This window comes from Streptomyces natalensis ATCC 27448, assembly GCF_000935125.1.
Taxonomy (GTDB): Bacteria; Actinomycetota; Actinomycetes; order Streptomycetales; family Streptomycetaceae; genus Streptomyces; species Streptomyces natalensis.
Window position 1 is genome coordinate 57,672 of sequence record NZ_JRKI01000027.1, and the last position, 55,667, is coordinate 113,338.

Annotated in this window: 54 protein-coding genes and 3 pseudogenes (2 of these 57 cut by a window edge); 28 read left to right on the forward strand and 29 right to left on the reverse strand. The window is 69.5% G+C overall.

The features are described 5' to 3' along the window. Window positions 1-1,296, forward strand: partial view of a sensor histidine kinase gene (locus tag SNA_RS18670; RefSeq protein WP_030063195.1) — the 3' portion only. 1,251 nt of this gene lie to the left of the window's left edge; the window shows 1,296 of its 2,547 coding nt (coding positions 1,252-2,547); its start codon lies beyond the left edge, outside the window; it ends in the stop codon at window positions 1,294-1,296. Window positions 1,297-1,331: 35 nt separating this feature from the next. On the opposite strand, the gene SNA_RS18675 is transcribed toward SNA_RS18670, so the two are convergent. Both SNA_RS18675 and SNA_RS18680 read right to left on the reverse strand, forming a co-directional pair. After that, the gene (locus SNA_RS18675; protein WP_241779723.1) at window positions 1,332-3,230 is read right to left on the reverse strand and encodes an NAD-binding protein; all 1,899 of its coding nucleotides are present in this window, start codon (window positions 3,228-3,230) and stop codon (window positions 1,332-1,334) included. Window positions 3,231-3,370: 140 nt separating this feature from the next. Beyond that, on the reverse strand, window positions 3,371-4,156 hold the full coding sequence (locus tag SNA_RS18680; protein WP_157879979.1) for a hypothetical protein: 786 nt from the start codon (window positions 4,154-4,156) through the stop codon (window positions 3,371-3,373). 214 nt (window positions 4,157-4,370) lie between these two features. Here SNA_RS18680 and SNA_RS18685 point away from each other — a divergent pair, with 214 nt between their 5' ends. The 4 genes from SNA_RS18685 (at window position 4,371) to SNA_RS18700 (ending at window position 8,305) form a co-directional block, all read left to right on the forward strand. After that, the gene (locus SNA_RS18685) at window positions 4,371-6,344 is read left to right on the forward strand and encodes an APC family permease (protein WP_044365920.1); all 1,974 of its coding nucleotides are present in this window, start codon (window positions 4,371-4,373) and stop codon (window positions 6,342-6,344) included. Between the two features lie 110 nt (window positions 6,345-6,454). Continuing rightward, window positions 6,455-6,997 (forward strand): hypothetical protein, encoded by a 543-nt coding sequence (locus tag SNA_RS18690; RefSeq protein ID WP_044365921.1) that lies wholly within the window; start codon window positions 6,455-6,457, stop codon window positions 6,995-6,997. Between the two features lie 166 nt (window positions 6,998-7,163). Beyond that, entirely contained in the window at window positions 7,164-7,697 is a 534-nt protein-coding gene (locus SNA_RS18695; protein WP_157879980.1) for a hypothetical protein, read from the forward strand. A gap of 137 nt (window positions 7,698-7,834) precedes the next feature. Then, the gene (locus SNA_RS18700) at window positions 7,835-8,305 is read left to right on the forward strand and encodes a hypothetical protein (protein ID WP_030063188.1); all 471 of its coding nucleotides are present in this window, start codon (window positions 7,835-7,837) and stop codon (window positions 8,303-8,305) included. Between the two features lie 69 nt (window positions 8,306-8,374). Here SNA_RS18700 and SNA_RS18705 read toward each other — a convergent pair whose 3' ends face one another. Then, window positions 8,375-8,866: a TetR/AcrR family transcriptional regulator gene (locus SNA_RS18705; RefSeq protein WP_037788469.1), complete on the reverse strand. Its 492-nt coding sequence runs from the start codon at window positions 8,864-8,866 to the stop codon at window positions 8,375-8,377. A gap of 84 nt (window positions 8,867-8,950) precedes the next feature. Here SNA_RS18705 and SNA_RS18710 point away from each other — a divergent pair, with 84 nt between their 5' ends. Further along, window positions 8,951-10,021: an FAD-dependent monooxygenase gene (locus SNA_RS18710; protein ID WP_044365922.1), complete on the forward strand. Its 1,071-nt coding sequence runs from the start codon at window positions 8,951-8,953 to the stop codon at window positions 10,019-10,021. A gap of 282 nt (window positions 10,022-10,303) precedes the next feature. Here SNA_RS18710 and SNA_RS18715 read toward each other — a convergent pair whose 3' ends face one another. Both SNA_RS18715 and SNA_RS18720 read right to left on the reverse strand, forming a co-directional pair. After that, the gene (locus tag SNA_RS18715; RefSeq protein ID WP_030063185.1) at window positions 10,304-10,915 is read right to left on the reverse strand and encodes a DUF1266 domain-containing protein; all 612 of its coding nucleotides are present in this window, start codon (window positions 10,913-10,915) and stop codon (window positions 10,304-10,306) included. 201 nt (window positions 10,916-11,116) lie between these two features. Then, window positions 11,117-12,298 (reverse strand): macrolide family glycosyltransferase, encoded by a 1,182-nt coding sequence (locus SNA_RS18720; protein ID WP_030063184.1) that lies wholly within the window; start codon window positions 12,296-12,298, stop codon window positions 11,117-11,119. A 534-nt stretch (window positions 12,299-12,832) separates the two neighbouring features. Between SNA_RS18720 and SNA_RS18725 the strand changes: the two genes are divergently transcribed. Further along, on the forward strand, window positions 12,833-13,456 hold the full coding sequence (locus SNA_RS18725; protein ID WP_044365923.1) for a cysteine hydrolase family protein: 624 nt from the start codon (window positions 12,833-12,835) through the stop codon (window positions 13,454-13,456). Next, on the forward strand, window positions 13,453-14,409 hold the full coding sequence (locus SNA_RS18730; RefSeq protein WP_044365924.1) for a GlxA family transcriptional regulator: 957 nt from the start codon (window positions 13,453-13,455) through the stop codon (window positions 14,407-14,409). The genes SNA_RS18725 and SNA_RS18730 overlap by 4 nt, the downstream gene beginning before the upstream one ends. Before the next feature lie 284 nt (window positions 14,410-14,693). On the opposite strand, the gene SNA_RS18735 is transcribed toward SNA_RS18730, so the two are convergent. Beyond that, entirely contained in the window at window positions 14,694-14,918 is a 225-nt protein-coding gene (locus SNA_RS18735) for a hypothetical protein (protein WP_157879981.1), read from the reverse strand. A gap of 45 nt (window positions 14,919-14,963) precedes the next feature. Beyond that, window positions 14,964-15,728, reverse strand: coding sequence for an SDR family oxidoreductase (locus SNA_RS18740; protein ID WP_078970011.1), 765 nt, complete (start codon window positions 15,726-15,728; stop codon window positions 14,964-14,966). Between the two features lie 71 nt (window positions 15,729-15,799). Here SNA_RS18740 and SNA_RS18745 point away from each other — a divergent pair, with 71 nt between their 5' ends. Then, window positions 15,800-16,726, forward strand: coding sequence for a LysR family transcriptional regulator (locus SNA_RS18745; protein ID WP_030063180.1), 927 nt, complete (start codon window positions 15,800-15,802; stop codon window positions 16,724-16,726). 750 nt (window positions 16,727-17,476) lie between these two features. After that, complete coding sequence (locus tag SNA_RS18750) at window positions 17,477-18,967, forward strand: NAD-binding protein (protein WP_241779724.1); 1,491 nt, start codon at window positions 17,477-17,479, stop codon at window positions 18,965-18,967. Window positions 18,968-19,092: 125 nt separating this feature from the next. Here SNA_RS18750 and SNA_RS18755 read toward each other — a convergent pair whose 3' ends face one another. The 3 genes from SNA_RS18755 to SNA_RS18765 all read right to left on the reverse strand — a co-directional run bounded on the left by SNA_RS18755 (window position 19,093) and on the right by SNA_RS18765 (window position 22,414). Then, window positions 19,093-20,415 carry an NAD(P)/FAD-dependent oxidoreductase gene (locus SNA_RS18755; protein ID WP_044365926.1) on the reverse strand — a complete coding sequence of 441 codons (1,323 nt, stop codon included), beginning with the start codon at window positions 20,413-20,415 and terminating at the stop codon, window positions 19,093-19,095. 458 nt (window positions 20,416-20,873) lie between these two features. Then, window positions 20,874-21,089, reverse strand: coding sequence for a DUF4177 domain-containing protein (locus tag SNA_RS18760; protein WP_030063177.1), 216 nt, complete (start codon window positions 21,087-21,089; stop codon window positions 20,874-20,876). A 170-nt stretch (window positions 21,090-21,259) separates the two neighbouring features. Beyond that, entirely contained in the window at window positions 21,260-22,414 is a 1,155-nt protein-coding gene (locus SNA_RS18765; protein WP_030063176.1) for an ABC transporter substrate-binding protein, read from the reverse strand. 513 nt (window positions 22,415-22,927) lie between these two features. On the opposite strand from SNA_RS18765, the gene SNA_RS18770 reads away from it, so the two are divergent. The 9 genes and pseudogenes from SNA_RS18770 to SNA_RS43265 form a co-directional block, all read left to right on the forward strand. Then, window positions 22,928-23,635 carry a helix-turn-helix transcriptional regulator gene (locus SNA_RS18770; RefSeq protein WP_044365927.1) on the forward strand — a complete coding sequence of 236 codons (708 nt, stop codon included), beginning with the start codon at window positions 22,928-22,930 and terminating at the stop codon, window positions 23,633-23,635. A 31-nt stretch (window positions 23,636-23,666) separates the two neighbouring features. Beyond that, on the forward strand, window positions 23,667-24,167 hold the full coding sequence (locus tag SNA_RS18775; protein ID WP_030063173.1) for a DUF3291 domain-containing protein: 501 nt from the start codon (window positions 23,667-23,669) through the stop codon (window positions 24,165-24,167). A gap of 514 nt (window positions 24,168-24,681) precedes the next feature. Continuing rightward, the gene (locus SNA_RS18780) at window positions 24,682-25,038 is read left to right on the forward strand and encodes a hypothetical protein (protein WP_063752404.1); all 357 of its coding nucleotides are present in this window, start codon (window positions 24,682-24,684) and stop codon (window positions 25,036-25,038) included. Between the two features lie 649 nt (window positions 25,039-25,687). Next, window positions 25,688-26,485 carry a GNAT family N-acetyltransferase gene (locus tag SNA_RS18790; RefSeq protein WP_030063170.1) on the forward strand — a complete coding sequence of 266 codons (798 nt, stop codon included), beginning with the start codon at window positions 25,688-25,690 and terminating at the stop codon, window positions 26,483-26,485. A gap of 133 nt (window positions 26,486-26,618) precedes the next feature. After that, entirely contained in the window at window positions 26,619-26,843 is a 225-nt protein-coding gene (gene infA, locus SNA_RS18795) for a translation initiation factor IF-1 (RefSeq protein ID WP_030063169.1), read from the forward strand. A gap of 358 nt (window positions 26,844-27,201) precedes the next feature. Further along, window positions 27,202-27,678 (forward strand): SRPBCC domain-containing protein, encoded by a 477-nt coding sequence (locus SNA_RS18800; RefSeq protein ID WP_198535077.1) that lies wholly within the window; start codon window positions 27,202-27,204, stop codon window positions 27,676-27,678. A gap of 206 nt (window positions 27,679-27,884) precedes the next feature. Further along, window positions 27,885-28,421, forward strand: a complete 537-nt coding sequence (locus SNA_RS39810) for a GNAT family N-acetyltransferase (protein WP_030063166.1) — start codon at window positions 27,885-27,887, stop codon at window positions 28,419-28,421. A gap of 1,143 nt (window positions 28,422-29,564) precedes the next feature. Continuing rightward, window positions 29,565-29,879, forward strand: coding sequence for a hypothetical protein (locus tag SNA_RS18815; RefSeq protein WP_030063164.1), 315 nt, complete (start codon window positions 29,565-29,567; stop codon window positions 29,877-29,879). 156 nt (window positions 29,880-30,035) lie between these two features. Next, window positions 30,036-30,164: pseudogene (locus tag SNA_RS43265) on the forward strand (IS5/IS1182 family transposase); the annotation flags it as partial. On the opposite strand, the pseudogene SNA_RS43930 reads toward SNA_RS43265, so the two are convergent. Further along, a pseudogene (locus SNA_RS43930) lies at window positions 30,160-30,566 on the reverse strand (leucine zipper domain-containing protein); the annotation flags it as partial. The pseudogenes SNA_RS43265 and SNA_RS43930 sit on opposite strands and share 5 nt — an antisense overlap. Before the next feature lie 75 nt (window positions 30,567-30,641). Next, window positions 30,642-31,208, reverse strand: coding sequence for an RBBP9/YdeN family alpha/beta hydrolase (locus SNA_RS18820; protein ID WP_030063163.1), 567 nt, complete (start codon window positions 31,206-31,208; stop codon window positions 30,642-30,644). Window positions 31,209-31,312: 104 nt separating this feature from the next. Between SNA_RS18820 and SNA_RS18825 the strand changes: the two genes are divergently transcribed. Together SNA_RS18825 and SNA_RS18830 are read left to right on the forward strand one after the other, a co-directional pair. Further along, a complete protein-coding gene (locus tag SNA_RS18825; protein WP_044365967.1) occupies window positions 31,313-31,774 on the forward strand; it encodes an Lrp/AsnC family transcriptional regulator in 462 nt (153 codons plus the stop codon). A 384-nt stretch (window positions 31,775-32,158) separates the two neighbouring features. After that, window positions 32,159-32,848, forward strand: coding sequence for an LPXTG cell wall anchor domain-containing protein (locus SNA_RS18830; RefSeq protein WP_044365932.1), 690 nt, complete (start codon window positions 32,159-32,161; stop codon window positions 32,846-32,848). A gap of 53 nt (window positions 32,849-32,901) precedes the next feature. Here SNA_RS18830 and SNA_RS18835 read toward each other — a convergent pair whose 3' ends face one another. The 7 genes from SNA_RS18835 to SNA_RS18865 all read right to left on the reverse strand — a co-directional run bounded on the left by SNA_RS18835 (window position 32,902) and on the right by SNA_RS18865 (window position 40,849). Further along, window positions 32,902-33,741, reverse strand: coding sequence for a fumarylacetoacetate hydrolase family protein (locus SNA_RS18835; RefSeq protein WP_044365934.1), 840 nt, complete (start codon window positions 33,739-33,741; stop codon window positions 32,902-32,904). After that, window positions 33,720-34,958, reverse strand: a complete 1,239-nt coding sequence (locus tag SNA_RS18840) for an enolase C-terminal domain-like protein (RefSeq protein WP_078969995.1) — start codon at window positions 34,956-34,958, stop codon at window positions 33,720-33,722. Before SNA_RS18840 ends, SNA_RS18835 begins: the two co-directional genes overlap by 22 nt. Continuing rightward, window positions 34,955-35,944, reverse strand: coding sequence for an alpha/beta hydrolase (locus tag SNA_RS18845; protein ID WP_241779725.1), 990 nt, complete (start codon window positions 35,942-35,944; stop codon window positions 34,955-34,957). The genes SNA_RS18840 and SNA_RS18845 overlap by 4 nt, the downstream gene beginning before the upstream one ends. A 112-nt stretch (window positions 35,945-36,056) precedes the next feature. After that, the gene (locus SNA_RS18850; protein ID WP_030063157.1) at window positions 36,057-37,757 is read right to left on the reverse strand and encodes a GH3 auxin-responsive promoter family protein; all 1,701 of its coding nucleotides are present in this window, start codon (window positions 37,755-37,757) and stop codon (window positions 36,057-36,059) included. Between the two features lie 144 nt (window positions 37,758-37,901). Continuing rightward, window positions 37,902-38,846, reverse strand: coding sequence for an NAD(P)-dependent oxidoreductase (locus SNA_RS18855; RefSeq protein ID WP_030063156.1), 945 nt, complete (start codon window positions 38,844-38,846; stop codon window positions 37,902-37,904). A gap of 39 nt (window positions 38,847-38,885) precedes the next feature. Then, a complete protein-coding gene (locus SNA_RS18860) occupies window positions 38,886-39,590 on the reverse strand; it encodes a class I SAM-dependent methyltransferase (protein ID WP_241779726.1) in 705 nt (234 codons plus the stop codon). 410 nt (window positions 39,591-40,000) lie between these two features. Further along, on the reverse strand, window positions 40,001-40,849 hold the full coding sequence (locus SNA_RS18865) for a helix-turn-helix transcriptional regulator (protein WP_030063154.1): 849 nt from the start codon (window positions 40,847-40,849) through the stop codon (window positions 40,001-40,003). A gap of 176 nt (window positions 40,850-41,025) precedes the next feature. Between SNA_RS18865 and SNA_RS18870 the strand changes: the two genes are divergently transcribed. Then, window positions 41,026-42,486, forward strand: coding sequence for an MFS transporter (locus SNA_RS18870; protein ID WP_044365935.1), 1,461 nt, complete (start codon window positions 41,026-41,028; stop codon window positions 42,484-42,486). A gap of 386 nt (window positions 42,487-42,872) precedes the next feature. Continuing rightward, on the forward strand, window positions 42,873-43,385 hold the full coding sequence (locus SNA_RS18875) for a hypothetical protein (protein WP_157879982.1): 513 nt from the start codon (window positions 42,873-42,875) through the stop codon (window positions 43,383-43,385). 111 nt (window positions 43,386-43,496) lie between these two features. On the opposite strand, the gene SNA_RS42475 is transcribed toward SNA_RS18875, so the two are convergent. Together SNA_RS42475 and SNA_RS18880 are read right to left on the reverse strand one after the other, a co-directional pair. After that, complete coding sequence (locus SNA_RS42475; protein WP_157879983.1) at window positions 43,497-43,673, reverse strand: hypothetical protein; 177 nt, start codon at window positions 43,671-43,673, stop codon at window positions 43,497-43,499. Beyond that, window positions 43,670-43,966, reverse strand: coding sequence for a YciI family protein (locus tag SNA_RS18880; protein WP_037788423.1), 297 nt, complete (start codon window positions 43,964-43,966; stop codon window positions 43,670-43,672). The genes SNA_RS42475 and SNA_RS18880 overlap by 4 nt, the downstream gene beginning before the upstream one ends. Window positions 43,967-44,079: 113 nt before the next feature. Between SNA_RS18880 and SNA_RS18885 the strand changes: the two genes are divergently transcribed. After that, window positions 44,080-44,994: a LysR family transcriptional regulator gene (locus SNA_RS18885; protein WP_063752401.1), complete on the forward strand. Its 915-nt coding sequence runs from the start codon at window positions 44,080-44,082 to the stop codon at window positions 44,992-44,994. 127 nt (window positions 44,995-45,121) lie between these two features. Here the strand turns inward: SNA_RS18885 and SNA_RS18890 are convergent, their stop codons facing one another. Further along, the gene (locus SNA_RS18890) at window positions 45,122-45,679 is read right to left on the reverse strand and encodes a TetR/AcrR family transcriptional regulator (protein WP_030063148.1); all 558 of its coding nucleotides are present in this window, start codon (window positions 45,677-45,679) and stop codon (window positions 45,122-45,124) included. Between the two features lie 133 nt (window positions 45,680-45,812). Between SNA_RS18890 and SNA_RS18895 the strand changes: the two genes are divergently transcribed. After that, window positions 45,813-46,415 (forward strand): DUF2867 domain-containing protein, encoded by a 603-nt coding sequence (locus SNA_RS18895; RefSeq protein ID WP_030063147.1) that lies wholly within the window; start codon window positions 45,813-45,815, stop codon window positions 46,413-46,415. Between the two features lie 469 nt (window positions 46,416-46,884). Here SNA_RS18895 and SNA_RS18900 read toward each other — a convergent pair whose 3' ends face one another. Both SNA_RS18900 and SNA_RS18905 read right to left on the reverse strand, forming a co-directional pair. Continuing rightward, a complete protein-coding gene (locus SNA_RS18900) occupies window positions 46,885-47,823 on the reverse strand; it encodes a L,D-transpeptidase (RefSeq protein WP_044365969.1) in 939 nt (312 codons plus the stop codon). Window positions 47,824-48,339: 516 nt separating this feature from the next. Further along, a complete protein-coding gene (locus tag SNA_RS18905) occupies window positions 48,340-49,755 on the reverse strand; it encodes a DEAD/DEAH box helicase (RefSeq protein ID WP_030063145.1) in 1,416 nt (471 codons plus the stop codon). A gap of 329 nt (window positions 49,756-50,084) precedes the next feature. Here SNA_RS18905 and SNA_RS18910 point away from each other — a divergent pair, with 329 nt between their 5' ends. After that, the gene (locus SNA_RS18910) at window positions 50,085-50,270 is read left to right on the forward strand and encodes a hypothetical protein (protein ID WP_030063144.1); all 186 of its coding nucleotides are present in this window, start codon (window positions 50,085-50,087) and stop codon (window positions 50,268-50,270) included. Window positions 50,271-50,437: 167 nt separating this feature from the next. Here SNA_RS18910 and SNA_RS18915 read toward each other — a convergent pair whose 3' ends face one another. After that, entirely contained in the window at window positions 50,438-51,127 is a 690-nt protein-coding gene (locus SNA_RS18915; RefSeq protein ID WP_030063143.1) for a cysteine hydrolase family protein, read from the reverse strand. A gap of 56 nt (window positions 51,128-51,183) precedes the next feature. On the opposite strand from SNA_RS18915, the gene SNA_RS18920 reads away from it, so the two are divergent. Beyond that, on the forward strand, window positions 51,184-51,696 hold the full coding sequence (locus tag SNA_RS18920; protein ID WP_030063142.1) for a PadR family transcriptional regulator: 513 nt from the start codon (window positions 51,184-51,186) through the stop codon (window positions 51,694-51,696). A gap of 42 nt (window positions 51,697-51,738) precedes the next feature. On the opposite strand, the pseudogene SNA_RS39825 reads toward SNA_RS18920, so the two are convergent. The 3 genes and pseudogenes from SNA_RS39825 to SNA_RS18930 all read right to left on the reverse strand — a co-directional run. Further along, a pseudogene (locus tag SNA_RS39825) lies at window positions 51,739-51,933 on the reverse strand (virginiamycin B lyase family protein); the annotation flags it as partial. Window positions 51,934-52,016: 83 nt separating this feature from the next. Next, a complete protein-coding gene (locus SNA_RS18925; protein ID WP_044365936.1) occupies window positions 52,017-53,315 on the reverse strand; it encodes an erythromycin esterase family protein in 1,299 nt (432 codons plus the stop codon). A 107-nt stretch (window positions 53,316-53,422) separates the two neighbouring features. After that, window positions 53,423-54,088, reverse strand: a complete 666-nt coding sequence (locus tag SNA_RS18930; protein WP_044365937.1) for a CatB-related O-acetyltransferase — start codon at window positions 54,086-54,088, stop codon at window positions 53,423-53,425. 294 nt (window positions 54,089-54,382) lie between these two features. Here SNA_RS18930 and SNA_RS18935 point away from each other — a divergent pair, with 294 nt between their 5' ends. Then, complete coding sequence (locus tag SNA_RS18935) at window positions 54,383-55,060, forward strand: TetR/AcrR family transcriptional regulator (protein ID WP_030065697.1); 678 nt, start codon at window positions 54,383-54,385, stop codon at window positions 55,058-55,060. 67 nt (window positions 55,061-55,127) lie between these two features. Here SNA_RS18935 and SNA_RS18940 read toward each other — a convergent pair whose 3' ends face one another. After that, a protein-coding gene (locus tag SNA_RS18940) for an RNA polymerase sigma factor (RefSeq protein WP_030065698.1) crosses the window boundary here: on the reverse strand, window positions 55,128-55,667 show its end. Its footprint extends 606 nt past the window's final position; 540 of the gene's 1,146 nt are visible here — the last part of the coding sequence; the start codon falls outside the window, past its right edge; its stop codon occupies window positions 55,128-55,130.

Sequence of the window (55,667 nt, forward strand, 5' to 3'; positions counted from 1 at the left end):
GTGGCGGCGGCGCTGCTCGGCGGTCTGCTCCCGGCGCTGGCATCGGCCGTGGTGGGATCGCTCCTGCTCAACTGGTTCTTCACACCGCCCGTGGGCCGGCTCACCATCGCGGACCCCAAGAACATCCTGGCACTGGTCATCTTCGTGCTGGTGGCGATCTCGGTGGCCTCCGTCGTCGATGTCGCCGCCCGGCGCACGCACCAGGCCGCCCGCCTGCGCGCCGAGTCGGAGATCCTCTCCTTCCTGGCGGGCAGCGTGCTGCGCGGCGAGACCACCCTCGACGCCCTGCTGGAGCGGGTGCGCGAGACCTTCGCGATGGACGCCGTGGCACTGCTGGAGCGGGAGTCCGAGACGTCCCCCTGGACCTGCTCGGGCAGCGTGGGCGACGCCGGTCCGCTCGCCCGCCCGGAGGACGCGGACGTCGACATGCCCGTCGGCGACCATATGGCGCTCGCGTTGTCGGGCCGTGTCCTGCCCGCCGAGGACCGCCGCGTGCTGGCGGCCTTCGCTGCCCAGGCCGCCGTCGTCCTCGACCGCCAGCGCCTCCAGTCCCAGGCCGAAACCGCCCGCAAGCTCGCCGAGGGCAACCGCATCCGCACCGCTCTGCTCGCGGCCGTCAGCCACGACCTGCGTACTCCCCTGGCCGGTATCAAGGCGTCGGTCACCTCCCTGCGCTCCGACGACGTCGAATGGTCCGACGAGGACCAGGCCGAACTCCTCGCGGGCATCGAGGAAGGCGCCGACCGCCTCGATCACCTCGTCGGCAATCTCCTGGACATGTCCCGGCTCCAGACCGGCACCGTCACACCCCTGATCCGCGAGGTCGACCTCGACGAGGTCGTGCCGATGGCCCTGGGCGGCGTACCGGAGGACAGCGTCATCCTCGACATTCCCGAGGAGCTGCCGATGGTCGCGGTCGATCCGGGCCTGCTGGAGCGCTCGGTCGCCAACATCGTCGAGAACGCGGTGAAGTACAGCCCCGAGGGCGAGCCCGTACTCGTCTCCGCCAGCACGCTGGGAGGCCGCGTCGAAGTGCGCGTCGCCGACCGCGGCCCCGGCGTCCCCGACGGCGCCAAGGACCGCATCTTCGAACCCTTCCAGCGCTACGGCGACGCGCCGCGCGGCGCGGGCGTCGGCCTGGGCCTCGCCGTCGCCCGGGGCTTCGCCGAGGCCATCGGAGCCACCCTCACCGCCGAGGACACCCCCGGCGGCGGGATGACCATGGTGCTCACGGTGCCCACCACCGCCGGTCAGCTGACGGCTGCGCCCGGCCTGCCGGCCGCGGTCACGTCGTAGGCGGCTGCCCGGCGGACGGTGCGGCCGGGCGATGCTCATGCACGAGGGTCGGCCGGGTGCGGCTGCACCCCCGTCATCAGGAAGTCCAGACCGCGCCGGGTCGAGACCACCACGACCCGGTCACCGGCCCGCAGGATCCGGCCGTGGGAGGGGCGCCAGTCGAAGCCCGGCCGGTCGAGACGCAGGCTGCCCAAGGTGTCCGTCGGACCGGGAGAACCGGTCTCGGCGGCGGAGCCCACCGCCAGGACGCGCCATTCGTTCTCGCGGAAGGCCTGGTGGACGGAGTGTCCCTCCAGCTCCGGGTGGCCTGCGACGTCGACCGTGGTGAAGAGGAGGGAGCCGCGTTCGACCGGCATGATGCCCAGGACGTGGCGGCCCATCATGGCGGCGGCGAAGGGCAGCGCGGCGAGCGCCGAGACGCTGCGGCTCCGGGTGGTGGCATCGGGATAGGAGGCGCGCATGGTACGGGAGACGGTGGCCGCGAAGTCGTCATCGTGGAGCCGCATCACCACCCGCACCTGAGGGTTGCCCTCGCGCGCCGCCATCACGATGTCGAGGTTCTCGCCGTCGTCGCGGGTGAGCACCAGCAGCGACTTGCTCTGGCGGATGCGCGCCCGGTCGAGGACCCCGGGGGCGCCGGCGTCCTCCAGCAGCAGCGGCACACCGAGTTCGCGGGCCAGGGCCACGCCGCGCGCATGCGGGTCCCGCTCTATGACCACCACCTGATGAGCGGTGGTGCGCAGTTGGGCCAGCACCCGGGTGCCGACCTTCCCCAGGCCGACCAGCACGATGTGGTCGCGCAGGTCCTCGGCCGGAGGATGTCCCACGGAGGCTTTGCGGAACGCCTCGGTGGCGTTCATGGTCGCGGCGACCACGAGCGGGAGGACCGCCAACCCCACGAAGCCGGCGATGAGTTGGAGTACCCGGCGGGCCGGTGATTCGTCGGTTGCCGGGTCACCCATGGTGAAGATGTCCAGCAGCGGCAGGTACACCGACTTCCACAGCGGACCGGGCTCGGCCAGTGCGGTGGCCGCGGCCAGTACCAGCACGATCGCGGCCAGCGCGCCGAAGACCGCGAGGATCTCGTGGGAGAGGAAGACCTTCCACGGCAGATGTGCCAGCCGGTCGCGCAGCCAGGCACCGTAACCGCGCCGGTCGCGCGTCGGGGCCTCGGGCGGATGGTGATGGGTGACCTCCTCCAGCATCAGCCGGCCGTGGGTGAACTGCCGGTGGTAGGAGGTGGCGGTGTCGGGCAGCAGCTGGGTGCCCTCCTCCCCCGGCGTCTCCGGGCTGTCCTCGCTCGCCGGGTCGTCCTGGTGGGCGCCGGACAGCACCGCGAGGGTGGCGAGATCGGCCGACTGCGGCGGGGTACGCGCGGGACGCACGACCCCGCGGAAGACCTGGCCCTCCACCTGTAGCGGGTCCCCCTGCCCGACCGCGGCCGCGGCCACCAGCTCAGGTACCGCGGTGTCGGTGTCGGAAAGCACGGTGGTGGACATGTCGAGCGCGGTGTCGTCGGTTCGGCCCAGCGCCGATACGGCACGGTCCAGGAGCCGTTCGAGATGCTCACCGCGCTCCCGGTTGTACATGCGGATGACCAGGCGGATCGCCGGGTTGAGGGTGCGGGCCAGCAGTGCCGCGGTGACATTGACCTGGTCGTCGCGGTAGGCGAGGGCGAGCGCGGCCGCCCGCTCGACTCCCGCGGCCCGCAGCGTCTGCTCGTCCGGACGGGCCGCCACCAGCAGCTCGACGGGCGACTGCGGATCGCGGTGCAGCACGGCGATCTCCGGTGCATGCCCCTCACGCCGGGAGGGCAGCACGACGGTGACGGCCTCACCGCACACCGCGTCCAGGGTCACCGCCAGCCGGTGGGCCAGCCCGTCGTCGCCGCAGATCACCATGTGCTGGGAACGCTCGCCAAAGGGAGTACTCAAGTGCAGAGTTGACGTCACGTCATCAAGATTGCGGGGACATGACAGAAGGTTCCGATGTGCACACCGGTTCGGGGTCAAAGTTGTGTAAGGGCGACCGGGTTCGGCGAACCAACGGGCGGTGGTCATTGCCGTCGCACAAGCTACAGGGTGTTGCAGGAGGCTGTGCTCTGGGGATGTGCCATCCCGGAGCCGTCGGTCGTAGCGGAATCGCGGGCCGCCGCGGCCTTGCGGGCGGCGTGCAGGGTGACCGCAAGGGCCACGGTGAACTCGCCGAGCAACACCAGCGCGATCTCGCTCACCATCGCGAGAATCGCGAAGAACCGGTACGTCCCGTCAGCCTCCGCGAAGTCCGGCTCGACCAGCCCGCCAGGGTCCCACGCCACCTGTACCGCGTCACCAACGTGGTCGGAGGTGCCGCAGTTGAGGCTGCCGGGCGCGTCGGTGGCACCGCGATAGCGGATGACGCACTCGTACGAGGTGGTCTTCCCGTGGTGCTCGATGACACGTGCGACCACACCCGACCGCACCTCGCCCCGCAGCTCCAGTACGAACCCCTGCGAGGCATTCGCGGCCAGCACCGCGGCAGCGACCGCCGGAACAACCAGCAGCGTCACCATCAGGCGGCTCAGCGCCCCGTCGGGCAGCAGCCCGGGGACCACCACGATCAGCCAGGTTCCGCCGGCCATCCCCAGCACGAGCGAGGGCACCAGCATCCAGTGGAGCGGCCACAGCACCCCACTGGCCAGGACAGTCAGCGCGGCGAGCGGAATCAGCAGCGCAACCCGTGTCGGACTGGCCGGGCGCCAGGGCTTACGCGTCCGGAGGCTGCGTAGCGGGCGCAGCACTGGTCCGCCGTGCCGGTGCCGCCCCACCGGCACCATCGCCGGTTGCCGACGGCCCCGTTCCGCCTGGTCCCGTCCCGTCATCACGCTCCCCCGAATCGTCCAGCCAACATCAATTTCAGCCGCACTCCAAGCCGCCGTCGGCACTCTTAACACCACCTTGACGCCACCGTCCGGACCTGGACGAACGCGGTGGCGAAAACGCTGTGAGTGCGTACCCTGACCAGGCCATCTCCCCGATGGCCGGATTTCGCCGTACGAGCCGTGCGAGCCGTACGCGTACACACAGGAGCATGCGATGGCCACCCCTCTCCCCGCGGATACCTCCTCCGCAGCCCCACCGCGGAGCAGTCGTCTGCGCGCGTGGATGCTGGAGGGCCTGGCCGATATGGCCAAGCACCAGCAGGGTCCGCACGCCGAGCCCGAGAGCGCCCACGAGGGGCAGCGGTGGTGGCGGGTGATGTGCCTGACCGGTGTGGACTACTTCTCCACCCTGGGCTACCAGCCGGGCATCGCCGCCCTGGCGGCCGGCTTGCTGTCGCCGGTGGCGACCCTCGTGCTCGTGATCGTGACGCTGGTCGGCGCGCTGCCGGTCTACCGGCGGGTGGCCGAGGAGAGCCCGCGTGGCGAGGGTTCGATCGCGATGCTGGAGCGGCTGCTGTCGTTCTGGAAGGGCAAGCTGTTCGTCCTGGCCCTGCTCGGCTTCGCCGCCACCGACTTCCTGATCACGATCACCCTGTCGGCGGCGGACGCCTCCACCCACCTGGTGGAGAACCCCCATCTGACGGACGTCCTGCACGGCCAGCAGATGCTGATCACGCTGGTGCTGGTGGCGTTGCTGGGCGCGGTGTTCCTCAAGGGCTTCCTGGAGGCGATCGGCGTCGCGGTTGCCCTGGTCGGGGTCTACCTCGTCCTGAACGCGGTGGTCGTGGCCGTGGGCCTGTGGCACATCGTGACCGCCCCGCATGTGGTCACCGACTGGTCCAGCGCCCTGACCACTCAGCACGGGAACGTCTTCGCCATGGTCGGGGTGGCCCTGCTGGTCTTCCCGAAGCTGGCGCTGGGCCTGTCCGGTTTCGAGACCGGCGTGGCGGTCATGCCGCACGTCCAGGGCGACGCGAGCGACACCGAGGCCAAGCCCACCGGGCGGATCCGGGGCACCAAGAAGCTGCTCACCGCCGCCGCTGTGATCATGAGCGTGTATCTGATCACCACCAGCTTCATCACCACCCTCCTCATCCCGGCGAACGAGTTCAAGCCGGGCGGCCAGGCCAACGGGCGCGCGCTCGCCTACCTGGCGCACGAATACATCGGTGGCGGTTTCGGCACTCTCTACGACGTCTCCACCATCGCCATCCTCTGGTTCGCGGGCGCCTCCGCCATGGCCGGGCTGCTCAACCTGATGCCGCGCTACCTGCCCCGCTACGGCATGGCCCCGCACTGGGCGCGTGCCGTACGCCCCATGGTGATCGTCTTCACCCTGGTGGCGTTCCTGGTCACCTGGCTCTTCGACGCCGACGTCGACGCGCAGGGCGGCGCCTACGCCACCGGCGTCCTGGTGCTGATGTCCTCCGCGGCGATCGCGGTGACCATCGCCGCCCGCCGCGCCGGTCAGCGGGCCTGGACGATCGGCTTCGCGCTCGTCGCCGCGGTGCTGCTCTACGTCACCGGCGCGAACGTCGTCGAACGCCCCGACGGTGTCAAGATCGGCGCCTGCTTCATCGCCGGCATCATCCTCATCTCGCTGCTGTCGCGGCTTCGGCGCGCCTTCGAGCTGCGCGTCACCCACATCACCATGGATGACATGGCCGAACGGTTCGTCCGCGATACGGCGCATCGCAAGATCCGGTTCATCGCCAACGAACCCGACCAGCGCGACCGGGCCGAATACCGCGACAAACTCCAGCAGATCCGCGTCGACAACGACCTGTCGGCCGAGGAGGACTTCGTCTTCGTCGAGGTCACCCTCGGCGACCCCTCGGAGTTCGAGGCGGCCATGACCGTACGCGGCGAAGTCCTGCACGACCGCTATCGCGTCCTGACCGTGGAGAGCTCCTCCATCCCCAACGCTCTGGCCGCCCTGCTCCTGCACGTACGGGACACCACCGGACAGCGCCCCCACATCTACTTCGAATGGACCGAAGGCAACCCCTTCGCCCAGTTCCTCCGCTTCTTCCTCTTCGGCCAGGGCGAAGTCGCCCCCGTCACCCGTGAGGTCCTGCGCGAGGCCGAACCCCACCGCGACCGCCGCCCCCGCGTCCACGTCGGCTGACCGCGCCCACGGAGGCCCAGGCGTCAAGAAAGCGATAAAAACCAGCCACGCAACATCAGGAAGATGTCAAGAAACGGGCGCTCCGGCACGGCCTGCCTAGTGTCAGCCACATGGGACCGCGGACCGCGCCGGGCGTGCCGCATGCCGGGCGGCCGGACATCACCGTCGACCGCCACTGGCGTGCGGATGCCCGGCGCGCCGTTCAGTACTCCCTGGCGTTCGTCGGTCCGATCATGCTGCTCGACCGGTGCTCGGGCGGCCTCACGCTGCCCCGCGCCGGGCTCTGGGCCGTACTCGGACTCGTGGTCCTCGCGATCGCCCTGCCCTCGCGCGTCACCGCGGGCGACGGGTGGCTGGCGGTACGGGGCCTCTTGGGCGAGCGCAGGGTACGCACCGACGCCTTGGTTGCGGTGCGGCAGAACGGCGGCATCGCCGTCCGCCTCGTCCTGCGAGATGCCGACGGACGGTGGCTGAAACTGGACCGCCAAGTCCTGGATGCCAATCCGCTGATGTGGCATCTGATCGACGCCGGCGCCCGCCGCTCCGTCCAGCGCGGCACGCTGCGCCACGGCAGACAGGTACTTCAGGAGCTGGCGGACCGGATCGACGGGCAGGAGGCCCGCGCGGTCCTCACGGCTTCCGGGATGCTGTGAACATACCGCTGTAAAGATGCCGCCGCTGTGAAGTTGCCGCTCTGAACACGCGGTACGGGTACGGGCATCAGCGCCAGCGAGAGCAGCCACGGGGGAACGGATGGGCCGGCACACGCGCACGCTGCGACCGGGCGCCCCTTGGTCGTGGGCGCGCACACCGATCGGGGTGCTCCTCTTACTCGGCATCGTCGCGCTGATGGGCCTGCTGCTGCGATGGGCGTGGACCGACTTCCGCTACGCGACCGCCCGGTCAGGCACGCCCGGTACCTTCTCCGCCATTCATTGCCACACCATCCACCAACCCCGCGGCGGCGATGTGCACCCCTGCACGGGGACGTTCGTCGCGACAGAAGGCGGGTTCACCGATCACTCGGCGCACCTCGATGACAACCCGGTGGGGGTCGGCAAACCCCTCAGGCTGCTCCGCGAGTCGGATGGCAGCTACCACCGTCCGCTGGTCTCCACCGCGGTGCTGGATGTGGCCGCCGCCTTCGGCATCGTGTGGGCGGCGGCAGTCGGGGCGGTGATGGTGTGCGTGGGCTCCCGCAGGGTTTCCGTGGGCGGCGGAAGTCCGGCCCGTTCGAAACCGCACCTCTGGGCTTCCCTCCAGCTCTGGCTCACCGTGGTCGCCGTCGGGAGCGTGGCCGCGGGGGTGTTGTCCCTCGTCGTAGGTATCGTGATCGCGCTGACCGGCCACTGACCAACGACTGTACGCGGTGACGTACAGCCCCGAGGGCGAGCCCGTGCTGGTCTCGGCCGGCGCGCTCACGTCCCGCCACCACCGGCCCGGGAGGTCACGTTCGAGTCATCGTTCGAGGCCACATTCAAGAACACGCTATGGTGACCATCATGCGGTGGGGGGTTCGTCCGGTATGGGTCCGGTGCATGGCGGCAGCCTACGCGGTCGGGTTCCTTGAAGGGACGGCATGGCATGCGTACTGTCTGGCGACCGGCGCGCTGCATGCCTACAGCTACGCGCCCATACCCATCCAACTACTTTTCCATGCGCTCCTCTTGCTGGATCCGCTGGTCGCCCTGTTGAGCATTCGAGCCCGCCCAGGTGGACCGCTGCTCGCTGCCGTGGTCATGCTCGCGGACCTGGTCGGCAACTGGTACGTCAACTGGAGGGCGGTATGGGCGCATCCAGCGGCGTTTCTCCGGCCGGTCGGGCTCTTGCCGATCACCCTCTTCGGCATCCTCGTTCTGCTCACCGCCTTTCCGCTGCGCCGAGCCCTGACATCCGGCGGTGACGAGGCCCGCAGAACATCTCAGACCGCGAGCACCGTCACGGGCGGCACGTCAACCTAGCGAAAGGCATCTCAGCGTCGGTAGCGGTAGGCGCAGAGGACGCTGTCCCGAGCCGGAGTGCCACGCCGTTCACAATCCCTGGGCCAGTGAGCGAAGTTCGGCGATGACGTCGGCAGCGGACGGCGCATGCTCCGGATCCACCAGCCACTGCAACATCAGGCCGGACAGCAGCGCGAGCGGCACCGAGCCGCCGAGGCCCTCGCGGCCCTGACGCTGGCCGTCCGCCAGGCGCTCGCGCACCTCGGGCGAGTGCTGCGCCTGCACGGCGGCCTCCAGCTGGGCCACCCACAGCGCGCGGTGCGTGGTGAAGCTGTCGATCAGCGCCTCCCAGCGGTCCTCCGTCCGGTCTCCGGGGGATTGGCCGGCGAGTTCCTCGCCCAGCTCGTCCACCGCCTCCACCAGGGCCTGCGTGAGCAGGGCGTCCCGGGAGCCGAAGTGGTAGCCGATAGCGGCGTGGCTGACTCCGGCGGCAGCGGCGATGTCCCGCACCGTGGTGCGGCCCCAGCCCCGTTCGATCAGGCACCTCTTGGCGCCCGCCAACAGATCCTCGCGGTTTCCCATGCCGGAGAGCATAGCAAGAGATTTGACCATATGGTTCATCCAAATGGATTGACCATATGGTCAAGGAGATCTAGGGTCCTTGCCATGACCACCAACTCCACGGTTTTGATCTCGGGTGCGAGCGTCGCCGGACCCGCCCTGGCCCACCTGCTGCACCGCGGCGGCTACCAGGTCACCGTCGTCGAGCGAGCCCCCGCCGTACGCGGCGGCGGCTACGCCGTCGACTTCCGTGGCGCGGCCTTCGAGGTGCTGGACGAACTCGGCATCCTCGCCGAAGTGCGCGAGCACGACACCAAGATGCGCGGTACCACCCTGATCGATGAGACCGGCGCCGAGACCGGGCTGCTGCCCGCCGAGGCGTTCGCCGGCGAGCTGGAGGTTCCCAAGAGCGACCTGACCCGGATCCTGTACCGCATCACCGCCGACGACATCGAGTACCTCTTCGACGACTCGATCGCGACGCTGACGGAGCACGAGGGAGGCGTCACCGTCGAATTCGAGCGCGGCGCCACCCGCGAGTTCGACCTGGTCTTCGGTGCCGACGGGATCTACTCGCGCGTGCGGCGGCTGGCCTTCGGCCCGCACGAGCAGGCACTGCACCACTTGGGCCTGTCCGGTGCCGGGTTCACCACCGACAACTACCTCGGCCTGGACCACCAGGGCATGCTGCAGTTGGACGGAAATGCAGCCGTCTACCTGTTCAGCGCCGGCGACCCGCGCCGGCTCACCGTCAGCCTCTCCTTCGCCACCGCCTCGCCCGCGCTGGACCGATGCGGCCGCGACGAACAGCAAGCCGCGGTTCGCGCCGCCTTCGCCGACCGCGGCTGGCAGGCCCCCCGGCTGCTTGCGGCCATGGCCGAGGCCGAGGACTTCTCCTTCGCATCCACCTGCCAAGTCCAGCTCGACAGCTGGTCGAAGGGCCGCATCGCACTGCTCGGCGACGCGGGATATTGCGCTGCCCCGACCGCGGGCATGGGCACTTCTCAGGCCCTGCTCGGCGCCCGCTCCCTGGCCCGGCACCTGTCCGTAGCCGACGGCGACCACCGCGCCGCGTTCGCCGCCTACGAGGCCGAACTGCGCCCCTACGTCACCGAGAACCAGATCAAGGGACGCGAAGCCGTCGCCATGTTCGGCGGCCGCACGGCAGAGGGGTGAGGACACCCGTGCAGGTAGAGACGGGCCTCGGACCCATCCTCAAGCGGGCCGCCAACAGGGCCTCCTGGTGCGCTGCAACAGGGTCCGCCAGGTGAACGGGGCGGCAGGCGCGGGGCATCAGGCCATCACCTCCACCCCGTCAATCCGACGCGCCCGAGCGTCGATCCCGTGCATCGCGAGCCACAACGTCCACCGCCGTCTGCGCTGCAATCGCCGCTCCTGGTGCTCCTGGCGCTCCTGGCCGGCAGTAACGCCCTCAGCAGCAGTTCGAAGATCCACGCGCTAGTTGGCGCATGTCGTCACCTGATCGGGCTGGTAGATGGTCTCCCACGGAACCTGATTCCAGGGACTGCCGGGGTTTGCGGGGTCCAGCAGGCGCTGCACGGCCTGGATGGTGTCCTCCTGCGACCCGGCCCACTCGCGGCCGACGTTCTGCATCCAGAGGTGACGTCCGGCTACGAAGTCGTCGGCGAACGCTCGCCAGGACCCGTACGTCTGCGCCACAGGTGCCGCCGCGCCTGCCAGCAGCTGCCAGGCGCCTGCCTCGTCGACGTATCCGGCGCCGAAGCCCGACCTGACGACCGAGACGTAGCGACCGAAGTCCCAGGCCACCGGAGGGTGCCCGAGTACCGGCGCCATCTGCATACGGTGCCCCTCACCAGCCAGCCGTTGCAGGGCCGCGTGCAGGCTTTCCGGCGAGGTGATGTCCCAGCTCTGTGCCAGGCTCACCTTGCAGTTCGTGGGGTTGATCCGCTTCAGCGGGTAAAGCATCAAGTGGCTGTGGCCCCACATGCGCTCCGCCAGAATCGCATCGAGCGAGACCATCCACCGCTGGTGCGCCGTCAACACAGCGGGGTAACGCCTCTTCGCCGACGGCCCGAACGCCATCTTCATCAGGGACGAGGCAAGTATCCAACCACTCATGGCCAGCGATCTTCACAGACCGTTGACCAGCAGGTCAACCTGGCCTCTCAGCACTCCGACCTGTCCAACACGCCCCCGCGTCCGCGACGCCCTTGGGCGGCCGAACCGCCGGTAGCCGGGGCACGCCAGCGCGCGCCCCGGCGTCGTGTGGCAGTCTTCAGCCGAGGTGCTTCAGCCGAGGTGCTCCTCGATCAGCTCGGCGCCGCGGACCGCTCCCCCGCTCTCCCTGACGACCTTACGCATCCGGTCGAGATTGGCGCGCACCGTGTCGTCGGCCACGATGCGGTCGACCGCGGCACGCAACGACTCGGCGGTCACCGTGTCCGGGTCCAGCCGCTCGCCGAGCCCCAGTTCCTGCACCCGCCCGGCATTGGCGGCCTGCTCGGGCATTTGCGGAACGGCGATCAGTCCCACCCCGTAATACAGCGCCTCCATGGTGGAGTTCATTCCGGTGTGGGAGACGAAGGCGTCGGCATGCTGGAGCACGGCCAGCTGCGGGAAATGCGACCGGACGTCGATGGTCGGCGGAATTTCTCCGAGTTCGGCCGGGTCCAGGCCGCCCACGGTCATGGCCACTTGATAGTGACCGTCACCGAACGCGTCGATGCAGGTGCGGTAGAACTCGGGCCGGTCGTTGAAGACCGTTCCGAGCGAGATGAACAGGAAGGGTGCCTCGGGATCGGCCGGCGACCACGGTTCGGCGTGCTCCCGGTTGCCCACCGAGGGGCCTATGAACTGGAACCGCTCATCGAAGGTGTCGCCGGCCGGCTGGAACTGCCTGGGTATGAACACAAGGTTCAGATCTTCGGTGGCGTCCAGGACGTTCTCCGGGTTGAGCACGACACCGTGTTCGGCGGAGAATTCCGCACAGCTGGCGGCGAGTTGGGACACGATGGGGTTCTCGTCGCCGTGTCCCTTCTTGATGGCCTCGAAGAGCGAAAACTCCTCGTTCGAGGCGAAGTTGGGAATGCAGCGCACGGCGGGAAGGCCCAGTTGCTCGGCGACGACCCGGCCCGGCCAGTTGAAGCCGTCGTAACAGATCACGTCCGGCGACTCGGCGGCGCAGTAGTCCCGCACCACCGGGTACACCGAACCGCTCATTTCCGCGAACAGGAGACGCATCCAGGCCGCGATTGCTTCGGGACCGAACTCCCGCGGCGGGGCGGCGAACAGCTCGGACGAGCACTGCAGTTCCACCCAGCGCGCGCCGGCCTTGGTGACCGCGTCGGCGTGTTCCGCGCTGGTGGCGTAGTCGACCCGGTGCCCCCGCCGCACGAGTTCCTCGACCAACGGCAGTGTGGGATTGACGTGCCCGTGTCCGAAAAGGGCTACGAATAGCAAGTGTTTGGACATGTCACAGATCCTACCGAGCCGTGATCTCCGCGCCTCGGCCCCCCTACGGATTGCCGATGGCCTTCTGGCAGGCTCAACTCCCGCTGCCTGTAACGCACATGCTCAGCCCCTCGTAGAACTTCCGGGCTGATCGTCACGCCTGCGACGACTTACCGTTGGGCCTGGCCCGGCGCCCCGCCGGCTGCGTTGAAGGACGGCCTGAAAACCCCAGCATGTCTTTCAGGCGGCACCGGGTGTGGGCGTATGTGTCCTGAGCGTTGCGTGTTCCTACTTCCACGCTCAGAACGTGCCACGGCGTCCGTTCGAGGAGACGACGGGTCAGGTCAGCCTCGCAGACCAAGGTCGCGGGACGCACGGTTCCAGCCCCACCAGCGAACTCTTCGGCCACAGTTCGAAAGGTGGCGGGGGCCGCGGCGTCCGTCATATCGCCGCCCGAGGCGGCCGGGAGCCCGCGCGCGACGGCGACCGGATCGTTCCGCATCCAGACACGATCATGCCTGGTCCCCGGCGGCCGGACCGGGCGAGGATCAGGGCATGACCGAGAACACGAACACCCAGACGAACGACGCGGCGACCGGCACCGCGCTGCTCGTCATCGATGTCCAGGAGTCCTTCCGGCAGCGCGAGAGCTGGCAGCACGCCTCCGACCCCGAGGTGGCCGGGCAGGTGGCCAAGCTCACGGACTTCGCGCGGGACCGCGGCGACCTGGTGGTGTGGGTGCTGCACTCCGAGCCGGGCACCGGCACCGTCTTCGACCCGGCGCTCGGCCACGTCCGGCTGATCGAGCCGCTCGCTGCGCGGGACGGCGAACCGGTGCTCGTCAAGACCTCGCACAACGCCTTCACCACCACCAACCTCCAGCAGATCCTCACCGAGCGCGGCATCCGCTCGCTGGTCACCTGCGGGATCAGGACCGAGCAGTGCGTGGAGACCACCACCCGGCTGGCCTCCGACCTCGGCTACGCCGTCACCTTCGTGGTGGACGCGACCGCCACCGAGCCGATCCCGCACCCCGAAGCGCCCGCCGGGCGGCCGTACGCCGAGGTGCTGGCCGATCCGCGCACCCTGCGCCCGGCGGACGTCGTCGAACGCACCCGGTACGCTCTGGCCGGACGCTTCGCCACCGTCACCACAGTTAAGGAGCTGACCGGATCGTGACCCGGGTGGTCTTCCTGCTCGTCCCCGGGCTGCATCTGCTCGACCTCGCGGGACCGGCTCAGGTCTTCTCGACCGCGGCCGACCAGGGGCTCAGGTACGAGTTGGCGTACGTGGCCGAGCAGGAGGACGTGCCCACCGCGCAGGGGGTGCCGCTGAAGGCGGCGATGGAGCTGCCGTCGCTGACCGCTGGTGATCTGATCGTCGTGCCTGGGTGGCGGGCCCCGACCCTGCGGGACACCGGACGCCTCCAGGCCCACACCCTGGAGTGGCTGCGCGCCCACCACATGGCGGGCGGCACGGTGGCTTCCGTGTGCGCCGGCGCCGACGCGCTGGGCCGGGCCGGCCTGCTGAACGGGCGGCGCTGCACCACCCACCACGATGTCCAGGACGAACTCGCCCGCCGCTATCCGAAGGCCACGGTGGTACGAGACGTGCTCTACGTCCTGGACGGCACGGTGGTCACCTCCGCCGGGATCGCCTCCGGCATCGACCTGGCCCTCCATCTGGTCGCCGTACGCCACGGGCCGGGTGCCGCTGCACGCATCGCCCGGCAGATGGTCGTCTACGCGCGGCGCAACGGCGACGCACGGCAGGACAGCGCGATGCTGCGGCACCGGGCGCACGTCAGCGACGCGGTGCACCGCGCCCAGGACCTCATCGACGCCCGTTTCACCGACCGGCTTGCGCTGTCCGAACTCGCCGCGGCGATCGGATTGAGCGAGCGCACCCTCACCCGTCGGTTCGCCGCGTCCACCGGCCTGACCCCACTGCGATACCAGCAGGAATTGCGCACAGAGCGGGCGGAACACCTGATCACCCAGGGGGCCACCGTCGAGGCGGCGGCCCGCGCGGTGGGGTTCCAGGACGCGCGGATGCTGCGAAGACTGCGTTCGCGCGGGGCGGATGCCTCGGCGAGACGGACTCCGTTGGGGTCCTGCTCCGGCACGGCGTGACGGAGGCCGCAAAAGCCGGGCAGGTCCAAACAGGCTTACGAGTAGCAGCGCGACAGGGATCAGAGCATGCCGGCCTGCCGCTTTGGCTCGGCCTGATCAGCGGGCCGGTCGGCGGACGAGGACGAGCTCAGTGCTCGGCTTGCGGGCGCTCGGTCGTCTGATGGACCAGTCGGGAACAGCCCACAGCGCGGTTCACCCACCCACTACAGGGGTGGCGTGGCTCGACTCGGCGCAGAAGCCCGCGCTGCCAGCGATCGGATCGCGAACACGACGGTCCCGGCGGCTCAAACCATCCCGACCCCGAACACCACCGTCATGCCGGTCCCGGTCCACCCGCGCAGCCGCGCCGCACCGGAGGTGGCCAACATGACCCCCATACACAGCAGCATCGGCAGTTGATGCTTGCGCGGACGTCGCTTGGCCTCATCCGACCGCCGGCCGAGCACGAAGAGCACCGCGACCTCCAGGAGCAGGGCGACACTGGGGAGGCGTACGCACGGCCTGCCCACCACAAGAAGGGTACGAAACCATGCCGAACCGGATAACCGACAAACTCAGGCCACTTGGGCGGTGGCCGCGAGGACCAGCTCGCGCAGGGTGACGCGCTGCGGCTGCTGGTACGCGAAGCCGATCGCCGCAGCCACGTCTTCCGGGGCGAGCACCTCGATGGAGTCCTTGAAAGCCTGGTAGTCGGCCTTCACCACCTCGTCGGTGGTGTGCGAGAGCAGCTCCGTCTCCACGGCTCCCGGGGCGATGGTGACGACGCGGACCCCGTGGCCCGCGACCTCCTCGCGCAGGCTCTCGGACATGCCGTGCACGGCGAACTTGCTGCCGCTGTAGACCGTGTGGTTGGCGTAGGTCCTGCGGCCCGCGACCGAGCTGACGTTGATCACCGTGCCGCGGCCGCGTTCGATCATGCCGGGCAGGACCGCACGTACCCCATGGAGCAGACCCCGCACATTGACGTCGAACATCCGCTCCCACTCGTCGGCCGGCTGCCTGGCCACCTCACCCAGCAGCATCACGCCCGCGTTGTTGACGATCAGGTCGGCGGGGCCGTACAGCGCCTCGGCCTCCCGGACAGCCTCGGCCACCGCCTCGGCGTCGGTGACATCGACGGACCTGGCGAGGGTGTCGGGAAGGCCGAGCGCCTCGATCCGCTCCACCCTGCGGGCCAGCAGCAGGAGCGGGTGGCCGAGTGCAGAGAGGGTACGGGCGGTGGCGGCGCCGATGCCCGAGCTGGCTCCGGTGATGACGGCGAGGGGCTTGGCGGCGGTGTGCAGGTCGGTGTTCATGTCGGTGTTCATGTCGGTGTTCATGTCCTCAACCTTGATCGTCCGGCGGACACCGAACAACAGCCGGTCGCGCAACGATCGATAACCTGACGGTTATGGAACGCCGAGACGTCGAGATCTTCCTGGCCCTCACCGAGGAGCTGCACTTCGGCCGCACCGCGCGACGCCTGCACGTGTCGCAGGCCCGGGTCAGCCAGAGCATCAAGCAACTGGAGCGGCGCATAGGCGCGGCGCTCTTCGAACGGAACAGCAGGCGCGTGGAGTTGACGTCGATCGGACGCCGCCTCGCGGACGACATACGTCCCGGCTACGAGCTGATCAGGGACGGCGTCGAGCGGGCGATCGCCGCGGGCCGCGGTCTGGCCGAGCCGCTGCGCGTCGGGTTCAGCAGCCCGCTCGCCGGTGAGCTCGTGCTGTTCGCCGCCTCCGCGTACCGCGAGCGGCACCCGGCGGCCGGTGAGGTCCTGCTGCACGAGACCCCGCTCTCCGACCCCTTCGGCCTGCTGCGCTCGGGTGAACTCGACCTGCTGCTCGCCCAGTTCCCCGTCGTCGAACCCGATCTGGCCACCGGCCCCGTGCTGATCTCCGACACCCGCGTGCTGGCCGTCTCCACCCGGCACCCCTTCGCGAAGAGACCCTCCGTCCGGGTCGACGACCTCGCCCGGGACAAGGTGCTCAGCCTCTCGGGACCCGTCCCGGACTACTGGCTCGACCATCTCCTGCCGCGCACGACTCCGGCGGGCCGTCCCGTCGAGCGCGGTGAGCGGGCGGCGACCCGGCAGGAGCTCCTCGCCCTGGTCGGGGCGGGGCGCGGGGTGCACCCGGCCGCCGCGCACGAGGTCAGGTACTACGCCCGGCCGAACATCGCGTACGTCCCTATCGACGACGCTCCCCCGCTGGAGTACGGCCTGGTGTGGCGGGCCGCGGCGGACACGGGCCGCATCCGCGCCTTCGCCGAAGCGGCGGTGGAGACCGTACGGCGGCAGGGCGGTCCGGGGGACGTCTGCGCGGAGTGCCGCTGATGCGGCCCAGGTGAGCGACCCAGTTCACCGGGCTTGACCGCAGTGCGCCGGACTCCAGGACTGTGCGCGGAAGGTGTGATGCGAACTCGCTTCCCCTGTCCGCAGAGGGGATGTGGTCGAAGAGGCGATGCGGTCGATTTCGCCGACCGACCCCGTGTCCGCCGTGGCGGTTGAGCATCTGTCTGAATCAGGGCGCCGCGAGCGTGGCGTCTGTCCATGGTGCGGGAGTGGCGCTGCTCCTACCTTCGGCATACGCGAGATTTCGCGCTGGGCGAACCCCGGCATTCCTCGCCGGCCAGGTTGGCCCTCCCCGGGACGGTGAGTCCTGGATCTCGTGCTGCTCTCGGTGCCCTGCCGCAAGCGAGTCCTGGTGGTCGGAACGGCTGACGTGGCAATGGGGTGGGCGGCTACGTGTGCGCCCTTCGCCCTGATCGGGCGGATTGCCTGGACTGGGAGCCGGCGCAACGTCCTCTACGGAGCGGCATGCAGGCCGGACGCCGGCGAACCAAGACGCACCTGGTCGTGGGCCGGAGCGCCGCGCCACCATCCGATGGGAGGAGACCCGTGAGTACTGCCGCCAGGCAGCCCGTCCCGCATACCGGCACCATCCGCCGCCAACCGGTTGTGGGCGACCGGTCCGCCTCTCCGAGCGACCCCAGCTGCCACTGCGGCCGCTTGCTCACCAGCTGCGGTGGCTGCCGGACCCTCCGCTGTCTCGACTGCGACCCCTACCGTTCCGACGACTGCACTGTGATCTCGGCGCATTCCCGGGACGCCGTCTCCATCGAGAAGCCCGCGCCGAACGCGTCCGGTGCGGCGTTCCCCGGGGGCGGAGCAACATCGGAGCGGTACTTCGTCGTGATCGGCAGCGACGTCGCACGCCGGGTCTGCGGTTCCCTGCGATCGTCCGGACACGTCGTGCGTCACCTGGCGCAGCCCACGGACGAGGATCTACGGCGGGCGCTGGACGGGGAGGTGGCCGGCGTCGCGGTCCTGCTCGACGACGACGTGGAGTCCCTGCGTTACGCGCTCGCGGTCGAGCACATCCGTCCGGGCGTCATGCTGGTGGTGACGGTCTTCGACCGGACGGTCGCCGAGCAACTCATGGCCGTGGTCCCGAACTGCCAGGTCACCTCGCCCGCCGAGGTCGCCGCTCCCGCCCTGCTGGCCGCATGCCTCCAGCCCGACCTGCTGGCCCTCACCCGGACGCCCTCGGGCCATGCCGGCGCCCGCTGGGACGGGGAAATGGTGCGCCTTGAGCCGTATCGGCCGCCCCGGTCCCTGAGGTACCGGGCCCGGCTGGGGAAGATCAGAGGGCAGCTACGACCGCACGACGGCAGTTCACGGATCATGCTGACCGGTCTCGCCGGGCTGCTCGTGGTGCTGCTGGCGGACTGGATCTGGTCCGTGACCCTCAATCATCGGCCGCCGGTGGCAGCCCTCTTCGAGGCGGTGCGGACGGTGTCGACCGTCGGCCCCGCAGCCGGGCACGGCTCGAACGCCTACCTGCTGTTCGCCAGCCTCGCGATGCTCGTCACCATCGTGTTCACCGCTGTTTTCACCGCCGGTGTGGTCGACCGTCTTCTGGCCCCGCGCTCGATCGGCGTGGTGGGCCCCCGGGCGCTTCCCCGGGCCGGCCACGTGGTGGTCGTCGGGCTCGGCCAGGTGGGACTGCGGCTGTGCACCCGGATGCAGGACCTCGGCATCGGCGTGATCGCGGTGGAACGCGACCCGGCGGCGCCGCACCTCCGGCTGGCCAGGGCCCTCGGCATACCCGTCCTCATCGCCGACGCCACCGACAGGTTCGTCCTGCGCAAGCTCAGCCTCCACACGGCTCAGGCCATGGCCGCCGTCGCCTCCGACGATCTGGACAACATCGCCGTCTCCGTCGCCGCACGGGCCGTCGCTCCCGACCTGCGCATGGTCATACGGGCGGGCGACCACGAAGCCATCGCCGAGACCCAGTCCCTGTTCCGCATCGGCACCGTCCACGACCTGGGCAGTCTGAGTGCCGCGTACACCACCGCAAGCCTGACCGGGCTCCGCCCGCGCGGCGTTCTCGCGCACGGAAGGAAGCTGCTGGTGGAGCGCGCGGACGGGACGTTCCTGCACTGGCCGCATGCAGTCCGCTGCGATCACCAGCAGGACAGGCACGCTGACGCGGACAGCTCCGTCCGTCTGTCTGTCGGCGCTCGTCGAACAGATCCCGGACAAGGCAGGGAAGACCCGTCACACGGATGAGTATCTGCCCGAAGGGCTCGGCTCACAGAAGCTCCGCGGAGGTGGAGGTGGAGCAAGGCATGGGCGAGGCAGGACGGTCCCGCGACCTCGTACACGGGGGCCGCGGCCCACAGCGGAGACCGGGGTCAGCGTCCGACTGCGCCATCTGCTGAAGTCGCAGGCGGAGCCGCTGGCGCAGCCACTGGCGCAGCCACTGGCGCAGCCGCCCCGCGATGCTTGATGTTGACGGCCGAAGCCTTGGCCACTGCCACGGGGTTCAAGAAACGCAGCGGACCGATCAGGCGGGAGGCAAACCGATGCATGTGCCGCGCCAGCGACTCATCGCGCGCTGCCGCCGAGAACATCAGCCGCTCCAAGGGATTGAACGGACGGGCCCTGGCGTAGTCGGCGGCCAGATACTGATGGCCACGCAGCCGGCGCCGGTGTCTGCGGGCGTACAAGGCGAGCGACCTGTCGAGGTCGCCCCGGCCGGTTGCGGCGGAGGCGACCGCCTCTGCCAGCCATTGCGCGGACTGCAGGGCCCACCCGCATCCCACTCCCCACAGGGGATCGCCGGTCAGGGCGGCGTCGCCGATGAGCGCGACGCCCGGTGCGGTCGGCTTGCGGCTGTGCAGCGGGTAGTTGACGGTGCCGGTGATCTTCGTGATGCGTTCGGCGGAGTCGATGGGCGGTGCTTCGGGCAGGGCTCGGACGAATTCGAGGAAGCTGCCCTCCAGGTCTTCCCGGAAGGCCGGCAGCCGCTTCTTGTCCGGGAGCACCGCCATGACCGTCACCCCGTCGTCGTTCGGAAACGCGTAGGCCATGTCGGGCTCGAGAAACCAGGTGTGACCGATCCCGCCGTGCAGCGGAAGGTTGCGGAAGTGCGCGAGATAGCCGAACCGCGCGTTCTCGTGCAGCCGCGCAGGCACCTCGGCGAACTTCGCTACGGCCGAGTCCTTGCCATCTGCGCCGACCACCAGGCGGGCCGGGATCTCGCGCTCACCCTGTGGTGTCGAGGCGCGCACCCCCACGGTACGCCCGGCTTCCCGGACCAGCCCGGTCACTTGATGTCCGAGCAGCAGATCGACGCCAGGGGTCTGCGCCGCATGGGACCTGATCAGCGGGTCGAGGGTGCTGCGCCGAATGTTGTACGCGTACGGCAGCTCGGGGCCCTCCGGTGCGGCCCTCGGCTCGATCCATCCCCAACGGGTGTACCAGCGGGCCTCGTTGCGGACGGCTCCCGCCCTCTCGAGAGCGGGGATGAGGCCGAGTTCGTCCAGCACCGGGTAGGCGTTGGCCGTGAGGGAGTGGGTGCACAGCGCCTTGTGCGCTTCGGGGTCCGAGCGGCGTTCCAGCAGTGCGACGCGGACACCGGCACGAGCGAGCAGGATCGCCGCGGCGCTGCCGGCGAGGCTGGCTCCGCTGATGACGACGTCGTAGTCGTATTCCGCGCTCTCAGGCTTGGTCATGCGCTGATCGCCCCCTCGGGGTGTGGTGCCGTTCGCGGGAGTGGTGCAGTGCGTTATTGCTGTCAGGAACATGACCCAAGTGTCAAGAGATGTGGATCAGGTGATGTGTGATCAGGCTGCGGTGGCCTCTCCGTGTGTTCACCCAGGGCGCCGTTCTCGAACCCCGCGGCTGCGGGCCTTGCCGACTGCCCTGCGACCGCCGCCTCGGGCGCCTTCCCGGGGGGCCAGGGCGTCTTCAACGGCGGCCGGGTCTCTCCGTCCCCCGCCCCGATCAGTCCGGCCGGCGCCGACGCCTGGTCGTGGTGGATCGGGGTGGGTCGCGGTGGATCGGGGTGGATCGAGACGGTCGAGATGGATCGGGGTGGATCGGGATATGGGCGCCGCGGGCGGTTGGCGTCTCGCAAGAAGGCCCGGGTCTCCGACCCGGGCCTTCTTACAAAATGCGGGTATTCGTCCGGTTACCCGCGCGGACGCTCGAAGGTCAGCAGCAGCCCCTCTACGGCTCCGGGACCTATGCGGCCCTTGACGTCAGCGGAGGTGATGGCCTTGAGGCCCCAGCCGTCCTCGGCATGCTTGTTCAGGACCTTCTCCAGTTTGTCGCTGTCCAGCGCGTCGCCGATCAACGACTCCCGGAAGGTGACGACCTTGTATTCGTACGCATAGGGGCTGCTCATGACTGCGGAGTCCTCCTGCCGGCCGGGCCGGTTCGGATCGTGGTGAGATTGCCGGGGCCAGCCAATCATCCCCGGGTAATGCCGCGCACGGACGCCCCCCTCGGCCGGGTGATCGGCGTCGCCTTGACCCTCCCGCGCGCCGCGCCGTCCGCTCCGGGTGCACGTCGAGGTCATTTGGAAACAGCATCGCCCCAGTTCTGCGCGATGGAGGTCTTGGCACTGTCCTGCTGGTACTCGCTGGGGAAGCTCGGCGTGCCGGAGACCTTCGGCAGCTTCGCCGCTGCGGCCTTGTCGAGCGTGCCGGCCTTCTTCATGGCGGTCATCAGAGCGGGGCGGGCGTATCCCTTGAGTCTGAGGTTCTGGCCCTCGACGCTGTAAAGGTACTCCAGCCACAGACGCGCGGCCGCGGGGTGCGGCGCATCTGTGTTGATGGCCTGCGAGTAGTACTGGGAGAACTTGCCGTCCGAGGGGACCGTCACCGTCCAGTCGAGGCCCTTGGACTTGAACGCGTCGGTGTACCCGGCATTGAGGTAGTCCCAGTCGATGCTGATCGGCGCCTCGCCCTTCTCGATGGTGGCCGGGGTGGATTCGACGGACGTGTAGTTGCCGATCTTCTTCAGCTTGGCGAAGAAGTCTATGCCGGGCTGGATGTCGTCGAAGGAGCCGCCGCTGGCCAGGGCAGCCGCGTACACGGCGCCGAAGGCCGAGCCCGACTTGGCGGGGCTGCCGGTGAGCGCGACCTGCCCCTTGTACTGCGGTTTGAGCAGATCCTTGAAGCTGGTCGGGCAGTTCCGCACACGCCTGACATCGCAGCCGAAGGAGATATAGCCGCCGTAGTCGTTCGCCCAGCGGGCTATCGAGTCCCTCTGGGCATCGGGGATGTCGGTGAAACCGGCGACCATGTACGGCGCGAGCAGCCCACGCTGGGCGGCGCTCTGCACGAAGGAGCTGCCGAGGTCCAGGACGTCGGGCGCGCGGTCCTGGCCCTTGCGCGAGGTGACCGCGTTGATCTCGTCCTGACTGGCGCCGTTCGGGTTCTCGACCTCGATCTTGATGCCGTACTTCTTCTCGAACCCGTCGATCAGGGCGCCGTAGTTGGCCCAGTTTCGGGGCAGTGCCATCGCATGCAGTGTGCCCTCCTTCTTGGCCGCCTCGGCCAGCGCGTCGATGCCGCCGACGGCCTTGGCCGTGCTCGCGGTGGCCGCGTCCTTGTCATCGGGGCCGGTCGACGCGTCGGGCGCCGCGCCACAGGCGCTGAGGGCAAGGGCGGCGGATACGGCAAGGGCGCCGGTGAGGACGGCGGTTCTCGGCGGGAGCACGGTCACGGTCTCTCCAGGGGTACGCACAGAGGGGTTTGAGGGGATTCATGCGGGGCCGCACAGGGGATGCACGTGGGGGGTGGGCACTTGTCCGGCGACTCGTGCGACAAGTGGGGCCTCAGTAGGCCCACCGATGGTGTACATCAGGTGAACATTGAATCAACTAATGACTCCGATCCCCTCACAATCGCAGCTCGCAGAGGTCCTCACGGCATCTCGTCCAGGCCGGTCGCGCTACACGCTTTGCACACAACTCCACGCGAGAAAGGAAGCATGGCGACGCCACACATGGAGATCGCCGCAGAAGGGCTGAGGCGGGCGATCGACCGCGAGAGCTAGAGGGCCAATGAAGATCTTGGGGTCGGGCGGTGAGGAACCGCAAGGGTCTGGCCCCTCGGCCGTGCCTGGGGCCGGCGTCGTGGGGTGATGGGGCGGCCGTGTCCGACGGGTCGAGTACGGCCCGGCGGGGCTGCGACCCGCCCTTCTATCTCGAACCTGTGTTGTTCCTAGAATGGCCGGGTGGAAGACATCGACGCGATCGCGGCGTTGCAGGACCCGGTCCGGCGCCGTCTGTACGAGTACGTGGTGGCACAGGGCCGTGAGGTCGGCCGCAACGAGGCCGCCGAGGCGGCCGGGGTGGGGCGCACGCTCGCCGCACATCACCTGGACAAACTGACCGAGGCCGGGCTGCTGGAGAGCGGCAGCCGCCGCCTGACGGGCCGTTCGGGGCCGGGAGCGGGCCGTCCCGCCAAGGTGTACACGCGGGCGCGGGCCGAACGGGCGGTGTCGTTGCCCGCCCGCGACTACCGCACCGCCGCCGAACTGCTCGCCGAGGCCGCCGAACAGGCCGGTCTCGACGCCGGACTCTGCGCGGCCGCGCGCCGCCGGGGCGAGGCCCTGCGCGGTTCGGCGGCGCCCTGCAGCGGCCTCGAAGAGGCCTTGGCGATGCTGGCCGCCCGCGGCTACGAACCGCACCTGGAAAGCACCGCGAGCATCCAGGACGCCGAAGGCGCCAAGGAGACGACCGGGGAAGCCGCGGCGGTCGTGCGTATGCGCAACTGCCCCTTCCACGCCGTCGCCGAACGTTTCCCGCCGCTCGTCTGCGGCATGAATCTCGCCCTGCTGGAGGGGCTGCTCGGCACGGACGGTCCCGTCCGCGCCCGCATGGACGCCCGGCCGGGGGCGTGCTGCGTGGTGGTCGAGAGTTCTAAAACCAATATCCATTGACGTAGAAAGGTGCCCGTGCTGGGATGTGACCATGACTGCATCCGTGCATGCCGCCCACCTCGCCCAACTCAACGTCGCCACGCTGCTGCACCCCCTCGACGACCCGCGCATAGCGCCGTTCGTCGAGATGCTCGACCCGGTCAACACCGCCGCCGACGGCGCGCCCGGCTTCGTGTGGCGGCTCGTGGAGGAAGGCGCGGCCGACGCCACCGCCCTGCGCCCGGCGGGCGAGGACGTCATCATCAACCTGACGGTGTGGGAGACCCCGGAGGCACTGTGGGACTTCGCCTACCGCAGCGGGCACCTGGAGGCGATGCGGCGGCGGCGCGAATGGTTCCAACGGCACGTCGAGGCACACCTGGTGCTCTGGTGGGTCCCCGCCGGTCACCTCCCGACCGTCGGCGAGGCCCTGGAACGGCTGGCGGACCTGCGAGCCCATGGCCCGTCCCCGCGCGCGTTCACCTTCGCCTCCTCCTACACCGCCGCCGAGGCCGCCCAGCACCTTCAGCCCGTGCGGCCGGGGAAGCCCTAGACACTCTCCGACAGGACCTCACCGGAGCCGTAGCCGGATCGCGGCGAGGGTGAACGTGCCCTGGAAGACGTACGCTCTCTTGTCGCATCTGGCTGCTACGACCCGAAAACCCTTGAGAGCGTTGGCTGTTCGTACGAATTCGTTCGAGTCGGAGACGGCGCGAAGGGGCCGACGCGAAGGGGCCGACGCAAGCCGGCTCCTGTTGCAGCTACACCGAGGACCGAGACCCAGGCTCGACGCGATCGGCCGCACCTGAAGGTGTGAACTGCCGCACGACTCTCAGGCCGCCGACCGGCCTCCCCCGGTTGTCACGAGCGGCGGGCCAGGAAGCGCTTGAGTACGTCGAGCCAAGCGGTGTTGTTGGTGCCGTGTGGGCGACTTCCCGCTCTCCCTCGTCCGTGCCCCGGGCCGGCAGGATATGCAGCAATGACGAACGACCACGGAACCCATGCCGCGTAGGCCGCCTCGCAACGTCCGAGCTGGGCTCCCCGGCCGCCGACCGGACCGTGATGCGGTGACCGACATTGACGGCTTGTCCGCGCGGACCATGTCCGAGATCCGGCGGATCGAGCGCACGCGCACTTACCTGGAACCGGGCCAGACAGTCGCGGCGGTGCGACTGTGGAAGGAGCATGTGCGGCTCCCTAAGCGCCAGTTGTGGCTCGACTGGGAGTGGGGTGACGAGCTGCACTGGGACTGCTACGGAAATCCTTTCCACGCCAGGGACCTCCTGGAGGACATGGTCAACGCCCTTCCGGCCCGCAGCGCGGTGGAGCTTCGCAGGCTGGTCGAGCGGCTCGACGCGCTGGCCGGACGCCAGGACGTACCGCGCCGGGTGCCGCCGGCGGTACCGCCGTGGAGTGTGCGGTGACCGCGCCCGTACCACTGCGGGAAGCGTTCCCGCCTTCGCTCACCCAGGACGTCGAGGCGGTAACCGCCATCATGCCGACCTCCTGGCTGTCGCCCACGGCGCTTTCCGCTGATGTGCCTGGCAACGCCGTGAGCATTCCCTACCGGATCTACCACGAGGAGCCGCCCGTCGAGGCGGAGAAAGCTCTCAGCCGGACGCAGCGGGCGGTCCTCGACTGCCTGTACTCGCGGCACCACAACGGCAGGGTCCGGCAGCGCTGCGTCGAGAAGCGGCCCGGCCGCGCGGCCGAGACTGTCCTTCGCATCGCATCGACGTACACCGAGCAGCATGAGGGCCCAGGCGGCGGGGAATGCGGTCGCTTCGAAAACTGGGCAGCTCCCTCCCAAACCAGCACGGGGCATGGGGGGGGTGGAGTCCGCGTGACGCGGACGGCTGTGATCGACGCCGTCGATGATCCCCGGCCGGCAGTAAATGGGTTGGGCCCGCCGACCCCCGCTGGTACCGTCTGGGCAGCCGTGAGACAACGCAAGGAGGTGAGACCCATGAAGGCTGTATCCATGTGGGTGCTCCCCCTTTTCGTCACGGTGGGCGATTGACGTAGGTGTCGCCGGGAGCGCCTCAGACAAGGCACTCCTGAGAGGCAACACCTATGAACTTTGTGCATTCCACTTCGGGCACGGGCAACAACGCGGTCGCGGTCACGCGGGTTTCGGACATGCAGTGGCACGCCATGGAGGACGACCGGACGGTCGCTCGCGGCGACGCTTCGCGCCGACCCGACGGGCGGCTCTTCGTCAGCATCGACGCGTGGCACAGCGCGGTCTTCGACCGCATGGCCAATGCGATGCTGGCGGACCTGCCCACACCGCTGTACACCGTCGTCGACGAGGCCGACACCGACTCAAGGTCCGCCTGGGAGCGGGTCGGCTTCGCCGCCGCCCGTCGCGAGTGGGGCTATGTCGTGCCCACCGATCCGCAGGTCACCGGGCTCGGCTCGGTGCGCCCCCCGTCGGGCGTGACGATCGTGCCCGCCGGTGATGCGGACGAGGGCCCGCTGCGAGCCCTGGACCGCATCATCCGCGACGAGGTCGAGGCCGCAGTCGGATGGCAGACGATGCCGGCCGAGGTGCTGCCCCGCCCGGCGGGGACCACCGTGATCGATCCGTCGAAGTACGCGGTGGCGCGGCACTTGGACCAGTACGTGGGACTGGTCCGGGTCGCACCGCTGACCCGGCAGCCACGGATCGGGCTGATCGCCGTCCGGGCCGACCGGCACCGCCGCGGCATCGCCCGGTCGCTGCTGGCTCACGCGCTGGGTTCGCTGTATGGCTCCGGGGCCGCCGCGGCATGGGCTGAGGTGGATGAGTCCAATGCGGCGGCCACCGCCCTCTTCGAGGGCATCGGTGCCCGGCGCGCGGCCGGCACGCTGGAGCTCGTCCGCCGCTGATGCTCAGCCACGCCACACCTGGCGAACCGGGCCGAGTCCGATGCAGGCACGATCACGGCCGCTCCGACGGGCGGGCAAACCGCCTTCGTTTCCTACCGCATACACCGTCACAGAACGAAAGAAGTGAGAGACCATGACAAAAACAGCAGGGGGCGTAGAAGTCGAAGGCACCGTCATCGAGTGCCTGCGCAATGCCACCTTCAAGGTGGAGCTCCAGAACGGGCACACCGTGCTCGCCCACATCAGCGGGAAGATCCGGAAGAACTACATCAAGATCCTCCCGTACGACCGAGTGCTCGTGGAACTCAGTCCCTACGACCTCACCCGCGGCCGCATCCGGTACCGGTACCGGTCGTAGCGGAAGAGGCCGGCCGGGTCAGCGCGTGGGGACGAGCCCCGCGCTGGTCGGCCGGCCCCTCCCACCCCCGTGTCACCGCCGGGTGCCCGGCACACCACGTCACGGCGTCGGATCGCGATGCGTGGGTCGGCGGTGGCACGGGTGCGGGTTCCGCCCACACCGCCGATGGTCACCGCCGATGCGTCACCGCTGATGCATCACCGCTGATGCATCACGGCCGATGAGTCGCGACCGATGAGTCGCGACCGATGCGACACGGCCGATGACTTCCGCCTCCCCGCGTCGTCTGTATATAGGGAACGTCGCCCTTCCGCGCCTGCGGGAGGCCCGAGACAAGATGACAAGGAGCGTGCACACCGTGGACCAGGAGAACGTGAGCGCCACCCTGACCGTCGCCGTACCCGCCGCGAAGGTCTTCGCGGTGCTGGCGGACCCAACAACCCATGCTGCGATCGATGGCACCGGGTGGGTTCAGGAAGCCGTCGACCGTGCGCCGCTGACCGAGGTGGGGCAGATCTTCCGGATGGCCATGTACCACCCCAACCATCCGGACGGTGACTACCAGACGGCCAACAAGGTCCAGGTGCTCGACCCGCCACACGCCATCGGCTGGCTGACGGGAACGGAGAAGGACGACGGTCGCCTGGAGTTCGGCGGCTGGCTCTGGCGTTACGACCTCGCACCGCTCGGCCCGTCCGAGACGGAGGTAACACTCACCTACGACTGGTCGGCGGTGCCGCAGTCCATCCGGGAGTACCTCCAGTTCCCGCCGTTCGGCCCCGAGCATCTCACCAACTCGCTGCACCACCTGGCCGAGCTTGTCTCCGTTAGGTGATGACGCTGCACCTGTCCGAGGGCCGCACCGCCGGACACGTCCGCGACGCCGTTCTCAAACCCGTCCAAACGCAGCCGGCCCGGTGGTGCAGTGCCCCGAGTCCGAGCCAACTCCCTCACCACGGGCTGACCGCTCCCCCGGCCCTTCCTCGATGAGCAGCCGAGCAATCGCTTGGCAGACCTCGGCGGAGAGATCATCATGTGGGGATGTCTGACTTGCCATCCTCCGTAGCACCGACGGCAGTGCGGCTCCCTCGGTACACGAAGACGGACCAGGAGGAGATCCTCGGCGACGGCGCCGATCCCTTCGGTGTTGCCGCAACCGGCTTGACCTGGCTGCCAAAAGAAGAGCACTTCGGAATCAGACACGGCAACCGACTTGTGGCACACGCCGGCCTGCTACGGCTGCCTGTCGCGATCGGCAACGCCGAAACAGAGGTGGTGGGCGTCGGTGGAGTGGCTGTCGCACCCGACATGCAAGGCCAGGGGCTGGCCCGGCTCGTGGTCACAGCGGCACTCGACCACGCCCGCGCGATGGGCCCTCAGCACGCACTCCTGTTTTGCCGGCCTCCCCTCGTCCCGCTGTACCAACGCCTCGGATGGCACCAGCTGGACAAGGACGTCCTCGTCGAACAACCCGCAAACCGCTTGGTGACCATGCCGCTACGGACCATGGTGACACCCCTGCACGACAACGCACACTGGCCGTCAGAGCCAGTGCGTCTGTTCTCCCTCCCGATGTGACGGCCCCCTTCCACGAGGGCCGCCCAGCGTGCCGACAGAGGTCCAACCAGGCCGCACCGGTGTCAGTTCTCGCCGACATTTTCCCACTCTGCGATCAACAAGCGCCGCCCGAACCCGGCAACGATCGATTGTCGGCTGCCGTTACGAAGCCGACCATGCGCGGGGCTCTCCCTTCCTGGTCCGTGGGGTCGTCGCAGATCCCGCACCACGCCCACGCGCAGCAGTCGATACACCGTCAGAAGTCAGGGGCGGCACCGTACAGACGAACGGGATGTACGCATACGCCAACAGCCTGTTCCACAACAGTGGGCACCGCCAGGCACGTCCCCAGTGAAGGACGCCCAGGACGCAGTCGTCGGGGATTCCTGAGGAAACACGCCGCGGATTCGTCAAGGTCACGCTCCGCTTGTCCAGGGCGCACCACTGAGGTTTGGGCTGCTTACCGGATTGCGTTGCCAGCTAGCCGACCCGCATGCTGCGGACGAGCAGGCATTCCCCGTGCCTCACGGCGCCGGCGCAATGCTGGCACCGCAATGCGATTCGGATGCGAATATCGACGTCATCGCGCCCGGCGTACACGCAGGTGATTTTCAAGAACATCATTCTTATTACGGTCCGGCAGCAGCGTTGCCTGGAGGCCGAGTCCGTCGAGGACAGGTAGCCAGTCGCGTGCCCTCTAGTTGGATGCGCCCATGGCGCCTGGCAGTCCGCCTGGCGCACCGGACTTCGTGCAGCACATGCGACATCAGGGCGTGCAGGTCGGCCTGCATTTCGGTGGCACGAGGCCGCAGTTCGGGGCCCTGGTGAGCGCTGTGGCGGGGGTGAAGGCGAGCCAGAGGGCGGGCTCCTGGCGGCGGGCCTCGGCCAGGTGGAGGAACTTCGGTCGGGAGTTCTTCTGTTCCGGCCCGGCGGCCGGTGCGGCCGCCGGGAACCGGGTGGGGACGCTTCTCAACCCCACGTTGGGCGGCCCCTGATCCGTCTCGCCCTTCCGACTCCGTCCAGAAGGGCGGCAGTCCACTTGAGGGACCATCTCGTTATCTGGCGCGTCGTCCCACGTTGTTACGCGATATTCGCACTACCCTTTCGTAACTGTACGAAGGCGATCAGTTACTGATCGCATCAGTTCGATCTACCGGAGATGAAATGCGCAAGCTTCGCAAGGCCGCCGTTGTGATCGCCGCCCTTGGCGCCACCAGCCTCCTCGGTGCCGGCTCCGCCTACGCCGACGGCGGGTACGGCGGCGGCATGGGCGGCGGCACGTTCAACGTCAAACAGGGCAGCCAATGCCGGTCGCACGACCTGAACGTCGACGTCCTCGGCGAGGTCGGGCTCGTCAACGGCCTGCTGGGCAACGCGCTCGGCGGCGAGGGTAACGCCGGCTCGCAGGACACCAAGATGGGCTCGTCCATGGGCTGCAACAACTCCTTCGCCGACAAGGGAGGCAAGGGGGACGAGTAAGCAGGAAGACGTGGACTGACACAGGGTCCCGGCGTCTGGGCCACAGGCCCGGCGCCGGGGCCCTGTGGTGATCCGACTATCGACTCATCACATGAGATGGCGTCTTAAAGGGCATCTGAACTGGGCTTCGGGCCGATCGTGCACCGACGGTTCACCGAGCGGACCGTCCGTCCCCTCTCGATCGGGATCTCCGCCGAGCATGCACGACAGCCAGGGCTTGAACCCCTCGTGCGCGGCATCCCACCGATCTGCTCCCGCCACGGACCGCGTCGGCGCCGACGCGGTTGAACTCGCCGGCAGGGTCGAGGAAGCGTCGTCGGTTGAGGCCCGCCGCAGCGAGGCGCCTGCTGACTGTTCTGCGGTTGATCGAAATGCAGGCGTGATGGAAATCGAAGGCAATCCTGGCTGTAGACCACCTGAGAGTGCGTCGCGGTTCCTCGATGCGGGCGAGGATTTCGGGAGCTGTGGTCGTCGGCTGACGATGCGGCACCGAAGAACGATCGAGTAGTCCCGGGTCACCATAACCCCGGTAGCGGTTCGGTTGACCCACTTGGATGCGCACGCCCGAGAGACACCCATCTCGGCTGCCACGTGCGCGATGGGTCGGGTCCGGCACCGTTCGACGAGTCGGCGGCGGCCTTTGACAGACAGCGGCTGACAGACAGCGGCGCGTTCTTGTGTGTCGATGGGGAGGCCTTCCGTGTGCGAAGTGGAGTCGCAGCGAGGCACCTGGCGGCGTTCAGCGGCCCGTTCGGTGGTTGATCAGTGCCGCATCAGCGAGTCCAGGAGTTCGCGGCCGTGCGGCCAGGGGCCCGGGCCGCTGGCGGAGTTGATGTGTCCGCACGCCCCCGCCAGGTGCCATCGCGCCTCCCACCCCGCCGCGAAGTCGGCGGCTGCTGCCGGGTTGCAGTACGGGTCATTGGTGCTGCCCACCACCAAGGCCGGGCACGGCAATGGTTGTGCGGACACCTCGATGAACGTCGCGGCCGCCTGACGGGGAAACGCAGCCCCCTGCGGGTCGGGCGGTGCGACCAGCAAGGCGCCGCCTACCTGGTTCAACGGGTTCTTGTTCAACCAGGTGGACGCCGCCCAGCAGCCCAGGCTGTGGGCCACCAGCACAACGCGGCTGTCCTGCCGGGAAGCATCGTCGTACGCCAACTGGACAGCGCTGACCCAGTCATCGAGATCGGGGTCGGACCAGGAGACAGGGGAGATCCTCACCGCCGAGGTGCCCCACTGCCGCTCCCACCAGGTCTGCCAGTGCTGCCCGTCCGAACCGTCGATACCGGGGATGATGACGTACGCGACCACTGCCTGCCACCGTTTCATGAGTCGGCCCCTACGATCTTGGAGCGTCTTGCGCAGATTCTGTGGGAACCAACGGAACGTTGGTGCCAGCGCAAGTGATCTCAAAGAAGATGGTGCGGACAACGATGGAATCACTCGACCAGATCGACCGGGACATCCTCGCTTTGCTCCAGGCCGACGGCCGGGTGACCGGCGCCGAGGTGGGGCGTCGGGTGGGACTCTCACAGCCCGCGGCCAGCGCACGCATCCAACGGCTGGAGAAGAACGGCGTCATCACCGGCTACCGAGCCGCCGTCAACCCGGCGGCACTTGGCCTGAACATCCGCGCAGTGATACGTCTGCGCACCACGCATGCACAGCTTTCTCGCGCCCTGGACTTCGCTGGCCAGACCCCCGAGGTCACCTCCACACTGAGGGTCACCGGGGAAGACTGCCTCATCTTCGACGTCCACTGCCCACAGGCAGGACGACTCGAAGAAGTTGTTGACGCGTTCGCGCGCTACGGCCCTGTCACCACATCTCTGGTACTCCGTGCCTACCCGCCGAAGCCGTTGACCGACGCGACGTCACCCACGACCGACCCATAATCGTCACGCCTCACGGCATGCCGACGACGACGGCATTCTCACCAGCCTCGAACCCGTCGTCGGGGCCCTCGTCGGCCTGCTGCTCCTCGGCCAGCACCTCGCCGCCCCGCAATGGGCCGGGGTGCTCGCGGTGGCCCTCGCCTCGATCGGCGCCACTCAGACTGAGCTGCCGGGAATTGCCGGCGGCTGGGTGAGCCGGCGGGGGTTCTGCCCCGTGGCTGTCCGTTGTCCGTTGCCCGTTGTTCCCAATCGTTATCTGGAATCAATGGGACGAACGATGTCGGATGTGGCATATGTGATTTGAGGTGTCTTGACGGTCCCCCGGGGGCGCAGGAAGCTGAGCCGCCCCCCACGGCCCCCTCCTCTTCTCCCGATGGAATGCCCATGCGTCCGCTTGTTTCCGCAGGCACGCTCACGGCCGCCGTGGCCGCGGGCCTGCTGCTCGCCCCTTCCGCTTCTGCCGCCGCGCACGGCGACAACGGCACCGTGAAGATCCACGACGCCGCGACCGGTGCGGAACTCCGCAAGAACGAACCTCACGTCTGCGCCTTCTACCTCGACGCCTTCGGCTTCGACGGCGGCCAGCAGGTCGACTGGCACATCGAAGCCTGGGCCCCGACAGCCGAGGCCAAGGGTGCGGCCGTGAAGTCCGGCTCCCTCACGCTCGACGGCCAGGGTCACGGCCGTACGCAGGAGCTGTCGCTGCCCGACGGTCACTACAAGCTCTTCTGGACCTTCGATGGCGAACACGGCCGGGCCAAGCACAAGGTCTTCTGGACCGACTGCGCGGCCGGCACCCAGCCGGGCGGCGGGAAGCCGTCGACGACGGCCGCCCCGTCCGGCCCGGGGAAGGCGACCGCCACGCCCACGTCATCCGCGCCCGCGGGCACCCCGACGACCCCGGCGCCCTCGGCCTCCTCCCCCGCGCCCTCCTCGTCCCCGCCCGCAGTCCACGACCTCGCGCAGACCGGCAACGGCGCGCCTGTCGGCTTGCTGTCGACGGCAGCCGCCGCGCTCGTCGCGGCCGGCGGCTCCCTCGTCGTCCGCCGTCGCAAGGCCCGGCAGCAGCGCTGAGACGCCCGCGCCCGTCCGGCCGGCGCCCCGTCCGCCACGGGGCGCCGAGGGCCTCAACCCTGCCTGGCTGTACGGGAGTCAGGGCCGGCAGCAACGGGGCTGTGGAGTGTGCCGATGCCCTCGATGTCGACGCTGACCGTGTCGTCGGGCGTCAGGGCGTCGCTGCCCTCGGGGGTGCCGGTCAGGAGGACATCGCCGGGGAGCAGGGTCATGAAGTGGCTCACCTCGGAGACCAACGCGAGGGCGCTGCGGGTGAGTTGGGCGGTGCTTCCCTTCTGGCGTACTTCGCCGTTGACGCGGGTGGTGATGTGGGCCGCCGCGGGGTCGAGGTCCGTGCTGATCCACGGGCCGAGGGGGCAGAACGTGTCCATGCCCTTGGCCTTTGTCCACTGGCCGCCGTCGGTGCCGATGTCCCATGCCGTTACGTCGTTGGCGCAGGTGTAGCCGAGGACGTGCTGCGCGGCGTCCTCGGGCGCCACCGAGCGGCAGGTGCGGCCGATGACGACGGCGAGTTCCCCTTCGTAGCGCACGTCGTGTGAGGACTCGGGGAGCACGATCGGGTCGTCCGGGCCGACGACGGACGTGGTGGGCTTGAGGTGGATGATCAAGTTTCCGGCGGCATCCGGCCGGCCGCCGTAGTTGCGCCCGATGACGACGACCTTGCCCGGGACCACCGGCGCCAGCAGCCTGGCCTCCTCCAGCGGAACGCTCTCGTTCCCGGGCGCCAGGGACGGGCCGGAGGTGAGCGCACCGCTCCGTGAGCCCGTCGGCCGTGCCAGGTCCGCGAGGCTTTCCGGGTCCGCCGGGCCCTTCAGGAGTCTGATGGTCCTGCGATCCGTGTCCACCACTCCGTACCTGGGCCCTTGTGCCGTCATGAGTCGTGCGAGGTCCATGGAACTCCTTGTCGCGGTGCGGTCGTCTCCGGCCCGCCGGTGCGGGCGGTGGTGCCGGTCAGGTGGGCGGTCAGAGCGTCGGCGGGCCGCAGGCCGTGGCCGGGGCCGGGCGGTGGCGGAGCGGTGTGGTGTTCCCGGTCGACGGCGTAGGGCGGGTCGGTGAGCGGGGTGGGGAACCATTCGTCCTGGCGACCGCCTTCGACCGCCACGACCTCGGTCAGCCGCGCTGCCAAGGTGCGGCCGACCGACCACAGGGGGCCGATCTCGCCGACCTGGACGCCGAGCTGGACGCGCAGGCCCAATTCGCGGGCGCGTACGGCCATGCGCAGCGAGGGCAGCAGCCCGCCGCATTTGGAGATCCGGATGTTGAGGAGGGAGGCGGCGCCGGTCGCGGCGGCCCATTCCATGTCCGCGGTGTCCATGGCTGACTCGTCGAGCATCACCGGTGTGCCGCTCTCCTCGATGCGGCGCAGGGTGGACCAGTCCCGTGGAAGGGTGGGTTCCTCGATCCAGTCGACGGCTGCGCGCTCGCACAGCAGCCGTGCGCCGCGCTCCGCAACGTGCGGCTCCCATCCGCCGTTGGCGTCGACGGACAGGCGTACCGAGGGGCCCAGCAGACCGCGTACCTGGAGCGCGCGCTCGACGGTCTCCTCGGGGCTGTCGAGTGCCTTGAGTTTGATGTGCGAGAGGCGGGCGCGTGCGTCGGGCGGCAGTGCCTCCAACTGCTCGGCGGGGGTACGGCTGAGGTCCACCACCTCGCTCACCGTCCGGGGGCTGCTGTCCGCGGTGAGCACGTCCGCCGCCCAGGGACAGGCGTCCAGGACGGCGGACATGGGGAGGCCGTGGCGTCGGCAGAGCGCGTCGAGGAGCGCGGTCTCCAGCGCCGCCGCGGCGGCCGGCATGGGCCGTGGCCCGCCGAGCAGACGGGGGAGGTCGAGCGAGGCGAGGACACCCACCGCGCGCGGGAAGTCGCCCGCCGGGATGAGCGGGCCGAGCACGGAGGGGTCGAAGGTCTCCAGGGCCTCTACGGCGCCGGTGAGCGTCTCGCCGGTCACGTACGGGCGGGGAGCGCCCTCACCCCACCCGGTGACGCCGTCCAGCTCCAGGGTGAGCAGGACGGACCCGGTACGGGCGTGGGCGTGCCGGGCGTGAGCGAAGGGCCGGTGCAGGGGGACCTGTGCCGTGCGGATGCCGGTGATGCCGAGGGTGCAGGTCACCGCGGGCCTCCCGGGACCGCGGCGGCCTGCGTCCGGTGGTCGGCGGGTGCCGCGGCCCCCGTGGACGCCGCGGCGTCGGTGGGTGACGCGGCATCGGTGGGTGACGCGGAAGCCTTGGGCGTGCGCGCGGTGACTTCGGCGAGCCAGTCCCAGAACTGGCCCCGTACGGGCGAGAACTCCAGGTAGTGGCTGTCGGCGTCGAAGTGGGCATCGACGGTGTCCGGGTACATCCGGGCGAGCGTCGACCGCGCGGTCTCCAGGTCGATGATGGCGTCCCGTTCGGGCCGGGCGAAGTGCACCGGAGCCGCCGGGTTGCCGATCTCCCACCGGGGGCCTTCGGTGTAGAGGAGCTCCAGTTCGGCCATCACGGCGCGGAAGCCGTCCGTGATCTGGCGCAGCATGGCGTGGTCGTTCGCCATGAAGGCGAGGTAGCGCTGCTGCCTGGTGTAGTCCTCGTCCTTCAGAGTGACCGGTGAGCTGCGGTGGCCCTGGAGCGTGCGCAGGCGGCGTACGCCTTCTTGTCCGTGGCGGGCCTGTTGCTGGCCCAGGGCCGGGGCGCAGAGGACCACGCCGTCCGGGGAGATCCGGCCGGTGGCGAGCAGCGCGGCCAGCACGCTGCCGCCGAAGCTCTGGCCGACCGCGGTGACCGGGAGGTGGTCCGGGTGCCGGGCCCGGACGGCCTCGAAGTGCGCCGTGTAGTCGTCCAGCACCGCGGCGGCGGAGGGCAGGTGGCCGCGCGGACCGCCGCTGGCGCCGGAGCCGCGCCGGTCCGGGGCGTACACGGCAATTTGGCGGCGGGCCAGTTCGGGGCCGGTCTCGAAGAGCCAGCCGGCGTGGCTCTGAAGGCCGTGCACATAGAAAACGGCCGCTTTCGGGTTCTCCGGTATCCACTGGTGCAGGGCGAGGGGGGTGCCGTCGGCCGCGGTGACGGACTCGACGCGGTGCACCTCCACCGGAGGTTCTTCGGTGATCACGGTGGCTGTCACTTTCCGAAGTGAGGGGGAGTGAGGGGGAAGGGAGCTCGGGGGTGACGAGCAAGGAGGGGCCAGGCGAACAAGGGAAGCGGGCGAACGAGGGGGGTCAGGTGGACAAGGGAGGTCAGGCGTACAGCGCAAGGCCGAGGTCGTCGATCACGGTCAGCAGGGCGTCGTTGTTCTGGATCCAGTGGTGCTTGATCTGCATGGCCGCCGCGCCGTTGCGGCGCTGCGCCTCGGCGATGGCGAGGAAGCTCTTGGGGGCCAGCGGGAGCAGCCGCAACGGGAGCAGCCGGTCGCTGCGCCGCTTCTCGGCGTACTCCGGGTTGCAGCGCTGGAGCGCGGCCTCGGCCGCGGCGGTGAAGTCCGCGCGCTCGGCGGCACCGAGCTTCGGGTCCCACTCCATGGCCAGGACGTAGCCGGGCGGGGTGCCCCAGGAGGGGATGCAGGTGAAGAGCGGCAGGGTGCCCCAGGCGCCGGTGTAGGCGGTGCGCACCGCCTCGTAGACGTGGGCCTCGGTGAGTTTCTCGCCGGTGAAGGAGCTGCCGAAGCCGGCGCGTCCGGCGAACTCCAGGCGCGGCAGGGCGCCGACCCTGCCGAGGACGGTGTAGACGTCTCCCACGTCGTAGCGGTAGAGCCCGTTGGCCTGGCTCATGACGAGCCGGTAGGAGTGGCCGGTCTCCAGCTCGTGCGGGTCCAGGGTCTCGGCGGCCGGGTCCAGCGGTCCGCCGTCGTCGTCCTCCCGGCACGGGACGAACTCGAAGACGCCCTGGTCGGCGGCGAGGGGGCCGGCGGAGGGGTGGTCGTCGACCGGGATGGTGACGATGCCTTCGGTACCCGTGGTGCTGAAGGGGAGCTTGCGGATGCCGGGCGTGACGTCGTCCAGCCAGTCCCGGTAGAGGCCGGCGGAGGCGGAGTTCCAGCAGACGATGACGGACAGCCGGGGCCACAGGTCGGTCAGGCGCAGACCGCCGGGGCGGCGCCGCAGCGTGCGGTCCAGCTCCCGGGCGAGGCCGGGGTCGGCGGCGACGCCGCACGTCGGGCGCCCGCGGACGGTGCCGCGGCCGATTTCGTCGACCAACTCGGCTCCGCGCAGGGCGAGTTGCTCGGCCAGGCCCACGATCTTCGAGGGGTTGAGGGTGACGATCAGCCGGACGTCGGCCCCGGCGAGCAGGCGCAGTTTGCGGTAGAGGCTGTCGGTGTACTCCTCCTCGTCGTCCCCCCGCAGCCAGGGGGCGTCGTACCAGGGCGGTACCCAGTCCTCCGGGCCGACCGCGGCCGGGCGCCGGGAGATGCTGTAGATGGGGAAGCCGCGCAGGCTCCTGGAGGCGGGGGTGCGCTCCCAGGAGAGGTCGAGGATGTGCTCGGCCGTCAGGTGCTGGGTGCCGATCTGCTCGACGTACAGGCCCCATTGGGCGTACAGGCCCCGGCCCCGGTACCGCTCCCGCCAGTGCCGGGTGGTGGGGACGTACTTGGGTTGCCCGCTGGAGCCCGAGGTCTTCAGGAACGCGTACGGCGCGCTGCGGGTGAGGACGTGTGCCTCGCCCGCTAACTGCCGCTCGACGTACGGGCGGAAGTCCTCGTAGGTGCGGATGGGAACGGTGTGCTTCCATCTGTCGAGCGTGGCGACGGAGCCGAGCCCGTGCTCGCGCCCGAACGAGGTGCTGCGGGCCTGGTCGAGAAGGTCCTGGAGCACCAGGTCGCTCGTCGGGCCGGGGTCGCGGCACAACTCCCGCTGCCGGTCCAGGGCGCTCAGCGTGCGGCTCGTGAAGTCCTCGGGGCGGGTGTGGTGCGGCGATGTGGTCACAGTGGTGGGAAGGACCATGCGGAAACCCCCTTTTCCTCCTATGCGGCCGGCCGGTCGGCTTCCGGCCGCAGCGCAGTAACAGGCGTGCGGTTGAGGTGTCGTGCGATGGCGACGTGGCGCGCCGTCCGGCGGCCCGCACCGCACACGCGGGCCGCCGGACCGTCAGACGAGTTGTCGGATGGTGCCCGCAGCGGGGTCGCCGGACGTGGCGAAGGCGACGGCGGCGGCGAGGAAGCGCCCGACGGCGTCCTCGGTCATCCACGCCATATGCGGGGTGGCCAGGGAGCCGGGGTGGCTGCGCAGCAGGTCGTCGGCGGGCAGCGGTTCGAGGTCGAAGACGTCGAGCGCCACCCCGCCCAGAAGGCCGGCGGCGAGGCGCCGGCGCAGCTCGGCCATGTCGATCAGCGCCGCGCGGGCGGTGTTGACCAGCAGGGTTTGCGGACCGAGCAGGGCGAGCCGGCGGGCGTCGATGAGCCGCTCGTTCTGCGGTGTGGACCGCAGGTGAAGGCTCACCGCATCGGCGGTGCGGAGCAGGGTGTCCAGGGGCAGGAGCGTGACCCCGGCCGCGCGGGCGGTGTCCTCGTCCAGGGACGGTGACCAGGCGGCCACCCGCATCCCGATGCCCTGCGCCAGGCGGGCCGTCCGGGAGCCGATCTGCCCCCATCCGACGATCCCCAGCAGCCGTCCGGACAGCTCACGCCCTCCGGACGGCTGCCAGCCCGGGGCGCTGCCCACTGCGGACGGCACCCTGCGGGCCAGCATCAGCAGCAGGGTCAGGGTGAACTCGGCAACCGAATCGGCGGCCAGGCCCGGTGTGTCGTAGACCGCGATCCCGGCGGACCGGGCGGCGTCGGTGTCGACCACCGGGCCGGCCGGGCCGGCCACCACGACCTGGCGTGGCCGTTCCGCGAGCAGGACGCCGGTGTCCAGCGGCCGGCCGTGGAAGAAGTGCAGCACGGTGTGAGCCCCGCGCATGCGCTCGGCGAGCCGGGACGGTGTGGTGCAGGGGCCGTCGAAAACCTCGACCGCATCGCCGCCGGGACAGCGACGGACGAGCTCGGCCAGCTGCGGATACCCGTGGCAGTCGGGCATGACAAGGCGTCCCACGGTGTGTTCCTCCCCCGTACTTCGGTGTGATGCGGCAGGTCAGCGCGTGGCGAGGCGAACCCGGCAGGTCCACCACCACGTCGACCGGTCGGTCATCCGGCGCTTTGTGACCTCCCGCAGCCGGGTCAGGCCGAGTGCGTCCTCGCTGACTCCCTCCTCCAGCAGGGCGATCACCCCGCCCTGGCTCGATGCGAAGTCGACGAAGCGGTCCGCGCCGCCCGTCTCCTTCATGTGCAGGCACACCTCGTTGACGTGCCGGAACAGGCCGCTGTCCCGCAGCCGCCGAAGATGCTCGCTCTTGGGGGCGAAGGTGGGGCGCAGGCCGCGCTCGGCCTCCAGCGCGGTGTGGGCGGCCTCGAACTCGCGGTAGGCGGCGTCGACTTCGGGATCGACGGCGGGCGGCCAGTCGAAGTCGAAGGCGGCCAGCACCCCGCCGGGCCGCAGGATGCGGGTGATTTCCGGGAAGGCCCGCGCGGCATCGAACCAGTGCAGGGCGTGGCTGACGGTCACGATGTCCGCGCAGCCGTCCGGCAGTCCGGTCTCCTCGCCCGTGCCGTCGACAACGTTGATGCCGCGTCCGGCCGCGATGGCCCGCATCTCGGCGGAGGGCTCCACTCCGGTCACTTCGGGCCAGATCGTGGAGGAGAGGCCGGTGCCGCAGCCGATGTCGACCACGGCCGGGTTGGCGGACCCGGACCACTGGCGCAGCAGGTCCGCCAGTTCCTGGGGAGGCTTCGGGCGCACACGGTCGTAGAATTCCGCAAACTTGCTGAAACGTTCCGCAGAGTCAGGAATTAAATTCACCATGACGATCAAGCTAACACAGCTTCCAGTTCACACCGAAGTGACAAACGACATAGTTAAATCTCTGTCAACTCGTAAGGTAGGGAGGGTAGTTGAATAAACCGCACAGTTTCCGGTTCAATCAATCTTCTCGCAGGTCAGAGCGTATGCAACGGGAAAACTAGGCATACCGTGAACCCCTGAAACCTCCCGGTAAGTATTTTTCATCGGCGCGGAATAAATTCCGGCACCGCATGCCACGGAAAGGCCAATACCGGGTGAACACATTGCGAGATAATAGAGACCCGAACGGGCAATTGAAGGGGAACCGTTGAAGAGCCGCGGTGGAAGAGCCGCGGTATACCGGCGGGCTAGGCCGACAAACGCAGCAGCGCCTCGTGGTCGGCCGTATCCGGCGCAGCCTGATAGACCACCAGCCGCTGACCGTCACTGCGGGCCACGTCGAAGGCTTCGTACGTGAGCGTCATCCGCCCCGCCGTCGGATGGCGGTACACCTTCCTCCCGTTGGTGCGCGCCTGGACGTCGTAGCGCTGCCACAGTGCGGCGAACTCACCGCAGTGTTCGGCGAGTTCGGCGACGAGCTCGCGGAGGTCCGGCACATCCGGGTGCACCACGACCGCGGTGCGCAGATGGGCGACGACGCCACGGGCCACGTCGTCCCAATTCTCGTAGAGCTCCCGGGCCATGGGGTGCAGGAAGGCGTACCGCGCGGTGTTGCGGTCCCGCTCGGACCACTCCTCGATGCCCGGGAAGAGGCGGAGCGCGGACCGGTTGGCGGCCAGCAGGTCGCTGGACCGGCTCAGCACACACGCCGGATAGGGGTGGGCGATGTCGAGCATGCGGCGGACCTCGGCCCGGACCGTACGGGACGCCCGGCCCCGCCGCGTCCCGGCAGACGGCGCCTGGGCCCTGCCCCGGCTCAGCTCCGCGAGGTGGCGGTGCTCGTCGTCGGTCAGCTTCAGTACCCGCGCAATCGCCTCCAGGACCGCGGGACTCGGCCGCTGCTGCTTGCCCTGCTCCAGACGCCGGTAGTACTCGATGCTGACGCCGGCGAGGATCGCGACCTCCTCCCGCCGCAGACCGTCGGTACGCCGACGCCCCGCCGACGGGGGCAGACCCGCCTCATGCGGTGTGACCCGGCTCCGTCGGCTGCGTAGGAAATCCCCTAGCTCCGTCCTGTTCCCCCGTGCAGTGCCCACATATGCAGTATGCATCGAACGGGTCAGGTAAGGGGGGCCCTGCCAGGGCCCCCCTTACCCGGGCCTCCCGGCGACGGTGTTTCGCAGGCAGGCTGAGCGCACCGCAGCGATCTTTCCGCGGCGGTCTGGAACATCACGGGGGCCATGGCCCACTGAGAGAGGAGTTGGGCCCGGCTGTGTCCACTCAGCCTGAACTCACCCGCCGGAAGCGCACGCTGGTGCTGGCGGTCTGTTGCACGAGTGTCTTCCTCGGCAACCTCAACAACACGGTGCTCAACGTGGCACTGCCCGCCATGCAGCGCGATCTGCACAGTCCGCTGTCCGGGCTGCAATGGACCACCGACGCCTACCTGATCGTGCTGGCCGCGCTGCTGATGCTCGCCGGCTCCGCCGGGGACCGGCTCGGCCGCCGCCGCGTCTTCCAGACCGGCCTGGCTCTCTTCACCCTCGGCTCGCTGCTGTGCGGACTGGCGCCCGACCTCGGCTGGCTCATCACCTTCCGCATCGTCCAGGCGATCGGTGCCTCGATGCTCAACCCGGTGGCCATGTCCATCATCACCAACACCTTCTCCGCGCCCCGCGAGCGTGCCCGGGCCATAGGAGTCTGGGGCGCGGTCATGGGCGTCGCGATGGCGGTGGGCCCGATGGTGGGCGGGGTGCTCGTCCAGGGTGTCGGCTGGCGGTCGATCTTCTGGCTCAACCTGCCGATCGGGCTGGCCGCCCTCGTCTGCGCCGCGCGCTTCGTACCCGAGTCCCGCGCGCCCCGGCCCCGCCGGCTGGACCCCGTCGGGCAGCTCCTGGTCATCGTGCTGATGGGCAGCCTGACGTACGCCATCATCGAGGGCCCGAGCACCGGCTGGACCGCCCCGCGCACCCTCGGCTGCGCCCTGGCCGCACCGGCCGCGCTCCTGGCCCTGCTCCTCTACGAGAGCCGGCGCCACGAACCACTGGTGGACCTGCGGGTCTTCCGCAGCGCCGGATTCAGCGGAGCCGGCGCGATGGCGGTGTGCTCGTTCTTCGTACTCGGCGGCTTCCTCTTCCTCAACACGCTCTATCTCCAGAACGTGCGCGGCCTGTCGGCGCTGTCCGCCGGCCTGTACCTGCTGCCCATGGCCGTCATGAACATCCTCACCTCACCGCTCTCCGGACGGCTGACCGCCACCCGCGGCCCCCGGCTGCCGCTGCTGCTGGCCGGCGCGGCCACCACCGCGGGCGGCGCGCTGCTCGCCTCAGGCGACGCCCTCACCACCGATGCGCTGCTCTTCACCGCGTACGTCCTGATCGGCATCGGCATGGGACTGGCCAACACTCCCGTCACCAACGCCGCCATGGCCGGCATGCCCAAGGAGCAGGCCGGGGTGGCCGCCGCGATCGTCTCCACCGGCCGCCAGTTCGGCCAGGCACTGGGCGTCGCCGTGCTCGGTGCGATCCTCACCACCGGGCTGCACTCCGGTACGGGCTTCGCCCAGGCGGTGCGCCCGGCCTACTGGATCGTCACCGGCTGCGGCGCGGCCATCATCCTCCTCACCCTGGCCACCACCGCCCGCCGCACCACACCACCGCCCGAGCCCCCGCGGCCCACCCCGCAGCCGCAGGCCCCCGGCGCAGTCCCTGGGGTACCCGAACCGCGGGCTTGACGGGGCCGCCCCTTCGCATACGGACGACGTCAGTTGACTCGGGGCACTCGGCCGCCGGCGTCCGTGCCGCTCGTACCAGCAGCGGTACGGGCGGTGCGGGCGCGTCGTCCGCATGCCGCGCCGCGCTCCTACCGTCGGGCACCTTCGCGGTGGTCGCGGAGCCTGATGTTCTCCGCGGCCTTGCGGGCGATCTTGGAGGCCATGTTCTTTGCCCGGCGTCGGGTGGCCGGTCCTCGGCGGATCCGGCGATGACCCAACGGTCGCGGCGAGGGCTCACCGGAGCTCACCGTGGGCTCACCGAGCCACATCGGCGCTGGTCAGCCTGACGGCGTCGGCACCGCGCGCCCTGGCCAGCGATTGACGCTCTGTTACTCTGCGTGCTCGTGATGGTAGACAACAGCGTAGGCGCTGTCGAGGAGTTGTACGCCCGTGTCCAGGCTGCCGCCGAGGGCACGCCGTACCGGATGTGCCGGACGGAGCGGGGATTCGATCTGACCGTGGACGTCGACGTCCCGCAGTGGCAGGAGTTGCTGACCCGTCGCCGGGTCAGCCAGGTGTGCACATACCGCGTCGCGGTGCGCCCGGAGAAGAAGATCTACACGATGACGGATGTGGTCCGCACCGTCGAGTACGAGGCGGGCGTGGGTGGAGTGCGGCTGGGGGCGTCGGTGTTCGTCGGTCGGGACGTGTCCTTGAGTTCGTATCGCACCCTTGACGGCTCCGAGCAGTACACCTTCTCGTCGGCCGAGGGCCACGGCCTGATTCGGGGCGCGGCCGAGGAGTTGGGGTGGCGGGAGTCCCAGCCCGTCAGCGTGAAGATCGGCATAGGCTTCGCGGCCCTCGGTGGGCTCGGGGGCCTCGCCGCGCTGATCACCCTCGCCATCGTCAAGTGGCTCTGACGGTCGGCAAGACCGCTCCGCGACCACCAGGCGCCCCTTGCACTCCCCCGCTGCCAGACCGTTGACCAGGAAAATCCAGAAGTCCGGCTGGTCCGGGACCAGGTCTGGGCCTTACGGGTGCCGGGCGGACGCTGTGGTGCCGGTGGGCGCTGTGGTGCCGGGTGGGCGCCCCAGGGCCGCCTTGGCGTGTCGGGTGCGTTCGTCGCCGAGTACTTTCGCTCGGCCCGCTTCGACGGCGTCGAAGGCTTGCTCGGCGATCGATTCCGGGGTGTTCATGATGGCGTTCATCTTGCGGTGGTGACCGGTGCCGCGGCGGGCCCCGTCGGCGTCCAGGTGGGTTCGAACCGGAAGATGTCGGCGGTGGCGGCGCCCTGGGTGATGAACGGGTCGGAGGCGATGGCAGCCTCGATCGCCGCCGGTTCGCCGTCCGCGATGATCAACCCGCCGGTACGGGGCTCCAGCGGGCCCGCGTAGCGCACCATCCCCTTGGCGAACACGCCGTCGGGGTTGGCGTAGTGGGCGTCCTTGAGCGCGTCGATGGTGGACAGGGGCGCGTGGTACTTGAGCACGATCACATACATGCCGCAAGTGAACGGCAGGCTGCCCCCACAGCGCCAAGACCGGTTGCGTGACCCGCCTATAGGCTGGCACCTATGGGCAGTGATCAGGGTGAGTCAGGAGGAGTGAGCCGGGTATGGACGAGCTTTCCGGCGTGGAGTTGCGGCACTTGCGGTACTTCGCCGCTGTCGCCGAGGCCGGCACCGTCACCAAGGCGGCCCGGCGCCTGCGCATCGCCCAGCCCAGTCTGAGCCAGCAGATCCGGCTGCTGGAGCGACGCATCGGCACGCAGCTGTTCCGGCGCATGCCCCAGGGGATGGAGCTGACCGAGGCGGGACGGCTCCTGCTGAGCGGTGTCAACGGAGCGCTCAGCGAGCTGAGTTCGTCGATCGGGGCGGCACGCGCCACAGCCGCGACGGTGACCGTCGGGGTGTGCCGGGGCGTGCCCCAGCCCGTGCTGGCCACAGCGGAGCAGGCCATCACGCTCGGCCGACCCCTCCGGCTCACCTACGACCGGGTGGACTCCCAGCTCCAATGCGACCTGCTGCACGCGGGCACCCTCGCCTTCGGCATTCTGCGCATGCCCGCGGACACTTCGGGCCTCCAGCTGCGCACGGTCAGCGACGAGCCGCTCGGCGTCGTACTGCACGGCCGCCACCCGCTCGCCGACCGACCGGAACTGACCTGGTCCGCACTGCGCGGTCAGCGATTGCTGTGGTTTCCGTCGGAACGCGCCCCCGGCTACGCGGCCGCCGTCCTCACGCACCTGCGCGAACACGGCTGGACCCCTGACACCGTTCCCGACGATCACGGCAGCCATACGCTGTTCCGTCACCGGCTCATCGGCGAGGATGATCTGGTCGCACTCCGGCCCGGGAGCAGCTCGGCAGGTGATCCGGACCTCGTCTGGCGCCCGGTCGGACCACAACCGCCTCATGAACGGCTGGTGTTGGCCGCGGCTTCCGGCTCCCCCTGGGGCCGGCAGTTGGCAGCGGAGGGGAAGGCGACTCCGTCCCTCCCTCACGAGCTCGTCGTCCGTCACAGCAGGTGAATCCGGCCAGCGGTCGGCCCCGCCCGGCTCGTCGAACACCAGCCACTCAACCGAGTCCCCCACGACCCACACCACCCCAGCGACGCCACTGGAAAACAGCGCCTCGAAACGACTGTGAGGCTGGGGGCTATTCCAGCAACCGTTGCCTGATCAGCGCCATCACCTCCGCGCGGCTGTGCTTGCCGTTGTCGGCGGCGTGGAGGTGGTTGCCGATGCGTACCGAGACGGCGATCAGGCAGCGGACCTCGACCTCGTCCTCGTCGGGGCAGAAGGAGGAGAACAGCGAACGCAGGTAATCCATACGGCGGTTGTCCACGCGGCGCAGGCGCTCGGCGACGGCCGCGTCGCGGCGGGCCCACTCACGGATCGCCAGATCGGCGGTGGTACCCCGCACCGGCCCCTCGGCCGCGGCGACGAGGGTGAACAGTCGCTCCAGTCTGCCCCTGGCATCTCCCCCGCCGCTCTCCACCTGCTCGATCACACTCTCGGTGACCTCGTACTCCCAGGTGTCGAGCATTTCGGTGAGCAGCGCGTCCCGGTTGCGGAAGTACCCGTAGAAGCCACCCTTGCTGACGCCGAGTGCCTGCGCCAGTACCTCGATCCGGACTGCTTCGGGGCCGCCTGCGACGAGTGCCCGCAAGCCTTCCTCGATCCACTTGCCGCGTGGCGTGCGGGTCGCGCCCATGGTGTGTGCCTCCTCACGTCCCTGTCGAGTATACGGGGGCGTATAAATGGTCCTACGCTCCATCTATACGCCACCGTATAGATAGCAGCTGCATAGACGCGTGGAAAACAGACGCACAGATAGGGGCCTGCTCATGCGACTTCCCCGAACCGCCCACACCGACCGCCCCTGGCGGATCCACGAGATCGCCGGCGACTTCACGGTTGAGGACGTGTGGGCACTGCCCACCCCCGGCGGACCCGACGACCTAATGTGGCTGGTGCGCCAGATCGCCGAAGGCACCAGTGGCGGCGTGAGCGGAGAAGGCGCCGTCTCCCGCGTGCTTTTCGCCATCCGCTGGAAACTCGGAGCATTGCTCGGCTGGGACAAGTCCGCTACCGGCATCGGCACCCGGCCGCCCTCTCTGCACGACCGTTTGCCGGCGGATCTTCGCAAGGGTCCCCAGGGTCCCGACCTCGGCTCGTCCCCGTTCACCTCGCTCTATCAGAGGGACGACGAGTGGGCCGCCGAGATGGCCAACAAGACCGTGCACGCAGTGATGCACATCGGCTGGGTGCCGGACGGGTCCGGCGGCTACCGCGGTCAGATGGCCGTCCTGGTGAAGCCGAACGGGCTGTTCGGAACCCTCTACATGGCCGCCATCAAGCCCTTCCGGTACGTCGGGGTATACCCGGCGCTGATGCGCTCCATCGGCCGCAAGTGGCAGGCGGACGCCGCCGAACGGGGCGCGCACTGACGAGATCACGCAAGGGCGGCCGCCCGGACGCGACACTGTCAGATGGGCCGCCGGTCAGGCCCTCGATGGGAACCGGCGCCAAGGGCATGGAACACGACGTTCGCCATGGCGCCGGCCATGCGCTGGTGGAATCGCCACAGGAAGGGGCCGCGGGGGCTGGGTGCGCCGAAGCAGCCCTGGGGCGTGATCCGGCGGGCGTGCTCGCCGCCCCTGCGCCGTTCCGCCACATCCTCGACGCTCAGCCCCATTGGCTTGCGTGGTGCCGTGGAGTCGTATGTGACGGCCTCATCCAGCTCATCACGGACCGGGCCGCCTCTGCCCCCGGGCATCTCACGCGCCAATATGGGCGCGGAGTGCCACTACAACTTGGCGCCATCGACCCTCTCGGGGTTCTCGGCGTGCAGGAGGCGGCCTGTTGGAACACCCGTTTCGAGCGGGCGCCGCTGATCGGTGCAGCCGCCGCAGCGCGTCACAGCGTCGCGGTCGTGTGCTCCCCGGACGCGCTGCCTGCGAGCCACTGGTCCCATCCCAGGTTGAAGTCGGCGTAGCCATTGTCGGCCGCGGCCTTGGCGCGGGGGGAACCGGTGATGGTGACCGGGTCGCCCTGCTTGACCTGGCCGTAGAACCACTTGGCGTCCGACATGGACAGGTGGATGCAGCCGTGCGAGCCGCGGGCGCTGCCGCTGCCCGGGGTGGGGTCGCCGGTCGAGTAGTGCACGTACGTGCCGGACTGGGTCAGGTGGATGTCCCAGGGCAGCGTGAGGTCGTAGTAGTTGGGGCTGCCCTTGTCGCAGCTGATGCCGACGCTGCAGGAGGTCATGTGGACCTTCTCCTCCTTGTCGATGACGGCCATCGTGCCGTTCCACGTCGGATACTGGGCGCTGCCCGCATTGATCGACAGCGTGCGTACCGCCTTGTCGTTCCGGGTCACCTTCATGGTGTGACCGGTCACCGAGACATCCGCGCGCACGTCGTCGCCGATCGTGAAGGTGTGCGTGTAGTCCTTCACGCCGTAGCGTCCGTTGCCGTTGCTGACGCCCTGCATGTCAGCGTCGATCTTCACCTTCGTGCCGGAGGGCCAGTACGTCTTCGGCCGCCAGTCGGCGCGCCTGTCGCCCATCCAGTGCCAGGCACCGGCCACCGGCTTCGACGCGCTCACCTTCATGTGCTTCTCGACCGTGGCCCGCGCCTTTGCCGCCACCGGGTTCGTGAAGGACACCGAGATCGGCATGGCCACGCCGACCGTGGTCCCCGTCTGCGGGGTGATCGTCTCCAGCAGCATCGGCGGGCCCGCGGGCTTCGTCGGTGACGGCGAGGCGCTCGCACTCGCCTTTCCCGGCGCCTTTGCGTCGTCCCCGCTCGCCTTGTCACTGCCGCCCCCGCTGCAGGCACTCGCGCCCACCAGCATCGCAACCGTGACCAGTGCGATCCCTATGCCGCCCTTGCGCCGCCCCACGACCTGCCCCACTCTCTCGCTCCCCGGCCCGGACGGGCCCGGCTCCCTGTCAGACAGTGACGGCATGGGCCGCAGTTGCGTGCGGCACGTAGATTTTTCGTGATCCACGTCACTTTGACTTCGATGGCGTGCCCTCAACCTTCGATGGCACAGGACAACTTGTCACGGAGTTCGTCATGTGACGGAGTTCGTCAGATGGCCCGTGAGCGGTCTGGTTGATTCTGGCCGCGGTTGCCTGACTGCTAGGACGGATACCCGACCTGGCTCACTGCATTGCCGGCTACGTCCTTCACCTCGCACTCCTGGATGCCGCCCCCCGCTCGGTCCTGTCCTCGGCGGGTACCCACTCGCGACCGGGCACACCACGAGGGCGCTCCTCTCGTAGGCGTACTCATAGGAGGGCCTCGGCCATCAGGCGGCTCTCGATCATGTGATCAGGGATATCCGGCTCTCAGGCCCGGCCTGCTCTCAGCCGCCGCGGCGCACCCGGGCCGCCTTGCGGGCCTCGCCGAGCATACGGGCCTCGCTGGCCTTGCGGGACTTGCCGCCGGTGCCGCGGGAGGCGCTCTTGCTGGTGCCCAGGCCGCGGAAGGGGGCGTTGGAGTTCTTGGGTCGGGGTGCAGCAGGCCCGCCGTCGAGCGGGGCGCCGGAGGGGGCCTTGGCTCCGGTGATCCGGCTGAGCTCCGCCTCGCCCGAGCGCACCTTGGTGGTCGTCGGCTCGATGCCGGCCTCGGCCATCAGGCGGCTCATCTCCCTGCGCTGGCCCGAGAGGACCAGGGTGACGACGCGGCCGGACTCACCGGCCCGGGCGGTGCGGCCCGCGCGGTGCACATAGTCCTTGGGGTCGGTGGGCGGGTCGATGTTGACCACGAGATCGAGGTCGTCGACATGCAGGCCACGGGCCGCGACATTGGTCGCCACCAGGACGGTGACCTGGCCGTTCTTGAACTGCGCGAGGGTCCTGGTGCGCTGCGGCTGGGACTTCCCGCTGTGCAGGGCCGCGGCATGCACCCCGCTGCCCCGCAGGTGCCGGGTGAGCTGGTCGACCGCGTGCTTGGTGTCCAGGAACAGCAGTACGCGGCCGTCGCGGGCGGCGATCTCCGTGGCGACGGCATACCGGTCGGGGCCATGGACGACCAGCACATGGTGGTCCATGGTCGTGACCGCGCCCGCGGACGGGTCGACGGAGTGGACGACGGGGTCATGGAGGTAGCGCCGGACCAGGTGGTCGACGTCGCGGTCCAGGGTGGCGGAGAACAGCATCCGCTGGCCGTCGCGGTGCACCTGGTCGAGCACCTCGGTGACTTGCGGCAGGAAGCCCATGTCGCACATCTGGTCGGCCTCGTCAAGGACGGTGATCCGTACCCGCCCCAGGCGACAGGCCCCGCGCTCGATGAGGTCGTGCAGGCGGCCAGGCGTGGCGACGACGACCTCGGCCCCGTCGCGCAGCGCAGCGGCCTGCCGGCCGATCGACATGCCGCCGACGACCGTGGCCATCCGCAGCCGGAGCGCATCGGCATACGGAGCGAGCGCTTCGGTGACCTGTTGGGCCAGCTCCCGGGTAGGCACCAGGATCAGGGCGAGGGGCTGCTTCGGTTCCGCGCGCCGCCCGGCCGTCCGTACCACCAGCGGCAGGCCGAAGGCGAGGGTTTTGCCCGATCCGGTGCGCCCGCGGCCCAGGACGTCGCGTCCCACGAGGGCGTTGGGCAACGTGGCCGCCTGGATGGGGAAGGGCTCCCGCACGCCGAGCTCGGTGAGCGTTCGCAGCACCTCGGCCGGCAATTCCAGGTCGGCGAAGGAGGCGACCGGAGGCACCGTCGGGGCGAGGGTCACTGGCTGAGCGAGGTCGCCGTGCGAGGTGCCGGGGTGGTCCGGGTGGTTCATGAAGAGCCTTCCGCATGGGGAACGTACCGAGGAAGGCCCGGCAGGAAATGAGCAGCCGACGAACAAGGGGGAACCGGATTGGCGGAATTGCCAGCCGTCACAGCCGTCCAAAAGTTGGAGGCTAACACAAAGTGACAGTGTGCCCCGGCCCTGTGGTGCCAGCCATCACGACTCGACAGGCCGATGCGCTGCACGCGCGGGCCGCCGATGAGGCCCGATGCGCCCGGAATAGGACCAGAACGGCGATATCACTCCGTATGCGACCTTCTTATGGGCGTGCAATGCTGATCTAAAGCCGATCAGCGATCTCCCCTTGGGGATGAAAGACCATGGCTAAAAAGTCCGAGGCGCAAAAGGCCCGCGAACAGGCTGATGCGAAGCTCCGTGAGGAGAGGGCAAAGGCGACGCAGCGTTCCGGGCGCACTGCCGCCGACGAAGCGTGGAAAGAGAAGTTGCGCCAGCAGCAGGAGGAACAGGACCGGCGCGACACCTTCGACGAGAATTACGATGTGTGAGCGGCCCGATTCCGTCTGAAGCCGTCACCGTCTCCGGCGCGACACCTTCTCCCGACGCCTGAACGTGCAGGTGAGTACGGCATCTGGCCCGTCGATGTCATCGGAGCGAAAACCGTCGAGGCGACATGGGGAGATTGCACCTCGCGGGTGCTCTCGTGCCCTCGTCATCAGGAAACGTTCGCCCGGCCCCCGACTTCTGACACCGGGGTGGTCGCGGACAGTCGGCGAGCGATCTCTTCTGCCGTCAGCACGAGCGCGAACCCCTTGCGCAGGACGGCGAGTTCAGGTTCCTGACGGGTTTCGTCGTCGGTGGCCGTGACGTCGGATCCGACGACGACCTTGTAGCCGCGTTCATAGCCCTGCCGGGCCGTGGTGCCGCAGCAGTAGTTGGTGAGCGTTCCCGTGACGATGACCGTGTCGCGGCCGAGGTTGCGCAGCATGGTGTCGAGCGGGGTGTCGTAGAACGCGCCATAGGAGGGTTTGCGGATCAGGACCTCGTCGGGGCGGCGGCCCATCTGGTCCCATACCTCGGCGGGGGCCGGTCGGCGCCAGTCGGTGTCGACGTGCGGGAGGAACCGCAGGCCGTGCGGCCGGTCCAGTCCGAGATGGGTGTCATCGAAGACGGTCCAGATCACGGGGACGGAGACGGCCCGGCAGTCCTCGACCAGTTGCTGAAGCCGGGGTGCCATCCGGGTGGCCGCAGGCACCCAATAGGGGCTCCAGCCGGGCCGGACGAATTCGTCCTGCATGTCGATGACCAGCAACGCCGTCCGTTCTGCCCGTATGTCGAACGATGCCCGGCCGAACTCGTAGGCGTTGCGCGCCCGGTCGGTCACCCATTCCTCGGTGTACGTCATCCGCGTCTCCTACATCGATTTCGAGGTACCTCGTTTCGATGTGCGAGAGTAGCAGCATGCTCGAACTCGCCATACTGGGATTCCTGGCCGAGGGGCCGCTGCACGGCTACCAACTACGCCACCGGATAGCGCACTTGTTCGGCCATGCCCGGCCGGTCAGTGATGGCAGCCTCTATCCGGCGATCAACCGGCTGGTGGGTGCTGGGCTGTTGGACCGGCGCACCGAACCGGGTGCCTCGGCCGCCCACCGGCATACCCTGAGCCTGACGGACGCCGGCCGCTGCGAGCTGCTGCGTCGTCTGCGGGATGCCGACGGCCTGGACATCAGCGACAGCACCCGGTACTTCACGGTCCTGGCTTTTCTCTCCCAGGTACCCGACACCGCCGAGCAGCACGCGGTGCTCCGCCGACGGCTGGAATTTCTGGAGCAGCCCGCGAGCTTCTTCTATGACGGCGACCGCCCGCTGGGCGCCGAGGACAATGACGACCCCTACCGCCGCGGCATGCTCACCATCGCCCGCGCTACCAGCCATGCGGAACGGTCCTGGCTGCGGGAGGTTCTTGCCTGACGGGTGGTCCGCGCCGCGCCGGCAGTTCGCTCGCCTGACTGCTCACTGACCCGAACACCGGTGAGCGCGCAGGTCGTTGGCGGGTGGGGCGCGGGCGCCGGTTGCGAGCGCTCTCCAGAGTGCGCCGTCCGGGCCGAGCGTGATGCCGTGCGGTTCGCTGCCGGGGGTCGGCAGGTCGTGTTCGGTGATCGTGCCGTCGGGGGTGATCGTCCCGATGCGGTTGCTGCCCCTGTCCGTCCGGAGCGACCACCTGTGTCTCCGGACGGACTTCGTGTGCGAGGTCAGTCGGTGGTCCCAGGCGTTGGCCTGCCTGGCCTGTCTCACGTGATGTTGAGGTTGTCGGCCAAGGTGGAGGTCGGGGTGTGGAGGATGGCGTCGAACGCCTCGAGGATGGGGGTGTGCAGGTAGGCGCTCTGTATCCGGATGCGGTCGGGGCCTGGGGCAAGGCCGGGGTTGGCATGAGCCCCCGGGCGTGCCTGGTGTAGATCGGCAATGCTGAGCCCGAGTTCGGCATCGGCGAAGGCGGCCTCGATGCTTCCCGGCTCGGGCGCCTCCAGCACGGTGGCGTCGATGGTGAAGCCGAAGCGTGTGTTCTCGTCGCGGGGCATGTCCGCGGTGTGTCCGGTGGTGCTGGTCAGGCCGAGGGCGACGTAGTCGTCGCCGAGTGCGCGGTGCAGGTGCTGTCCCATGGGGAGCCCGGTGAGGTAGCCGTTGAAGGAGACCGGTGTTTTCTGGATGTGGGCGTTGTGAGCCGCCAGTACGACGCGGGTCCCCGGTTCGAAGCGCTCCAGGTGCCACAGGACCGACTCTGCCATGTAGGCGTCCCGGGCCGAGGTGTCGGCGGTCAGTCCTTTGCCGGCGAAGAGGTCGGCCATGGCGCGGAAGGTGTAGTCGGCGTGGCAGGCGCCTTCGAGGCGTCGCTGGGCGATCTCGTAGCTGTGCTGGTCGCTGCGGGAGACGTAGAGCGGTTCGAGGGAGCGGAACCGGATGAGCAGGCGTGTCAGGGTCGAGCTGAGGGCGTCTTGTTCGGCGGTGGCCAGGCGTGCCCACGCGGGCGCGGCGACGGCGCCGGAGCCACCGGCGAACGATTCGGCGATCCGCATCGCCGTCTCGACCGCCGGCAGGGTTTCGGGATCGATGTGGCGAAGGTAGTCGGCGACGGGGGCCAGGGCGGGAAGCAAGGACCCGCCGGCCGCTGGGATGTCGATGCCGGCGAAGTGCACCGGTGGTGAGGCGGTGCGGTTGTGCCGGCGTATCCAGCGCAGGGGCTCGTCGAGTCCTACGGGGACCGCTGCGGCGAGGTGAGCCGACAGGTCGTCGCCCGTTCCCTCGCCCTGGGCCCACGCGTCAAGGTTGAAGCCTTCGCTGAAGCCGTATTCGAAGGCCAGGACGGTGAAGCCGCAGCGTTCGACCAGGAACCGCAGGATGCGCTCGCGCATGAGGGCGAACTCGTTGATGAAGTGGGAACTTTCGCCGATCGCGACGACGCGGGCGTCACCGATGATGGCGCGCAGCGGCTCCAGGTCATCGAGCGGCGCCTCTCGGTCGAGGTGGGTGAGCGGGACGGCATGGCCGCGAAGCCAGTCGGCGAAGGGGGTGTGGTGGGACGAAGCAGGCATGCTGATGACTCGATTCCGAGGTGCTGGAAGTCTGAAACGGGAGTCGCGTATCGGTCAGTTGTCGGTTGCCGTGGTTCCCGGGTGTGAAGTGCGGGAACGCGAGTGGATCACTGAAGCGGGGGCGCCGCGTTCTCCAGGTCGTCGATGCTGCCGGACATGATCGTGCGGAGGTGTTCGGTGATGTGCTCGAGCGGCCAGTCCCACCAGGCCACGGCCAGGAGGCGGTTGATGTCGGCATCGCTGTAGCGGCGGCGGATCAGGCGGGCGGGGTTGCCGCCGACGATGCCGTAGTCGGGGACGTCGTCGACGACGACGGAGCCGGACGCGATGATCGCTCCGTGGCCGATGCGGACGCCGGGCATCACCATGGCCCGGTAACCGAACCAGACGTCATGGCCCACCACGGTGTCACCCCGGCCGTCCAGGCCGGTGATGAGGTCGAAGTGCTCGGACCAGGAACCGCCCATGATGGGGAACGGGAACGTCGAGGGGCCGTCCATACGGTGGTTGGCGCCGTTCATGATGAACCGCACACCCTCGCCCAGCGCACAGAACTTCCCGATGACCAGCTTCTCCGGCCCGTAGTGGTACAGCACATTGCGCGTCTCGAAGGCGGTCGGGTCCTCGGGGTCGTCGTAGTAGGAGAACTCTCCGACCTCGATCAGCGGCGAGGTGACCAGCGGCTTCAGCAGCACCACGCGCGGCTGCTCGGGCATCGGATGCACCACGGTCGGGTCGGCGGGAACAGCGGGAACAGCGGGAACAGGCGACATCGCGAATTGCTTCCTTTGTGAGGGGTGTCTGCTCTGAAGGGGGTGTCTGCTCTGAAGGGAGGTCTGCGGGTCTGGAGGACCTCAGGCCCTGGCGGCGGACGCCGGAGCCGCCTGCATGGTCAGGGCCAGGTGTGCGCCCGGCCGGCGCCGACGCAGCCGGCGATCATGGCTGACGATGGCGAGGGTGCGTTGTATCCGGTCAGAGCGGTTTCCAGCGATTACTCTACTAGTGCGACAACTGCTGCTTTAAGATGTTGCCATAACGCTGACCCCTGAGCAAAGGACTAACCACCGATGACTCCCCCAGGCCCAGACCCAGGCCAAGGAACGGAACGCGAACCTGAACCGGACGACACCACACCGCCGCCGACCCGCCGCCGCCCCGGGGGCCGCACCGCACGCATTCGTACGCAAGTACTCGACGCGGTCCTCGCGGAGCTCGGCGAACACGGTTTCGACGGGCTCACCACGGACGCCGTCGCGGCCCGCGCCGGCGTGCACCGGACCACGGTGTACCGGCGCTGGGGAGACGTCGGCGGCCTGCTCGCCGACGTTCTCGACGCGGCGAGCGACGACGACTGGCAGCCACCGGACACCGGCTCGCTGGAAGGCGACCTGGCAGCGCTGAACCAGGAGATCCAGACAGCCCTGACTGCCCAGCCACCGATCGTGACAGCACTGATCGCCGCCTCGTTCCGCTCCGAGAAGGCCGCCCACGCCCAACAGCGGCTCTGGGAGGGCCGCTACGCCCGCTGCGAGATCGTCGTCAGCCGGGCCGTGCGCCGCGGCGAACTCCCACCGCACACCGACGCTCGACGCCTGCTCATCGCCGCCACCGCGCCGGTGTACCACCATCTGGTGCTTCTCCGCACACCACCCGACCCACAACTGCCCGGCCATGCAGCCAGAACCGCCGCCCTCGCCGCAGCCGCCGGCGCCTTCGCCGAACCCCGGTCAGTGAGCCGCAGTTGAACGAGACTTCACCGGTGCCGCACCGCCCGCGGCGCCACATGCTGCGGGAAGATCCGAGCGCGACCCGTCAACGACTCCGGCGGGCGTTGAGCCGGGCGGCCTGACGTGTCAGGTGGTCGCGTTCGGCGAGGTTGGGTGCCTTGTGGGCCGCCTCGGCGTACAGCCGGGCCGCCTTCGTCAGGTCGCCGTCGCGTTCGTGGAGGTACGCGGCCACCGCGGCGTGGCGGGGCAGGGAGTCGTCCAGCGCGGCGAGCGCCGCGAGTCCGGCGCGTGGTCCGTCGGCCTCGCCGACGGCGACCGCGCGGTTGAGGCGGACGATGGGGCTGTCGGTCAGGCGTGCGAGCTCGTCGTACCACTCGACGATCTGCACCCAGTCCGTCTCCTCGGCGGTGGGCGCGTCGGCGTGGAGTGCCGCGATGGCGGCCTGGGCCTGGAACTCGCCCAGCCGGTCGCGGGCGAGGGCCGTCTGGAGGAGCGCGATGCCTTCGGCGATCGAGGCGGTGTCCCAGCGGCTGCGGTCCTGTTCGGCGAGCGGTACGAGGCTGCCGTCGGGCGCGGTCCGGGTGGCGCGCCGGGCGTGGTGGAGCAGCATGAGGGCGAGCAGCCC

What these genes read in the sequence shown, in the direction of transcription:
- SNA_RS18680 (WP_157879979.1), bottom strand. Translation starts at nt 4,156, where the DNA reads ATGACGGGACGGGACCAGGCGGAACGGGGCCGTCGGCAACCGGCGATG.
- SNA_RS18685 (WP_044365920.1), top strand. Translation starts at nt 4,371, where the DNA reads ATGGCCACCCCTCTCCCCGCGGATACCTCCTCCGCAGCCCCACCGCGG.
- SNA_RS18690 (WP_044365921.1), top strand. Translation starts at nt 6,455, where the DNA reads ATGGGACCGCGGACCGCGCCGGGCGTGCCGCATGCCGGGCGGCCGGAC.
- SNA_RS18700 (WP_030063188.1), top strand. Translation starts at nt 7,835, where the DNA reads ATGGTGACCATCATGCGGTGGGGGGTTCGTCCGGTATGGGTCCGGTGC.
- SNA_RS18705 (WP_037788469.1), bottom strand. Translation starts at nt 8,866, where the DNA reads ATGGGAAACCGCGAGGATCTGTTGGCGGGCGCCAAGAGGTGCCTGATC.
- SNA_RS18710 (WP_044365922.1), top strand. Translation starts at nt 8,951, where the DNA reads ATGACCACCAACTCCACGGTTTTGATCTCGGGTGCGAGCGTCGCCGGA.
- SNA_RS18715 (WP_030063185.1), bottom strand. Translation starts at nt 10,915, where the DNA reads ATGAAGATGGCGTTCGGGCCGTCGGCGAAGAGGCGTTACCCCGCTGTG.
- SNA_RS18720 (WP_030063184.1), bottom strand. Translation starts at nt 12,298, where the DNA reads ATGTCCAAACACTTGCTATTCGTAGCCCTTTTCGGACACGGGCACGTC.
- SNA_RS18725 (WP_044365923.1), top strand. Translation starts at nt 12,833, where the DNA reads ATGACCGAGAACACGAACACCCAGACGAACGACGCGGCGACCGGCACC.
- SNA_RS18740 (WP_078970011.1), bottom strand. Translation starts at nt 15,728, where the DNA reads ATGAACACCGACATGAACACCGACATGAACACCGACCTGCACACCGCC.
- SNA_RS18745 (WP_030063180.1), top strand. Translation starts at nt 15,800, where the DNA reads ATGGAACGCCGAGACGTCGAGATCTTCCTGGCCCTCACCGAGGAGCTG.
- SNA_RS18755 (WP_044365926.1), bottom strand. Translation starts at nt 20,415, where the DNA reads ATGACCAAGCCTGAGAGCGCGGAATACGACTACGACGTCGTCATCAGC.
- SNA_RS18760 (WP_030063177.1), bottom strand. Translation starts at nt 21,089, where the DNA reads ATGAGCAGCCCCTATGCGTACGAATACAAGGTCGTCACCTTCCGGGAG.
- SNA_RS18775 (WP_030063173.1), top strand. Translation starts at nt 23,667, where the DNA reads ATGACTGCATCCGTGCATGCCGCCCACCTCGCCCAACTCAACGTCGCC.
- SNA_RS18790 (WP_030063170.1), top strand. Translation starts at nt 25,688, where the DNA reads ATGAACTTTGTGCATTCCACTTCGGGCACGGGCAACAACGCGGTCGCG.
- infA (WP_030063169.1), top strand. Translation starts at nt 26,619, where the DNA reads ATGACAAAAACAGCAGGGGGCGTAGAAGTCGAAGGCACCGTCATCGAG.
- SNA_RS39810 (WP_030063166.1), top strand. Translation starts at nt 27,885, where the DNA reads ATGTCTGACTTGCCATCCTCCGTAGCACCGACGGCAGTGCGGCTCCCT.
- SNA_RS18815 (WP_030063164.1), top strand. Translation starts at nt 29,565, where the DNA reads ATGCGCAAGCTTCGCAAGGCCGCCGTTGTGATCGCCGCCCTTGGCGCC.
- SNA_RS18820 (WP_030063163.1), bottom strand. Translation starts at nt 31,208, where the DNA reads ATGAAACGGTGGCAGGCAGTGGTCGCGTACGTCATCATCCCCGGTATC.
- SNA_RS18825 (WP_044365967.1), top strand. Translation starts at nt 31,313, where the DNA reads ATGGAATCACTCGACCAGATCGACCGGGACATCCTCGCTTTGCTCCAG.
- SNA_RS18830 (WP_044365932.1), top strand. Translation starts at nt 32,159, where the DNA reads ATGCGTCCGCTTGTTTCCGCAGGCACGCTCACGGCCGCCGTGGCCGCG.
- SNA_RS18835 (WP_044365934.1), bottom strand. Translation starts at nt 33,741, where the DNA reads ATGGACCTCGCACGACTCATGACGGCACAAGGGCCCAGGTACGGAGTG.
- SNA_RS18850 (WP_030063157.1), bottom strand. Translation starts at nt 37,757, where the DNA reads ATGGTCCTTCCCACCACTGTGACCACATCGCCGCACCACACCCGCCCC.
- SNA_RS18875 (WP_157879982.1), top strand. Translation starts at nt 42,873, where the DNA reads ATGGTAGACAACAGCGTAGGCGCTGTCGAGGAGTTGTACGCCCGTGTC.
- SNA_RS42475 (WP_157879983.1), bottom strand. Translation starts at nt 43,673, where the DNA reads ATGAACGCCATCATGAACACCCCGGAATCGATCGCCGAGCAAGCCTTC.
- SNA_RS18880 (WP_037788423.1), bottom strand. Translation starts at nt 43,966, where the DNA reads ATGTATGTGATCGTGCTCAAGTACCACGCGCCCCTGTCCACCATCGAC.
- SNA_RS18885 (WP_063752401.1), top strand. Translation starts at nt 44,080, where the DNA reads ATGGACGAGCTTTCCGGCGTGGAGTTGCGGCACTTGCGGTACTTCGCC.
- SNA_RS18890 (WP_030063148.1), bottom strand. Translation starts at nt 45,679, where the DNA reads ATGGGCGCGACCCGCACGCCACGCGGCAAGTGGATCGAGGAAGGCTTG.
- SNA_RS18895 (WP_030063147.1), top strand. Translation starts at nt 45,813, where the DNA reads ATGCGACTTCCCCGAACCGCCCACACCGACCGCCCCTGGCGGATCCAC.
- SNA_RS18900 (WP_044365969.1), bottom strand. Translation starts at nt 47,823, where the DNA reads ATGCTGGTGGGCGCGAGTGCCTGCAGCGGGGGCGGCAGTGACAAGGCG.
- SNA_RS18905 (WP_030063145.1), bottom strand. Translation starts at nt 49,755, where the DNA reads ATGAACCACCCGGACCACCCCGGCACCTCGCACGGCGACCTCGCTCAG.
- SNA_RS18910 (WP_030063144.1), top strand. Translation starts at nt 50,085, where the DNA reads ATGGCTAAAAAGTCCGAGGCGCAAAAGGCCCGCGAACAGGCTGATGCG.
- SNA_RS18915 (WP_030063143.1), bottom strand. Translation starts at nt 51,127, where the DNA reads ATGACGTACACCGAGGAATGGGTGACCGACCGGGCGCGCAACGCCTAC.
- SNA_RS18920 (WP_030063142.1), top strand. Translation starts at nt 51,184, where the DNA reads ATGCTCGAACTCGCCATACTGGGATTCCTGGCCGAGGGGCCGCTGCAC.
- SNA_RS18925 (WP_044365936.1), bottom strand. Translation starts at nt 53,315, where the DNA reads ATGCCTGCTTCGTCCCACCACACCCCCTTCGCCGACTGGCTTCGCGGC.
- SNA_RS18930 (WP_044365937.1), bottom strand. Translation starts at nt 54,088, where the DNA reads ATGTCGCCTGTTCCCGCTGTTCCCGCTGTTCCCGCCGACCCGACCGTG.
- SNA_RS18935 (WP_030065697.1), top strand. Translation starts at nt 54,383, where the DNA reads ATGACTCCCCCAGGCCCAGACCCAGGCCAAGGAACGGAACGCGAACCT.